This window comes from Erwinia sp. V90_4, assembly GCF_029967685.1.
Classification (GTDB): domain Bacteria; phylum Pseudomonadota; class Gammaproteobacteria; order Enterobacterales; family Enterobacteriaceae; genus Erwinia; species Erwinia aphidicola.
In genome coordinates, this window is sequence record NZ_JASCAQ010000034.1 from 1 (window position 1) to 56,295 (window position 56,295).

Genomic DNA, 56,295 nt, shown 5'->3' on the forward strand with positions numbered 1-56,295 from the left:
AGGACGTGAAGCAAACGCAACAGGTGATGGCGTCTTCACTGCACGAGCTGAAACAAGCGCAGCAGGCGACTGATTTTTCGGTGCAGGAGCTGAAAATCTCATTTCAGAAGATGGATGTTTCACAGCAGGAAATGAAGCAGTCGCAGCAGGAAATGAAACTCGATATTCGCGCGCTGCAGCAGGGCCAGTTGGGGCTGGTGAAAGACATTTCGGGGCTGGCTAAACGCCAGGAGCTGGAAGAACTGCGTGCGGAAACTCAGGAAGAGTTTCGCCTGGTGCGTTGTGAAATGCGCAGTATGCGCACCGAACTTAAAGCAGAAATCGGCATCCTAAGAAACGATGCGCGTGCCGATTTCAGGCTGCTGTTCGGAGCGTTAATTACCCTCGCCATTGGCATGACAGGCCTGCTGGCGAAGGCATTTCACTGGATATAAGAGTTTAAGGTACGTCGTATCCCAGTGCAGCTTTGCGGATGCGGAACCACTGCTGGCGGTTCAGCGTTATCTGTGCTGAAGCAGCTGAACTGCGCACGCGCTCAATTTTCCCACTGCCGATAATCGGTAATGGTTGCGAAGGAAGTTGCAGTATCCACGCATAAATCAGCTGCTCGATCGTTTCGGCTCCGGTTTCCTGCTGAATGAGTTTGAGCTCATCGCGCAACGGCTGATATTCCGCGCCGGTAAACATTTTACCACCCGCCAGGCATGACCACGCCATGGGTTTAATGCGCAGCTGCTGACACTGGTCGAGAGTACCGTCCAACAGAAGGGGCTGATAAACCGGGGAAATCTCCACCTGATTGGTGACCAGCGTAAACGGTAGTCGCGACTGCAGCAGGGAAAACTGCGTGGGAGTAAAGTTAGAGACGCCAAAGTGCTTAACCTTGCCGCTTTGATGCAACTGCAGGAAGGCACTGGCCACCTCGTCCGCATCCATCAGCGGATCGGGGCGGTGGATCAACAACAAATCGAGATAATCAGTATTAAAGTGACGCAGGGAGTTGTCGGCGCTCTGAATAATATGCGCAGCATCGGTGATGTAGTGGCCAAGCTTGTGGTCTGGGTTCGCCGTAGTGGCAATACCGCATTTGGTCACCAGCTCCAGACGCTCGCGCAGCTGAGGCTGCAAACGTAGCGCTTTACCGAATTCAGCTTCACACAGATAGCCGCCATAGATATCGGCATGATCGACAGTAGTTATGCCGCACTCAAGGTGCTGTTCGATAAAACTGACCAGCTGCTGCGAGGTCATTTCCCACTCCATCAGCCGCCAGTAGCCCATCACCATGCGGGAAAAAACCGGGCCCTGTGGGGCGATCTGCACGCGTTGTAACATCTGTACTCTCCGTTAGCGAAATGACTAAACGCATGATACACCATCACTCCGCACCGGAAGCACGTTGCCGTCAAGCTTACCGTCAAAACAGCGTTGGCTGTTCCGGTTCGTCAGGTGCAGCTGCCGCGCCCACCCTCTGCAGCCGCAGAAAGCGCTGGCGACACAGGCGTAGTACCTCGCGCTTTTGCGCATCACTGAATTTCATCCAGTTAAACCGCTCGTCGCGGCTGCGCAGACAGCCCCGGCAGTATCCGCGATCGTCCGCCTGGCAGATCCCGCGGCAGGGACTGGGTACCGGGAAAAACTCAAGTTGTTCAGCCACCCTAACTCCTGATTGCTCTACCTGATATTTATTGAAGACGGCTCAGTCGATGTCTGCAAGCGTGACGCGGTGGTTTTTACTGAAATAATCGCGCAATGCGCGTATTGCCTGGCGGCTTTTTTCCGGTAAAACCCGTTCGAGCGTCAGCGCCGTTAATTTTAGCGGCGCCGCACGCCACTCCGGTAGCAGTAGCATAAGTTGACCACTACGCAGCTCTTCCTGAATTTCCTGCAGCGGCTGAAGCGATAGCCCCATTCCCGCCACGGTAAAAGCGCGCATCACGTGCATACTGTCGCTAACCACCTGCCCTTCGGCAAGGCGCAGGGTCAGCTCGCCTTCACGCGGATGATGGAAGTCGATGTGGCGATGAGAGCGGTGTCCGTGGATCCAGCGATGCGCTGACAGTGCCTGCGGCGTCTCCGGTACGCCATAACGGGTAAGGTAAGCCGGTGCCGCACAGATCACCATCGGCCACTCAGCCAGCGGGTGAGCTATGATGTTGGCATCGCTCAACTGGCGGCTAAAACGCAGCGCAATATCAATGCGATGTTCAATCATATCCAGCACGTTATCGGTGGCAATAATACGCAGGCGAAGGCCGGGATGCTGCTGCAGTAACGGTGATAGCGCACTGCACAGTGGCTGGCCACCGATCCCCGGCGTAGAACTGATGCGCAGCTCCCCGGTCAAGGTATCACGCATCTCAGCCAGCCTTTGCTCCGCCTCCTGGGCATTTTTAAGCATCGCCTCACAGCCCGGATAGAATGCTGCACCGGCCTCGGATAGCGTCAGCTTACGGGTCGAACGGTGCAGCAACGGCACGCCGACCGCCTGCTCAAGCGCGCGCAAATGCTGACTGACTGCAGAGGGTGACATAGCCAGGCAGCGTGCTGCCGCCGCAAGAGAACCTTCCCTGACCACGGTGGCAAACACCGCCATGCGATTGAGTTTTTCCATGATTAGTAAGTATTACTTCATTACTAAAGCATAAATATGCCACTTATCGCTCTGCTTGTTAAGCTGTAGAGTGCAATACACACTTACAGAGGAGCATTGCTATGAAAATTACCATCATTGGCGCAAGCGGTTTTGTCGGGCCGGACATCGTTAAAGAAGCACTGGCACGCGGCCACCAGGTGGTTGCCGTTTCCCGCTCCGGCAAAAATTTGCCTGTGGATAGCCATCTGACTCAGGCACTGGGTGATATCCACGACAGCGAGTGGTTGAGCGGCGTACTTAACGGTCAGGATGCGGTTATCAGCGCCTATAATCCCGGCTGGGCAGAGAGCGACCTGTTTGAAAAATTCACGCGCGGCAGCAATCAGATTCTGACAGCGGTGAAAAGCAGTGGCGTGCAGCGTTTGCTGGTGGTTGGCGGTGCGGGCAGTCTTGAGGTCGCTCCGGGGGTTGAACTGGTCGATACTGAGGCATTCCCGGCGAATATCAAGCCCGGAGCGCTGGGAGCGCGGGCATTACGTAATCAGCTACAGGCAGAAGAGGGCCAGCTGGACTGGACCTATCTCTCGCCTGCGGCATTTCTTGAACCCGGGCCGCGTACCGCACAATTCCGGGTTGGCAACACCTCGCTACTGATGAATGGTGATAAGCCCGCTTCAATCAGCGTCGCCGACCTGGCGGTGGCAATCCTTGATGAGATCGAAAAGCCACAGCATATACGCCAGCAATTTACCGTTGCTTACTAATTTACCCAGCCCGCTGCGGTGGGCTAATCACACGATGGTTAAAAGGTTAAGGTTTACCTAAGGTTTTATGGCTATGATACGCTAAGATTATTCTGCATTTGGAATGCCATGAAACCCTTGTTTACTAAGTTACGTTGTAACGAAATTACGTTTAATCTTATCGCTGCGCTTTTCTTTACCCTGGTTTTAAACAGTGTCTTTATTGTCCGGGCCTGGGAAACCATCCCTTACCTCCATTTTCCTGACTACCTGTTTGCCGCCTCTATCCCACTGGTGCTGTTCTGCGCGTTCACCCTGATTTTTAGCGTGCTGGCTCTACCGTGGCTGCGTAAACCGCTACTGGCTGTGCTGATTCTGGCGGGCGCAGCGGCCAACTATTTTATCTACAGTTTCGGTACCGTGATCGATACCAATATGATCCAGAACGTATTTGAAACGGATGTGCAGGAAGCGACCGCACTGTTCAACCTGCGCTATTTGGTGTGGATGCTGCTGCTTGGCGCTTTACCTGTTGCCCTGCTCTGCCTGACAAAAATTGAGAACAATCGTCCGTGGTGGATGGCCATTGCATGGCGCGCCGTGACCTCTCTTGCTGCCGTGGTGCTAATACTGTTGGCCGCGGCGCTCTTCTATAAAGACTACGCCTCAATGATCCGCAATAATAAAGGGCTGGTAAAAATGGTCACCCCGGCGAATGTGGTCAGCGGCATCGGCCACTATGTGGATAATCGCTGGTTTGCTGGCGACCAGACGCTGGTCAAAATTGGCGAGGATGCCAAAAAAGGTCCGGTTATTCTCGGGGCAAAGAAAAAGACCCTGGTTATCTTCGTGCTGGGTGAAACTGCGCGGGCAGAAAACTTCTCACTTGGCGGCTATGCCCGCGAGACGAATCCAAAACTCAAGCGTGATAATGTCATCTATTATCAGCATGCCACCTCGTGCGGCACGGAAACTGCCATCTCTGTACCCTGCATGTTTTCTAATATGCCGCGTGAAAATTATGATGCCAGCCTCGCCCGCCATCAGGAAGGCCTGCTCGATGTGATGGCCCATGCGGGCGTTACCGTAATGTGGCGTGAAAATGATGGCGGCTGCAAAGGCGCCTGCAATCGCGTACCGCATACCGATATGACCAAATGGAACGTCACCGCACTGTGTAAAAGCGATTACTGCCTTGATGACGTTCTGCTGCACCGACTGAATAACTACATTGACAGCGTGAAGGATGACGCAGTAATTGTCCTGCATCAGATGGGCAGCCACGGCCCGGCGTACTATCTGCGTTATCCCGCTGAAATGCGCCAGTTCACGCCAACCTGCGACAGCAATCAGATTCAGGATTGCGACCATCAGGCACTGGTCAACACCTATGACAACTCGATCCTCTATACCGACTCGATGCTGGACAGCACCATTAGCCTGCTAAAGTCATACAGCGATAAATTCAACGTGGCGATGGTCTATCTTTCCGATCATGGTGAATCACTTGGCGAACGTGGCATGTATCTGCACGGCGCGCCGTATCTCTTTGCGCCCAGTCAGCAAACGCATATTCCCTTGCTGCTGTGGATGTCGCCGGACTATGCCAGCACGTTTGGCATTAATCAGCAGTGTCTGCAACAGCAGGCTGAGCAGGATGATGTCTCGCAGGACAATATTTTTCATACCCTGCTGGGGATGCTTAACATAGAAACTAAAGAGTATCAGCCGAAGCTGGACATGATCCGTTCGTGCCGGCAAGGGGCATAAAGGGTTGAATGCGACCGTTCGGTCTAGTACCCTGCTGCGATGAATAAAACGACCCGCTTTGACACAAGAGAGCATCTGCTCAATACCGGCGAACAGCTCTGCCTGCAGTGCGGCTTCAACGGTATGGGCCTGATCGCGCTGCTGAAACAGGCAGAAGTGCCTAAAGGGTCGTTCTATCACTATTTTCCTTCTAAGGAAGCGTTCGGCGTGGCGATGCTTGAGCGTTACTTCGCCCGCTATCATCAGCGCCTGTCTGATTATCTTAATGATCATCAGATAAGCTATCGTCAGCGCGTACTGGATTACTATCAGCAGTCGCTTTCGTTCTGTCAGGAGAGCAGCTTCGCCGGGTGTCTGTCGGTTAAGCTGTCGGCCGAAGTCTGCGATCTCTCTGAAGCGATGCGCAGCGCGCTGCATGCCGGGTCTGAAGCATTGATGGCCACGCTGGTCAAGGCGCTGATGAAAGCGCAGCAGCAGGGTACGCTGTCAGCCGAAATCAACTGCTCCCAGTGCGCAGTAACGTTATACACTTTGTGGCTGGGAGCCAGCCTGCAAAGTAAAATCTGCCGTGACAATGCGCCGTTGCTCAACGCATGGCAGGAAATGACACGCATTCTACGCGAAGCGTAAAAAAAACCACCTTTTCTAGTCGACCGGTCTACCAGGAGTAAGTTATGGAACTAAAAAAACTGTTCACCCCTCTCAAAACCGGCGCAATCACCGTGCCGAACCGCATTTTTATGGCACCGCTGACGCGTCTGCGCAGTATTGAACCCGGTGATATCCCGACTCCGCTGATGGGCGAATATTACCGTCAGCGCGCCAGCGCAGGATTAATTATTACCGAAGCCACACAGATCAGTGCGCAGGCGAAAGGCTATGCCGGTGCGCCAGGCTTACATTCGGCTGAACAGATCGGCATGTGGAAAGCCATCAATGAAGGTATTCATCAGGATGGCGGTCACAGTGCCGTTCAGCTCTGGCACACCGGACGTATCTCGCACACCAGCGTGCAGCCTGAGGGCGCGGCGCCGGTATCGGCTTCCGCCATTAATGCTGAAACGCGCACTTCACTGCGTGATGACGCGGGTAACGCCGTGCGCGAAGCCACCTCGACGCCACGCGCCCTGACAACCGAAGAAGTGGCCGGTGTGGTCAATGATTTCCGTCAGGCAGTCAGCAACGCTCGCGAAGCCGATTTTGACCTGGTTGAGCTGCACAGCGCTCACGGTTACCTGATCCATCAGTTCCTGTCCCCTGCCTCAAACCAGCGTGACGACCAGTATGGCGGCAGCATCGAAAATCGCACGCGTTTCGCGCTGGAAGTGGTTGATGCCGCGATCGCCGCCTGGAGCGCAGACCGCATCGCTATCCGTATTTCACCTCTGGGCCCGTTTAATGGCCTGGACAATGGTGAAGATCAGGAAGAAGCCGCACTGTATTACATTGCTGAGCTGGCAAAACGCCAACTTGCTTATCTGCATATTTCTGAACCAGACTGGGCGGGCGGGAAGCCATACAGCGAGAGCTTCCGTAAGGCTATCCGTGCCGTTTACCCTGGCGTGATTGTCGGAGCCGGTGGTTACACCGCAGAAAAAGCGGAAACGCTGATTGAACAGGGCCTGATCGACGCCGTTGCTTTTGGCCGCAGCTACATTGCCAACCCGGACCTGGTCGAGCGCCTGAAAAAGAACGCTGAACTGAATGAACCACAGCCGGAAACCTTCTACGGTGGTGGCGCAAAAGGCTATACCGATTACCCGGTTCTGGGCTAAGGGTTCGCAGCGGTTGCTATAACCGCTATACTGGATTTTTTACGTCATCCACCGATGGCGCCGATAAATGAGGATGTTATGCGTTTACTTCACACCATGCTGCGCGTTGGCGATCTGCAACGCTCCGTTGATTTTTACACTAAGGTGCTGGGCATGAAGCTGCTGCGCACCAGTGAAAACACCGAATATAAGTACACCCTCGCGTTTGTCGGCTATACCGAAGAGAGTGAAGGTGCCGTTATCGAGCTGACCTATAACTGGGGCGTAGATAAGTATGACCTCGGCAATGCTTATGGTCATATCGCACTGGGCGTGGACGATTGTGCCGCCACCTGCGACCGCATTCGTAATGATGGTGGCAATGTCACCCGTGAAGCCGGCCCGGTAAAAGGCGGCAGTACCATTATTGCTTTTGTTGAAGATCCGGACGGTTATAAAATCGAACTGATCGAAAACAAACATGCTGGTCACGGTCTGGGCAATTAATTGTTTAGGGTGCCTTTTTGGCACCCTCTCCCTTCCTGTTTGCTGCATCCTGCAGTGAAATTTGCCATAATGTGCGCTGCCTTTTTTCCGCCTATGAGATGCCGATGTCTGAATCGAATGAACTGAACACCCTGAGCAGCCGTTTTCGCGGTTTTTATCCAGTGGTGATTGACGTTGAAACCGCCGGTTTTGATGCCAAAACTAACGCTTTACTGGAAATCGCTGCGGTCACGCTTAAGATGGACGACAATGGCTGGCTGGAAAAAGATGAGACGCTGCACTTCCATGTCGAACCCTTTGTCGGCTCAGTTCTGCAACCCGAAGCGCTGGCGTTCAACGGCATCGACCCGAACAACCCTTTGCGCGGCGCAGTGAGCGAGTACGAAGCGCTGCATGCTATTTTCAAACTGGTGCGTAAAGGCGTGAAGGATCAGGGCTGTAACCGGGCGATCATGGTGGCACACAACGCAACTTTCGACCTGAACTTTATGAACGCCGCCGCCGAGCGCGCCAGCCTGAAGCGCAACCCTTTCCATCCGTTTGTCACCTTTGATACGGCGGCATTGAGTGGTCTGGTGCTGGGGCAAACCGTTCTGGCTAAAGCCTGCACCACTGCCGGCATCGCTTTTGATAATACCCAGGCACACTCCGCACTGTATGACACGCTGCAGACCGCGGATCTGTTCTGTGAACTGGTTAATCGCTGGAAACGTCTGGGCGGCTGGCCGTTGCCCGCCAGCGCCGATGATCAACAGCAGGCTTAAACGCGCTGATTGAAAGATAAAAAAAACCGGAGCCATTTGGCTCCGGTTTTTATTTTGGGTGCACTCTCAAGCTTTAACGCTTATTCAGACGCTTCGCTCGGATACTTTGCCGCAGTTTCTTTAATCAGACTCTGCAGTTCGCCGCGCTGGTACATTTCAATGATGATATCGCAGCCGCCGACCAGTTCACCGTCAACCCACAGCTGTGGGAAGGTCGGCCAGTTGGCATACTTCGGCATTTCAGCACGGATGTCCGGGTTCAGCAGAATATCAACATAGGCGAAACGCTCGCCGCAGGCTGAAAGCGCCTGAACAGCCTGCGCGGAGAAGCCGCAGCTTGGCAGTTTCGGGGAGCCTTTCATATACAGCAGGATCGGGTTTTCTGCGATCTGGCGCTGAATTTTTTCAACAGTACTCATAAATGCCTTCCTCAATACGATACTTCGTGTTTAGTTATTGTAGCGATTCTGTCCAGGCGATGAAAATGACATTTTCAGCAACAGCGTCAGCTTGTGTGCTGTCGTGGAACAGGTGATGGTGACAAAATAACATTTTCTTATCATCAATTCTCCCTCTGTCATGCGCGAAAGTGCAGTAACCGCTGACTTAACCACCTGATTGTGCTCAATTTCAAAGCGTTTACTTGATCTGTATTATTGAAACAAAAAAGACCTTACCTTTTGTTAAGAAGTTAGATTAGAATCGGGTCAACCTTCTGCTTTAGCGCAGAAATCACTTTTTATGGCTGTGTTGCAGTGTTTTGCAGCGCACAAACTGTTAATGAGAACAATGCGTTCACTCATCACACTCATTCTGCTGGCCTTTGCTCAGCTATTTTTTAACCTGGCGCACGCATCGCCACATGCTCCTATTAATGCAAATCAACATAAAGTTGATAGCAGCGCTGCCAGTAAGGATGACCGGCGTAAACGCCGCCCGGTCAAAGCCGCCTCAACCAAAAAAGTCAAAGAACCCCTCAGCAAAAAGAGCAAACAACCAGCCAAAACCACGCGTACAACCGGTGCGCAGAAACTTAAGCTGAAAAAGAAACCCGCTGCTGAGCCGGTAAAAAAGATTAACGTCGCAAAAACCAAAACCACGGCTAAAAAGCTGGCTAAGAACGAAGGTAAAAAACGCTACGGTCGCCAGCGTGCAGATAAAAAACTCGAATCGCGCGTAGCAGAGAGTACCGATGCGCCGCTCAAGCTGAGTAAAGCTCACCGCGCGCGCTATCAGAAAGCTCGTGAGACAGCGATGAATAAACTGATGGGTCAGCTAGGGAAACCCTACCAGTGGGGCGGAACCTCGCCAAAAACCGGCTTCGACTGCAGTGGGCTGGTTTGGTATGCCTATAAAGATTTAGTGAAATTCAAGATCCCACGTACCGCGAATGAAATGTATCACCTGCGTGACGCGGCCTCGATCAAACGCGATGAGTTGGAAAAAGGCGATTTGGTATTTTTCCGCATTAATGGTCGCGGCACTGCCGACCATGTGGGCGTCTATCTGGGCGGTGGGAAATTTATCCAGTCACCACGCACCGGCAAAGATATCCAGGTGAGCGCGCTGACGGAAGACTACTGGCAGGAGCACTACATTGGTGCCCGGCGCATGATGACACCGAAAACCATTCGTTAAACGCTAAAGAGAACGGGAGGAGCGACCTCCTCCCGGTAAAACTTAGTGCATTACCGCCGTGATGCTAAACGCAATAATCATCAGCAGTGAACCCACAACCGTCAGCAGTGTCATTTTCATATCGGTATTCATTTCCCCCCCTTAATAACCCTGTTTAAAGTAAGCCAATAGATTTTCCCACAGTAGCCCGTAAAAATCTCGTTTTCTTTGCGCAGCCTTGCTAGAATTCCTCTTTTCCGTTGCGCAACAAGCACGGAAATGATTTTACTCAGCACCGCATGTCACTCTACGGACGATTTACCCCCATCCTGACCCTTTGAGACAGCATCCATCATTATTCTGGGCGGCCAGAAATGGCGGTGTTTAGGCAAACGTTTAACCAATTAGTTATCAGAGTGTTACGATAACGCCAGGAGTACGAGTTTAATGGCAACAATTAAGGATGTGGCAAAGCGCGCCGGTGTTTCCACCACCACCGTTTCCCATGTAATCAATAAAACGCGCTTTGTAGCTGAAGAGACGCGTGAAGCGGTATGGTCGGCAATCAAAGAATTGCACTATTCTCCCAGCGCCGTTGCACGTAGTCTGAAGGTTAACCACACCAAAACTATTGGCCTGCTGGCAACGTCCAGCGAAGCCCCCTATTTTGCCGAGATTATCGAAGCCATTGAAAACCGTTGCTTTGCTAAAGGTTATACGCTGATCCTCGGCAATGCGCACAACGACATCCAGAAGCAGCAGGCTTATCTGTCGATGATGGCGCAAAAGCGCGTTGATGGCCTGTTGGTGATGTGCTCAGAATACCCCGATGAGCTGATTTCCATGCTGGAAGACAATCGTAATATCCCCATGGTGGTGATGGACTGGGGTGAATCGCGCGGCGACTTCACTGATACCGTACTGGATAACGCTTTCGAAGGTGGCTACCTTGCCGGGCGCTATCTGATTGAACGTGGGCATCGTGATATTGGCGCGATCCCGGGGCAGCTGGAGCGCAACACCGGCGGCGGCCGCCATGCTGGCTTTATCAAGGCTCTTAACGAAGCCGGCATCAGCCTGCGCGATGAGTGGCTGGTGCAGGGTGACTTCGAACCGGAATCCGGCTACCGCGCCATGCAGCAGATTTTGTCACAGAAGCAGCGCCCGACGGCGATCTTCTGCGGTGGCGATATCATGGCAATGGGGGCTATCTGTGCCGCTGATGAGATGGGCCTGCGTGTGCCGCAGGATATTTCGGTGATCGGTTATGACAACGTGCGCAACGCGCGCTACTTCACGCCGGCGCTCACCACCGTCCACCAGCCAAAAGAGCGTCTGGGTGAAACTGCCTTTGATATGCTGCTCGACAGAATTACCAGCAAGCGTGAAGAGCCTCAGACCATTGAGGTGCACCCTTCGCTGATTGAGCGCCGTTCAGTGGCCGATGGCCCATTCCGCGATTACCGTCGTTAATCCTCAGGGTGATGTTGCGCAACGTCACCCTGGTACGGTTTCACTTAGCCACTCGGCGTTAAGCGTTTCGGTACTGCCCAGATGTTCCAGCAGCCAGCTTAACGCCGGGGAGACGCTCTGCTCTGACCAACTCAGGCAGCACGGGCTATCGGGAAAAGGGGCGGCAAGCGGCAGCTCGCACAACACCCCCTGCTCCAGCCACGGCTGAGCAAAGTGCCCTGGTACCATACCCACGCATAATCCGGCGCGCAGGCAGTCAAACGCGCTATCCCAGTCCGGCACCACCAGCCGCCGCTGGTTATTTAGCGTCCAGGTGGTGCGCTTTGGCAAGGCTCTGGAGGTATCCTCCAGCACCAGCGATGGCCACTCGCGTATCAACTCTTCATTCAACGGGCTGCTGTGGCCAAGCAGCGGATGCCCGGCCAGCACGACACAGCGCCAGTTCAAACTTCCCATATCGCGAAAAGCAAATCGCCCGCCGACAGGAATAGCCTGCGTCGCGCCAATCGCCACGTCGACGCGCCCGTCCGCCAGCGCATCCCAAACGCCGTTGAAAACCTCTGGCGTAATATGCAGCTCCATATCCGGGAAGTGGCGGTAAAAATCCACCACCAGCTGCCGGGTACGCGCCGGACGGACAATACGATCGACCGCGATATTAATCTGCCCACGCCAGCCGTTAGCCACCTGTTGACAGCGCCGACGCGTGGCGAGCATTTTTTTGATGACAACTCTGCCCTCTTCGCTGAATACACGCCCGGCTTCGGTCAGCACTACGTCGCGGTGCCGCCGCTCAAACAGGCTAACGGCTAGCCACTCCTCCATCTGACGTACGGTATAGCTGACGGCAGAGGGCACGCGATGCAGTTCTGCCGCAGCAGCGGTAAAACTGCCGGTTCTGGCAACCGCATCAATAACTTCCAGAGAATGTTCAGACCACATAGCTTTGCCTTCAATTTTTTTCAACGCGACTGACGAATATTAGCGTTTCACAAGCCAGTCGGCACTCTATTACACTGCGTCGGTGAAAAATTTGTCTGATAAGAGTTAAAACAATGCGATCCAAAGGCTTTATGATTTACCTGGCACTGCTCAGCATGCTGGGTTTCCTTGCTACCGATATGTACCTGCCCGCATTTGGCGTAATGCAGCAAGACCTGGGCAGTGAAGCGGGTGCCATCAGCGCCAGCTTGAGTATATTTCTCGCCGGTTTCGCCTGCGCACAGCTTATCTGGGGGCCACTCTCCGACCGCATCGGCCGTAAACCCGTGCTGCTGATGGGCCTGAGCCTGTTTGCCATTGGTTGCGCGGCAATGCTGTGGGTGAACTCTGCCCCATGGCTGCTGGCGATGCGCTTTGTTCAGGCCGTTGGCGTCTGTGCTGCGGCGGTAAGCTGGCAGGCACTGGTGGTAGACCGCTACAGTGGAGCGCGTGCCAATCGCGTGTTTGCCACTATCATGCCGCTGGTTGCTCTTTCGCCCGCGCTGGCGCCGCTGCTGGGGGCGTGGCTACTGCAGCACTTTTCCTGGCGATCGATCTTCGTCGCGCTGCTGGTGATTAGCATCGGTTTGATCATCCCCACCCTGCGCCTGCCTGCACGCCCGATAACCGACCATCGCGCACCTAAAACCGTCACTCCGGGCTTCTTCACTCTGCTGAAGTCGCCCATTTACAGCGGCAATGTGGCAATTTATGCCGCCTGTTCAGCGAGTTTTTTTGCGTGGCTGACCGGCTCACCGTTTATTTTGGGAAAATTAGGCCTGTCACCCGCGGATATCGGTCTGAGCTACGTGCCGCAAACTGCCGCCTTCCTGATCGGTGGGTTTAGCTGTCGTTCACTGCTGAATCACTTTGCCGGCCGTCAGCTGTTGCCCTGGCTGCTGGCGTTTTACAGCCTGAGTATTGCCGGGCTTTATCTGGTTGCTCAGCAGGCCGAACCTTCTCTGTTTGCGCTGCTGCTGCCGTTCTGCGGCATGGCGATGGCTAACGGTGCGATTTATCCGATTGTTGTCTCTAATGCCCTGCTGCCCTTCCCGCAGGCAACCGGCAAAGCAGCAGCATTACAGAATATGTTGCAGCTGGGTTTGTGCTTCCTGGCTAGCCTGGCGGTATCGACCTGGATTGAGACGGCACTTCACACCACCGCGTTAGTGATGTTGCTGACTATTTTACTGGCAATTTTCGGCTATATTTTACAACGCTCCGCTGATAAAAAACGCCAGTGGGAAAATGCCTCCCAACAGGGCTAAGTGGTAGCAAATCATTTAGTTAGCACCCTAACAATAATGAATTGAATATTGCCTCACGTGAGCATATACTCCGTGAGGCACTATAAAATAATAAGTTAACAACATTTTAAGCGGGGAACGCCTACGGCGCTTTCCTGCTATTGAGATCCTGACAAGGCTGTCATGATGTTCTTCCGCGTGACATTCGTTACGGCCTCTACAGGTTTCAAATCAATCCTCTTTTTTACGTCGGATATCAGGCCACGGTTTTTGCCGTGCGTTTTCTCACAGATCTGTAGAAATTGACTATTCTATTTCTCAGGTTTCAATCACACAGGGTGATGGAGAAGCTATGAGTTCATCGTGTATAGAAGAAGTGAGCCTGGGGGACAACCAGTGGTATCGAATCGTCCAGGAAATGTTAAGCAAAGCAGACATTCAAATTAACGGTTCCCATCCCTGGGACATCCGGGTCCTCAACCCTGAGTTCTTCAAGCGCGTGATGCAGGAAGGATCGCTGGGGCTGGGCGAAAGCTACATGGATGGCTGGTGGGAATGTGAAAGGCTGGATATCTTTTTCCAGCGCGTTTTAAAGGCTCACCTCGATCAACAACTTCCTCATCATTTTCGCGATACTTTGCGTGTCGCCGCCGCACGTCTGACCAATCTGCAATCGCGTAAGCGGGCATGGATAGTGGGTAAAGAGCATTATGATTTGGGGAACGATCTGTTCACCCGCATGCTTGACCCCTTCATGCAATACTCCTGCGGTTACTGGAAAGAAGCGGAAACGCTGGAACAGGCACAGCAGGCTAAGCTGCAGATGATTTGCGAAAAGCTCCAGCTCGAACCGGGTATGTCGCTGCTGGACATCGGCTGTGGCTGGGGAGGCCTGGCTGAATATGCCGCGCGCAACTTTGGGGTAAAGGTGTTCGGCGTGACGATTTCAGCCGAGCAGCAGAAGCTGGCTCAACAGCGCTGTGAGGGGCTGGACGTCACTATTTTGCTGCAGGATTATCGCGATCTGAACCAACAGTTTGACCGCATTGTTTCGGTAGGGATGTTTGAACACGTTGGCCCCAAAAATTACGCCACCTATTTTGAAGTCGTGGATCGTAATTTAAAACCTGACGGTCTGTTCCTGCTGCATACCATCGGTGCAAATCGCACCAACGACAATGTCGATGCCTGGATCAATAAATATATCTTCCCCAACGGGTGCCTGCCGTCGGTGCTGCATATTGCACAAGCCAGCGAGCCTCACTTCGTTATGGAAGACTGGCATAATATCGGGGCGGATTACGATCTTACGCTGATGGCGTGGTATCAGCGATTCCTCGCAGCATGGCCGGAACTGGCGGAGAAATACGGTGAGCGCTTTAAACGAATGTTTACCTACTACCTTAACTGCTGTGCCGGGGCGTTTCGCGCCAGGGATATTCAGCTTTGGCAGGTGGTATTTACCCACGGAGCGGAAGGCGGATTACGCGTAGCGCGCTAAAAGTGTCTAAGGGCGACAATCAGTCGCCCTTTATAATGGTTTTAAATCTCTTCCTGCTGTTCAGCTACTGCCGCAGCCAGCAGCGCGGCCTCGCGCTGTGCCAGAACACGTTCTACGGTTTCAACAATCGCCTGCGTATGGGGGTCGATCTCAATATTGACCTTATGGCCCAGACGCTTATTGCCCAGCGTGGTGCGCGCCAGCGTTTCCGGGATCAAATGCACACAGAATTTGGTGCGCGTGACTTCGCCCACGGTCAGACTAATACCGTCGATGCCAATAAATCCTTTATGCAGAATGTATTTCATCTGGCTGGCATCCTGCGGTTTAAACCAGATTTCACGATTGTTCTCTGAGGTGAGAATTTTACTGATTTCAGCCGTCGTCATGATATGACCCGACATCAGGTGGCCGCCGATTTCATCGCTGAATTTCGCCGCACGTTCAACGTTCACCGTATCACCCACCTGCAGATCGCCGAGATTGGTGATGCGCAGGGTTTCTTTGACCAGATCAAAGCTAACACGATCGCCATCAACGTCGGTCACCGTCAGGCAGCAGCCGTTATGGGAAACCGATGCACCCAGCTCCAGCCCTGGCAACAATGCCTCCGGCATTTTAATCACATGGGTACGAAAATTGGGTTTCTCTTCAATTGCCAGCACCTCTGCGGTGCCCTGCACAATACCGGTAAACATAACTGTTGCCTCAATCAATGTGTTTTCTCTGCGCTTAGTTTGCCCTGGCATCGTAGCAAAGCCAAATAAACTCCCGCACAATTGCGTGACACAAAGAGCTATTTTTTATGCATAAGATTGGCTATTTCTACTATCAACATTAAACTGGACCACCTGCTCTACTGACATTGCAAAAATGTGTCGACTTTTTCATCAGCAGTGGCTCCCCTCCCGATAATATATAAGGTGTATGCGTGCAGAAGTACCTCTCAGAGGCGCGTCAGTTATTGGCCCTGGCTATTCCGGTGATCCTTGCGCAAGTTGCGCAAACCGCCATGGGCTTTGTTGATACAGTAATGGCCGGTGCCGTCAGCGCCACGGATATGGCCGCCGTTGCAGTGGGAACCTCAATCTGGTTACCCTCTATTCTCTTTGGTCACGGCCTGTTGCTGTCGCTAACGCCGGTTATCGCACAGCTGAATGGCTCTGGCCGCCGCGATCGTATTGCCCATCAGGTGCGCCAGGGTTACTGGCTGGCCGGGATGGTCTCGCTGCTGATCATGCTGGTGCTGTATAACGCCGGTTATCTGATTGGTGCAATGCACAACGTTGATCCGCTGCTCGCCGAAAAGGCGATTGGTTACCTGCATGCTTTATTGTGGGGCGCCCCTGGCTACCTGTTTTTCCAGGTCGCGCGTAATCAGTGTGAAGGTCTGTCTAAAACCAAGCCGGGTATGGTGATGGGCTTCCTCGGCCTGCTGGTGAACATTCCGGTTAACTACATCTTTATCTACGGTCATTTCGGCATGCCCGCCCTGGGCGGCGTCGGCTGCGGCGTTGCCACGGCTTCCGTTTACTGGGTGATGTTTATTGCCATGAAGGCGTGGGTGAACCGCGCTAAGTCAATGCGCGATATTCGCAAGCCAGTCAGCCATACCGGCCCCGACTGGAAAGTGATACGCCGCCTTGCTGGCCTCGGCCTGCCCGTGGCGCTGGCGCTGTTCTTTGAGGTCACCCTGTTCGCCGTGGTCGCCCTGCTGGTCTCGCCGATGGGGATTGTTAAAGTCGCCGGGCACCAGATCGCGCTGAACTTCAGTTCCCTGATGTTTGTACTGCCGCTGTCGCTGGCGGCAGCCACCACCATCCGTATTGGTTTCAAACTGGGTCAGGGCTCTGTCGAGCAGGCGCGCGTGGCAGCCTGGACCGGCCAGGCGGTGGGTATTGGCATGGCCTGCCTGACCGCGCTGTTTACCGTCACCTTCCGCGAACAGATCGCCCTGCTGTATACCGATAACCCGGAGGTGGTTACGCTGGCTGCGCAGCTGATGTTCCTCGCTGCGGTGTATCAGTTCTCGGACTCTATTCAAGTGATCGGTAGCGGTATTCTGCGCGGGTATAAAGATACGCGCGCTATCTTCTTTATCACGTTTACCGCCTATTGGATCCTCGGCCTGCCGAGTGGTTACATTCTGGCGATGACCGACCTGGTGGTGCCCGCGATGGGTCCTGCCGGATTCTGGACCGGCTTTATTATCGGTCTGACCTCCTCGGCGGTGCTGATGATTTGGCGCATCTTGCGTATGCAGAGTCAACCTGCTGAGCGCATTCTGCGACGCGCAGCGCGCTAATTTTTAGGCATATTTCGCGCCTGAATGATTAAAATTGCTGCGCTTCGCACAGATGCGCAGCAATCAGCAGGAAAAAACCTTTTTTCTCCTTGCCAGGCGTGCGCAGTGCCGTTAATATTCGTCCCCGCTGTCACCCAGTCAGCACAGTGCGTCTGTAGCTCAGTTGGTTAGAGCACCACCTTGACATGGTGGGGGTCGATGGTTCGAGTCCATTCAGACGCACCAATATCTTTTGTTTAAGCAGGACACTGCCTTTTGCAAATGATTTTTGTCAGCACAATGCAGTGATGGCGTAAAAGATGAAGAAAAGCGTTCTTAGCTCAGTTGGTTAGAGCACCACCTTGACATGGTGGGGGTCGGAGGTTCGAGTCCTCTAGAACGCACCAATTTCTCCTCCCCTCTGTAGTACACCCGCTAAACAACCACCAAATTCCTGACCAGTGACCGTTTGCGCAACGAAATTGATGCGTATCATCCTGTCAGCGGATTTAACGCTTTTTAATTGGTTTTCGCACACTTAGCGACTATAATACGGAACGTTGTTTCACTTGAATGGTTTCAGCGTATGGTTGCCCCTCATTTTATAACAAGTACCTGTTGCGCAACGTCCTGCTGCGCCTGCGCCGAAACCGCGTCTCAACTTACCCTGCACGCTTTAATTCTGTCACCTATCCTTACTCAGTATTGCCGTTCGCCTGAAGCGCCAAATTTCTCTTCCGGTGGAGACACCGCCGGGATCCCTCTTTATCATCCATCACAACTTAATAGATAAATCGTCATGAAAAAGACTAAGATCGTTTGTACTATCGGTCCAAAAACCGAATCTGAAGAGATGCTGACTAACCTGCTTGATGCCGGCATGAACGTGATGCGTCTGAACTTTTCCCACGGGAATTATGAAGAGCATGGTCAGCGCATTACCAACCTGCGTAATGTTATGAGCAAAAGCGGTCATCAGGCCGCTATTCTGTTAGACACCAAGGGCCCTGAAATCCGCACCATGAAACTGGAAGGCGGCAATGACGCTTCCCTGAAAGCGGGCCAGACCTTCACCTTCACCACCGACCAGTCTGTTATTGGTAACACCAATACCGTTGCAGTAACCTATCCGGGCTTTGCTGCCGACCTGAAAATCGGTAACACCGTGCTGGTGGACGATGGTCTGATCGGTATGGAAGTGACAGAAGTCACCGAAAGCACCGTCGTGTGTAAAGTGCTGAACAATGGCGACCTGGGCGAAAACAAGGGCGTTAACCTGCCGGGCGTTTCAATTCAGCTGCCAGCGCTGGCTGAAAAAGATAAGCGTGACCTGATCTTCGGCTGCGAGCAGGGTGTCGACTTCGTCGCTGCCTCCTTTATCCGTAAGCGTTCAGACGTGATCGAAATCCGTGAGCACCTGAAAGCCCACGGCGGCGAGCACATTCAGATCATCTCCAAAATCGAAAACCAGGAAGGCCTGAACAACTTCGACGAGATCCTTGATGCTTCTGACGGCATCATGGTGGCCCGCGGTGACCTCGGCGTTGAGATCCCGGTTGAAGAAGTGATCTTCGCGCAGAAGATGATGATCAAAAAATGTAATCGTGCTCGTAAAGTAGTGATCACCGCGACCCAGATGCTCGATTCGATGATCAAAAACCCACGCCCTACCCGCGCTGAAGCGGGCGACGTGGCGAACGCCATTCTCGACGGCACTGACGCCGTAATGCTGTCTGGTGAGAGCGCCAAAGGGAAATACCCGCTGGAGTCCGTCACTATCATGGCGACCATCTGCGAGCGTACTGACCGCGTGATGAAGAGCCGTATCGACTCTCAGCACGACAACCGCAAAATGCGTATCACTGAAGCGGTTTGCCGTGGTGCCGTCGAAACCGCAGAGAAACTCGAGTCACCGCTGATTGTCGTGGCGACAGAGGGCGGCAAGTCAGCGAAATCCATTCGTAAATACTTCCCGAATGCGACTATCCTGGCGCTGACGACTAACCCTCAGACTGCCCGTCAGCTGCTGCTGAGCAAAGGCATTGTCACTTCTGTGGTGAACGAAATTGCCTCAACAGATGATTTCTACCGCCTCGGGAAAGAAGCCGCTATCGCCAGCGGCTATGCGCTGAAAGGTGAAGTGGTGGTCATGGTTTCTGGTGCCCTGGTGCCAAGCGGAACCACTAACACTGCGTCCGTGCACGTTCTGTAATATAAATTTACGACTTGCATTAAAAAAGCGCCCTGAGTGGCGCTTTTTTTACAACTTGCGTAGGCTAATTTCACAAAGTCTCCAATCGAAATTAACGATTTAATCACCGCTAAATCTAAGAGCAGTCCGATTAAAATTGCCTGTTTTCGCGGCGTTTTTTGCCAAAACGCCAAAAGAAGATGCTTCTTTGAGCGAACGATCAAATTTAAGCACGTTCTCATCAAAAAATTATTCTCATTAGAAAATACTTTGTGTAATACTTGTAACGCTACATGGAGATTAACTTAATCTAGAGGGTATTAATAATGAATCGTACTAAACTGGTACTGGGCGCGGTAATCCTGGGTTCAACTCTGCTGGCTGGTTGCTCAAGCAACGCTAAAATCGACCAGCTGTCTACCGACGTTCAGACTCTGAACGCTAAAGTTGACCAGCTGAGCAACGACGTGAACGCAATCCGTTCTGACGTTCAGGCTGCTAAAGATGACGCAGCACGCGCTAACCAGCGTCTGGACAACCAGGCTCACTCTTACCGTAAGTAAGAGTTCTGGTTTAAAAATGGCGCACTTAGTGCGCCATTTTTTTTGCCTGCGTTTTGGGGCCTTCCACGGCTTGCTTCCAGCCCCTGCTGCTAAACGCAATCTCAGCCACGCTAAGCGATTTATTCCCCGACCTGAGACACAGTCGCAGGTGCACTGGAGGACGTAGCAGAAGGCGTCTGCTGCGCTACAGCAGGCACAGTATCCTCCGTTCCGGCTTTCTCCCCTTTGTTGACCAGCACCGGCATACCTGAGCGGCGCGTCATGGCAGCTTTGATCATTGCCCTGTCACCGTCAGGATCCTGCATGAACGTCTTCGCCGCTGCGGTCAGCGCAATCGGCATGGTTTGCGGATCGTCTTTTTCGCTGTGCGACAGCGGCTGATGCACCTCCAGATAGCGTTTGCCGTCCGGTTCCACCGCATATTTCACCGGCTGGTTGATAATCTGCACGCGCGTACCTTTCGGGACGCTATTAAACAGCGCCTCAATATCGTCTGGCCGCAGGCGGATGCAGCCGGAGCTGACGCGCATCCCGATGCCAAAATCAGCGTTGGTGCCGTGGATCAGGTAGTGCTGCTGGCCGTAGGCCAGACGCAGCGCATACAGCCCCATTGGATTATCCGGCCCGGCAGGCACGGTCACCGGCAGGCTCTTGCCTTCGGCCGCGTAGCGCTTACGGATGTTTGGCGTGGGTGTCCAGGTCGGATTGGGGATTTTCTGGCTGATGCTGGTGACCATCGCCGGCGTGTTCGCCCCCAGCTGGCCGATACCGATCGGATAGACGATCACGCGGTTTTCATCTTTCGGGTAGTAGTAGAGGCGCAGCTCAGCAACGTTCACCACAATGCCTTCACGCTTAGTGTCCGGCAGCAGCATCTGGGTAGGGATGGTCAGTTCACTGCCCGCTTTGGGCAGCCACGGGTCGGTACCCGGGTTGGCTTCCAGCATGCCGAGCAGCCCGATTTTATATTTCGCCGCCACCGCTTCCAGCGGCTGGCCGTCGTTGGGGACGACGTAAGTGGTGTTCTCACCAATCAGGCGGCTGTCGGCAGGGGGTAAAGGGTATTCAGTTGCGCTGGCGTTGTGCGCCCCGGCAAGAAAGGTGAGCGTAAAAGCTGCAGCAAAGCGAGACAGAGGTTTCATGCGCGTTTCCCGGTTATAGGTGGAGAGAGCACCCCGTTCGTGGGGTGCTTACCGGGTAGTGTAGCAACTCAGCCCTGAGTTAAAATCAGCGCTTTCTGACGTATGGCACGAATCATGGCTTCCAGCCCCTGCGAGCGGGATGGGGTGAGCTGTTGCGTCAGGGAGAGATCGGCGAACCACGGGCGCACGTCGAAGTCGACAATCTCCTGCGGCGTCATCTTTTGATAGAGAGCAAAAACGATAGCAATGAGGCCCTTAACCAGCGCGGCATCGCTGTCGCCCTGCAGGCGCACACAGCCACTTGCATCGGTATCAACCACTATCCACACCTGGCTCTGACAGCCGGGCACGATATTTTCCGGCTGCTGCAGGGAATCAGACGATTCTGGCAGGCGTGCGCCTAATTCAATGATGTAGAGATACTTTTCTTCCTGGTTGGCGCAGCGGTTAAAGTTGCGCACCAGCTTGTCTTTATCTGGCAGAGTTGCCATTGCTTCCTCACTTAAAAACGAAGGGGCGAGGCATGCCTCGCCCCTGCGGGTCGGTGCGGGTTGAAACTTAACCCAGCAAACGGTGAATACGTATTAAACCTGCGACCAGACGGTCGACCTCATCTTCGCTATTATACAGCACAAACGAGGCGCGACACATTGCCGGCACCTGATAGTGGTGCATCAGCGGCATGGCGCAGTGGTGGCCGGTACGAATAGCGATGCCGTACTGATCGAGGAAGCTGCCAACGTCAAAAGCGTGATGCTTGCCGAGGTTAAAGGCAATGACGCCGGAACGCTGACGTGGACCATAGATCACCAGATCCGGCACCGTGGCCAGTTTTTCCAGTGCATAGTGCATCAGCTGCTGCTCGCGCTCGGCAATGACCTCCAGCCCCAGTTCACTCACCCACTTCAGCGCAGCACCCAGACCAATGATAGCGCCGGTGTTCGGTGAGCCAGCTTCGAAGCGCCACGGCGCGGCGGCGTAAGTGGTGCCTTTCGTCAGGCTGACGGTGGCGATCATCGATCCGCCCCCTTCCCACGGTGGCATCTGGTCCAGCAGGGCTTTGCGGCCATACAGAATACCAATACCGGTCGGGCCGTAGATTTTATGCCCGGAGAAGACATAGAAATCACAGTCCAGATCCTGCACGTCGACCTGCTGATGCATAATCGCCTGTGCGCCGTCGATCAGAGTCGCAACACCCGCCGCCCTGGCCTGAGCCACCAGCGCTTTTACCGGGTTTTCAGTGCCCAGCACGTTGGAGACGTGAGTCACGGCCAGCATGCGCGTACGGCTGTCCATCAGCGCAGGGAGCTGCGCAACGTCCAGCTCGCCATTGGCGGTCAGCGGGATAAAACGCACTTCCGCACCGGTACGCTCAGCCACCATCTGCCACGGTACGATGTTGGCGTGATGCTCCATCTCCGTGATGATGATGTTGTCGCCTGGCTGCAGCTGACTGCCGCCCCAGCTGCTGGCGACCAGATTAATCGCTTCGGTGGTGCCTTTAACAAACACAATCTCTTCCGCTGAGGCAGCGTTGAGAAACTGTGCTGCCTGTACGCGCACGTTTTCCATCTCGGTGGTCGCTTCTGCGCTCAGCGTATGGATACCACGATGCACAGCGGCATAGCCGTGCTCGTAGAAACGACTTTCGGCGTCAATGACGACCTGCGGCTTCTGCGCGCTGGCGGCACTGTCGAGATAGGCCAGCGGTTGCCCGTTGACCTCGCGCGTCAGTAACGGGAATGCCGCCCGCACACGGGCCAGGTCAAAACTCATTGCAGGCCTCCAGGAAAACGCTGTGCAATGCGCTGCATCACAGCCTCTTTCAGCGTTTCATCATTGATGGCTTCGGTCAGCTCAGCGGCAAAGGCGTAAATGATCATGCGCTGCGCTGTGGCTTCGTCGATACCGCGCGAGCGCAGATAGAACATCTGCTCTTCGTCGATACGACCAATGGTCGCGCCGTGGCCGCACTTCACGTCATCCGCGTAAATTTCCAGCTGCGGTTTGGTGTCCACTTCCGCCAGACGACCTAACAGCAGGTTGTTGTTGCTCATCTGCCCGTCGGTCTTCAGCGCGTACTTCGCCACTTTGATATGACCGTTGAAAACGGCACGCGCACGGTCACGCACGATAGTTTTGTGCAGCTGACGGCTCTGACAATACCCTTTGTTGTGCTCAAGATAGGTACGGCTGTCGCACACTTCTTTATCCAGCGGCAGCATCAGGCTGTTAATCACCAGATCGCTGCCCTCGCCTTCCAGCTTGCTGCTGGTGTTGTGACGGGTCAGACCGGCACCCAGCAGGAAGCTGTGGCTCTGCACGCGCACATCACGGCCCAGGGTCAGATCGTTGTGTGAGAAGTGGTAGCTGCTCTGATCTTCAAAGCACAGGTTGTAGTGCGTCAGCGCCGCGTTATTGCCCACGTTGGCGGTAAAACGCGCCCCGGTGAAGTGGGTGCTGGCGTTCAGGCTGAGGTAGTGCTCAATCACCGTCGCTTCAGCCGCTTCATCCAGCTGCAAATGGTGGCGATAGTGCGAAGTGTTCATCTCACCTTGCGCGCTGCCGCTGCTGATATGCAGCAGGTAGAGCGGACGGGCAGCAGCTTTGCCACGCGCCAGATGAATGGTGGTCACCTCTTCAGCCAGGCTCTCGGTCAGATGCAGGAACACTTCAGGCTGGATAGGTGCGTCGAGTTCACGACGCTCCGCAGCGTGAGTCACCTGAATATCAAACAGATCAAACTCGGCGTCACTCAGCTCAGGGGCGAAGCGGCCATCGACAAACACCAGGCGCACGGCATCAATTGCCAGCGCCTGCGCGTCGACCACATCCGCAGTCAGCACGGCGGGTTTTGGCAGCACGAAGTGGTGGGCCAGCAGTTGATCCAGCGGCGTGTATTTCCAGTTTTCCTGCTTACGCGTTGGCAGGCCTACGCGCAGCAGCTGCTGCCAGTGCTGTTGTGCCTGCATTGAGCGGTTTTCACCGCGCGTTTCAAACAGGTGATGCCACTGTTGCAGCGCGTTTTCACTCTTCGTCGGTAAGCCAGCCATAGCCTTGCTCCTCCAACTGTTTCACCAGTGAGAAATCCCCTGATTTAACGATCTTGCCCTGATACAGCACGTGGACGAAATCAGGCTTGATGTAGTCAAGAATACGCTGGTAGTGGGTGACGATAATAAATGAGCGCTTGCCGTCGCGCAGGCTGTTGACGCCGTTGGAGACAATTTTCAGAGCATCGATGTCCAGACCGGAGTCGGTTTCATCCAGAATGCACAGATCCGGCTCCAGCGCCGCCATCTGCAGAATGTCGTTGCGCTTTTTCTCACCGCCGGAGAAGCCCACATTGACCGAACGGGTCAGCAGATCTTCAGGCATTTTCAGCAGGTGGATTTTCTCTTCGATAAAGTCCTGGAAGTCAAAACGGTCCAGCGCTTCCTGCTCGCGGTATTTACGCACCGCGTTTACCGAGGTTTGCAGGAAGAACTGGTTGCTGACGCCTGGAATTTCAACCGGGTACTGGAAGGCCATAAAGATGCCTTCACCGGCGCGCTCTTCCGGGTCAAGCTCCAGCAGGTCTTTGCCTTTGAACTCGACGGAACCACCGGTCACTTCATAATCTTCACGTCCTGCCAGCGTGGCAGAAAGCGTGCTTTTCCCTGAGCCGTTCGGCCCCATGATGGCGTGCACTTCCCCAGGTTTGATTTCAAGATTCAACCCACGCAGGATAGCTTTGTCTTCAACGCTGACCTGTAAATCTTTGATGCTTAACATAAGGTTTCCTTCGCAGTGCTTTCCAGCACTGTTGATAGTTCTTGTGCGCGCAGGGTTAGCCCACGCTGTGTTCCAGGCTGATCGCCAACAGTTTCTGCGCTTCCACCGCAAACTCCAGCGGCAGCTCCGAGAAGACATCCTTGCAGAAGCCGTTAACAATCATCGAAATCGCATCGTCTTCGCTGATCCCGCGCTGCAGGCAATAGAACAGCTGGTCTTCGCCGATGCGTGAAGTCGTAGCTTCATGCTCCAGCTGCGCGGTGTTATTGCGCACCTCCACATAAGGGAAGGTATGCGCTCCGCATTCAGCACCAATCAGCATTGAGTCGCACTGGGTGAAGTTACGGGCGTTGGTCGCCGTCGGCATGATCTTCACCAGGCCGCGATAGGTATTCTGGCTGGTTCCAGCCGAGATCCCTTTCGAGATGATGGTCGATTTAGTATTTTTACCGATGTGGATCATCTTGGTGCCGGTATCCGCCTGCTGGCGGCCGCTGGTCAGCGCCACGGAGAAGAACTCACCGATAGAGTTATCACCGCGCAGGATCACGCTCGGGTATTTCCAGGTAATGGCCGAACCGGTTTCCGACTGCGTCCAGGACATTTTGCTGTTTTCGCCTTCACACAGCGCACGCTTGGTCACAAAGTTGAGGATACCGCCTTCAGAATCGCCGCCGGAGAACCAGTTCTGCACGGTGGAATATTTCACTTCAGCATCTTTATGGATAATGACCTCTACCACTGCGGCATGCAGCTGATAGGTGTCGCGCACCGGTGCGGAACAGCCTTCGATATAGCTGACATAGCTACCTTCATCGGCAATCAGAATGGTACGTTCGAACTGGCCGGTTTTCGCCGCGTTGATGCGGAAATAGGTCGACAGTTCCATCGGGCAGCGCACGCCTTTCGGGATATAAACGAAGGTGCCGTCAGAGGCGACCGCCGAGTTCAGCGCGGCAAAGAAGTTGTCATTGGCCGGAACCACGGTGCCGAGGTACTGCTGCACCAGTTCAGGATGATCGTGAATCGCTTCGCCGAACGAGCAGAAGATAATCCCCTCTTTCGCCAGCTTGTCGCGGTAGGTGGTAGAGACAGAAACGGAGTCGAAGATGGCATCAACCGCCACTTCCTGCCCTTCACGCACCGGCACACCGAGCTGCTTAAAGGCGTCTTCCACTTCCTGCGTCAGATAATTGGGCGCATCACCGGGTGAGGCCTGGGTAGCCCCTGGCTCAGAGGCGCAGCTATCATCGCAGTTGCCGCAGGACGGCGCGGAGTAATAGCTGTAATCCTGATAATCCAGCTTTTTGTAGTTGGCTTTCAGCCAGTGTGGCTCTTCCATCTCCAGCCAGGCAGCAAATGCCTTCAGGCGGAATTCCAGCATCCACTCAGGTTCATTACGTTTGGCCGAGATGGCGCGCACCACATCTTCATTGATGCCGTGCTCGAACTCTTCGGTTTGCAGTTGGGTAAAGAAGCCCTCTTTGTACTTCTGCTGGCCGCCTTCCCAAACCTGTACATCATCAGATGCGTCAGTATTACGAGACATAGTATTCACTCAACGCCAAAGCTCTCACCACAGCCGCAGGCGTGTTGAGCTTTAGGGTTATTAAATTTGAAAATCTGGTTCAGGCCTTCGCGCACGAAATCAACTTCCGTGCCGTCGATATAGGGCATCGCCTGCAGGGGCACGATCAACGCCGCGCCGTTATGGCTGAACACCAGATCATCCGCCGCTGACTCTTTCACCATATCCATGGTGTAGCCGAAACCGGCACAGCCCGAGGTCTTCACACCCAGCTTCAGTCCCTTGATTTCAGGGTCACCGGCAGTCAGGTTAATGATTTGTTTGGCTGCGCTGTCTGTTAGCGTCAGTCCTTTCCAGATAAAGTCATCTGGAGAAAAAGTGGCAGGATTTGCTGATTGCATAATTTACCTCGCGATACGATAGCCCTTCGGGCTAGTGCCCCTATGTTAGTGATAACCTGAATCACTTCAACCTCTTGTTTTGCAGGGATAAAGGCCAAAGATGCTTTTTAGAGGCTGTTTTATAAGTTTAGACCCTGAAAAACAGAATGCGATCTGCCTCACGAGCCGAACCCTGCGAAAGATAAGCGATTGAAAATAAGATGTTTATATTTTGTTATCACCTGTTAGTTCCTAATAAGAACTATTTTAACCCTTTTGAACGCCCCGCTTATCGTTATCATCGATTTTTCTGAGAGGCGGCATTAATCGATAAAAATTCGCTCACAGTGATTGAATAATGTCGCAGTTATAATATGATAATGATTATCATTAGCGCGACTGGAACCAGCAATGAATCTGTCGATGAGTGCATGGCTGCAACATAAAATTGATCAGTACAAATTTTCCGTACGTGATATCACCGTCGATTTCTACATGGCGCAGGCTAAACTAAACCGCCCGGAGTGCACCATAGAACAGCTGCGCAAGTTCAACGATACCTGTCTGGACATGGCCGAACTCTGTCAACTCAACGGCGACGATCAAAGTTATCTGCACGCAATGGGCAAACTTCATCAACGGCTGGTTATTGAACTAAGCGACACGACACGCGAACGGCTCTATCGGATGCAGGCCTGGCAGCTGGCGCGTCACTCCCTGAGCCGCTTGTGTCATCAGCTGGCGCTGAACGGCGAATGGGATAAAGCAACCCTGCTGCAAAGCGAATTCGTCAAGCACGCTTCATGGATTATGTGATTCTGTAAACCAGTATACCGTGTGCAGCCGATAGGAAAAACCCCGCAAAAAGCGGGGTTATGGCGTGATTACTGCCGTGGTTAAGCGAGAAGTACAGCATAATCTGTCGCTAACGTCGAAAATCTCGATTTGCCAGACCTGATGGCGGCGACCAATATGCACCGCTCGACAAATTCCGCGCACCTCACCGTCACGTGCGGAGCGCAGGTGGTTAGCGTTGACCTCCAGGCCAACCACCTGCTGCTCACCTTCAGTACACAGATAGCCCGCCATTGAGCCTAGCGTCTCCGCCAGCACCACCGAAGCACCGCCGTGCAACAGCCCGAACGGCTGACGGGTCCGACTATCCACCGGCATCAGCGCCTCGATACTCTCTTCATTCAGCGCGGTGAAACGGATGCCGATATGCGCCACCATCGTTCCCTGGCTGCGCTGATTAAGCTGCTCAAGCGTGGCTGCGCGTTTCCAGATAGCCATCAGATAATCTCCAGTAAAGCCTGCAGAGGGTGGCGCACACCGCTACCTTCAATGCGCTTAACCTGGCTGCGGCACGAGTAGCCGGTCGCCAGACAGCGCTGGCGCGGCAGTTTTTGCATCGCCTGCTGCCAGGATAGCTCATAAATCCCCAGCGAGTTCTGCAGATTTTTCGATTCGTGGCCGTAGGTTCCGGCCATACCGCAGCAGCCGACGCTGACATTTTCCAGCCGGGCACCAAAGCGGGCGAAGATGTTTTCCCACTGCTTTACCGATCCCGGCAAGGCGGTCACTTCGGTGCAGTGGCCAAACAGATACCACGCTTCACCCTGCGCCGCTTGCACCGTGCTGTTCACTTCAGGCAGCGCGTTATGTAGCCACTCATGCACCAGCTGAACCTGGAACTCGCCGCGCTTATCGCCCAGCACCTGGTGGTACTCATCGCGATAGCACAGCACCAGCGCCGGATCGACACCCACCATTGGCAACTCAAGGCGTGCCACCCGATTCAGGAAGTCTGCGGTTTTCTCTGCGGTGCGCGCAAACTGCTGCAGGAAGCCTTTGATATGCTGCGCTTTACCGTTGGGTGAGAACGGCAGCACCACGGCGCGGTAGCCGAGTTTTTCAATCAGCTGGACAAAATCAGCCACCAGCTGCGCTTCGTAGTAGCTGGTAAAGGGATCCTGTACCACCAAAACCTGCTTCGCGCGCTGCGCCGGGCTCATCTGCTCCAGGCTTTCCAGCGTGGTGCTCAGCGCACGGTGCCCGGCCAGCTGCTGCTTGAGCGTCGGCGAAGAGAGCAGCGGAAGATCGACCATACCGATATGACGCTTGCTCAGCGATTTCACCCACGGCTGACGCAGGAAGAAGTTAAAGGTTTTAGGCGCTTTCGCCATCAGCGGCGCATAGCTTTCTACCGTGGCCACCAGATAGTCACTGACCGGACGCAGGTAGCGAGTGTGGTAGAGCTGCAGAAAGCGCGAGCGGAAGCCCGGCACGTCGATTTTAATCGGGCACTGGGTCGAGCAGGCTTTACACGCCAGGCAGCCTGACATCGCCTCTTTCACCTCGTGCGAAAAGTCATACTGCCCGCGTTTTGCCTGCCAGCTATTGCGCGTGCGCTGGATCATCCCGCGCAGGCTGACGCCCTGCTCCGGCAGCTGTTTCTCCAGCAGCAGCGGATCCACACCCTGCTCCGCCAGCAGGCGCAGCCATTCACGCGTCAGCGTCGCGCGCCCCTTCGGCGAGTGCATACGGTTGGCGGTGATCTTCATCGACGGGCACATCGGGCTTTTCACATCGAAGTTAAAGCACAGTCCGTTGCCATTACACTCCATCGCGCCGCGCCAGTCGCTGCGCACGTTAATCGGGATCTGGCGATCGTAAGTACCCCGCTTCACGGCATCGACCTTCAGCATCGGATCATCCACCCCCAGCGGCGCACAGATTTTACCCGGATTGAGACGATTAGCGGGATCGAACGCCGCTTTAATACGGCGCAGCTCTTCATACAGCTGCGGGCCGAAGAAGGAGGGGCTGTACTCCGCACGGAAGCCTTTCCCATGCTCCCCCCACAGCAGGCCGCCATAGCGAGCCGTCAACGCCACCACTTCGTCGGAGATCTGCTTCATCAGCATCTCCTGCTGCGGGTCACACATATCCAGCGCCGGGCGCACGTGCAGCACCCCGGCATCGACATGGCCAAACATGCCATAGCTGAGATTGTGCCCATCGAGCAGCGCGCGGAACTCCACAATATAGTCCGCCAGGTTGTGCGGCGGCACGCAGGTATCTTCAACAAACGGGATTGGCTTGGCGCGGCCTTTGGCGTTACCCAATAGCCCGACCGCCTTTTTACGCATGCCGTAGATGCGCTCAATGCCGGAGACGTCATCACACAGCTGATAGCCAATCACGCCGCCCTCACGCGTCGCCATCAGCGTATCAAGCCGGGCGCACAGCGCCTCAACCTGGCCATCAATCAGCGGCTTATCATTCCCTGCGAACTCGACCATATTCAGTCCGAGCATCTCTTTATCCGGGACGTCGGTAATCAATTCGCTAACCGAGTGCCAGACGATATCTTCACGCGCCAGATTCAGGACTTTCGAGTCGACGGTTTCTACCGACAGCGCTTTCGCTTCCACCATAAAGGGGGCATTGCGCAGCGCGGAGTCGAAGGAGTCATACTTAATATTGACCAGCCGCCGCACTTTCGGGATCGGGGTAATATCGAGCTTCGCTTCGGTAATAAAGGCCAGCGTCCCTTCCGCACCGCACAGAATGCGCGTCAGATCGATGCTTTGCAGATCGTCGCTCAGCACGTGGCGCAGATCGTAACCCGTCAGGAAGCGATTCAGTTTGGGAAATTTATCGATAATCAGCTGGCGCTGCTGACGGCAGCGATCCAGCACCACGCGGTAAATATTACCCTCGGCACCCGGCTGCTGCGCCAGCACTTCAGCCTCGCTCACCGGCATCGCGCGGGTGTCCAGCACCTCACCGCCCAGCAGCACGGCTTTCAGCCCCAGCACATGGTCTGAGGTTTTACCGTAAACCAGCGAACCTTGCCCGGAGGCATCGGTGTTAATCATACCGCCCAGCGTGGCGCGGTTGCTGGTCGACAGCTCAGGGGAGAAGAAATAGCCAAACGGTTTAAGGTAGGCATTGAGCTGATCTTTTATCACGCCAGCTTCAACTCTTACCCAACCCTGTTCGACATTGATCTCGAGAATATTCTTCATATGCCGCGACATGTCGACCACGATACCCTGATTTAACGACTGTCCGTTGGTGCCAGTGCCGCCACCGCGCGGGGTAAAGCTCAGGGTACGGTATTTCTCATCAGCTGCAAGGCGGGCAATCAAGGCCACATCGGCGCTGGAGCGGGGAAAGAGGACAGCATCAGGCAGCAGCTGATAGATGCTGTTGTCGGTGGACATAATCAGCCGATCGGCATAGCTGGTGGCCGTATCGCCGGTAAATCCGTGCTGCTTTAACGCATCCAAAAAATTCAGCACCGGTTGAACGAGGCCGGGTGCCTTGGAAATCTGTGGGATCATTATCGGGTGACCAAAAAGTTGTGTGAATCGTTTGCGTTGCTCAAATGGCGCAGTTATCCGTTTTATCACATTTTTTTATCACCTGCCGTTATTTCAAAAAATGAGGCAAAAGAATAACCTGTTGTCTCTGTCACAAAATCATTTAATACATCATGCTTAAGCAGTCAGGCTCAGCGTAACCGCTTTGCTGGCACTGATTTTAGAGAGATATCGCATCATTGTTCTTTTTACTTGAGGTCACTTTTCGTCAATGAAAAACGCGCAAACAGGCTGGGATTTACCGCAGATCATTTTCTCGTTGCTGTTTATCAGCATCATGATCGTCGCGTGCTTTTGGGTCGTACAGCCATTTATTCTCGGCTTTGCCTGGGCCAGCATGGTGGTGATCGCCACCTGGCCCCTGATGATCAAAATTCAGGGCCTGCTGTGGGGCCGCCGCGCGCTGGCCGTGTTAGCCATGACCATTCTGCTCATCCTGGTGTTTATTATTCCCATCGCCATGTTGGTTAACAGCCTGGTAGAGAACGGCGGCCCCCTGCTGGCGTGGCTGACCTCCGGCAAGCTGCAAATGCCCGATTTACACTGGCTGCGTGAGATCCCACTGGTCGGCAGAAAGCTCTATTCCGCCTGGCACAAGCTGGTGGCCGGTGGCGGCAGCGCCATTATCACTCAGGTTCAGCCTTATATTGGCCGCACTACCGGCTTTTTCTTTGCCCAGGCCGGGCATTTTGGTCGCTTTATGCTGCACATCGGTCTGATGCTGCTGTTTAGCGTGCTGCTTTACTGGCGTGGTGAACAGGTCGGTCACGGCATTCGCCACTTCGTTTTCCGCCTGGCGTCACGTCGCGGCGATGCGGCGGTGCTGCTGGCCGGTCAGGCGATCCGTGCCGTCGCGCTCGGTGTGGTGGTGACCGCGCTGGTGCAGGGCGTGCTGGGCGGCATTGGGCTGGCGATCTCCGGAATTCCTTATGCGGCCATTTTGACGGTGCTGATGATTCTCTCCTGCCTGGTACAGCTCGGTCCCTTGATTGTGCTGGTCCCGGCGATCGTCTGGCTTTACTGGAGTGGCGATACCACCTGGGGCACCGTGCTGCTGATCTGGAGCTGCGTGGTGGGAACACTGGACAATGTTCTGCGCCCGATGCTGATCCGCATGGGGGCCGATTTGCCGATGATCCTGATACTCTCGGGGGTTATTGGCGGGCTGGTGGCGTTTGGCATGATAGGATTATTCATCGGGCCAGTGGTGCTGGCGGTCTCATACCGCCTGGTATCCGTCTGGGTGCATGAGTCGCCCCCTCCAGAAGAGGACGCGCTGGCCGTGGTGGAAGAGCTGGCCGAAATGGAAGCCGAGACGCACCAGTCAAAACCATAATTTTGTCAATTCTGCGGTCGGTAGTCCCGGCCGCAATCATTAGCCATCAGAATACTTACCTGCCGTGAATCAAGAATTCCATTAAGGATATTTATCTCTAAACCCCCTTTTTTAGCCTTTTCAACATGACTTAACCTATATTGCTCATATTTTACCCATCTTTTTCAGCGCTGTGGTGGGCAATCCGAGTTAAAAGATTATCACTTTTAAACTAATAAGAGGATTCTTAAAGACTCCAGGAACGCGGTTGCATAGTATGGATAACAAGTTTGAGATCAACCCACTGATTTTTAAACAAAGCATTTCCCCCTGAGTGAAGTACAGAATTGCTGTGTGTAGTCTTTGCCCATCCCCTGTGATGGGCTTTTTTTTTGGCTAAAATTTGAGATAAAAAAAGGCTAACCAGAGAGTGGTCAGCCGGAGGGTGTTCGCACAACTTATGTCGTGGTCGACCATTTTTGGTCGACCAGCGAGTGATTATTGCAGCGCGCTGACCGCAAAAGTGGGTCAGCCGCGACTGATGAAGGCGGTGATTACTTCTTCAGCTCGGCCAGGCTCAGCCAGGTCTGCACCACGGTGTCCGGGTTCAGTGACAGGCTGTCGATGCCCTCTTCCATCAGCCACGCCGCGAAGTCTTCGTGGTCTGAAGGCCCCTGACCGCAGATGCCGACGTATTTTCCCTGCTTCTTCGCGGCGCGGATCGCCATCGAGAGCAGCGCTTTCACCGCATCGTTACGCTCGTCAAACAGCTCGGATACTACGCCAGAGTCGCGATCCAGCCCCAGCGCCAGCTGCGTCATATCGTTAGAGCCGATTGAGAAGCCGTCAAAATATTGCAGGAACTCGTCGGCCAGCAGCGCATTCGACGGGATTTCACACATCATGATAATCTTCAGCCCGTTCTCCCCGCGCTTCAGACCCTGACGCTCCAGCTCTTCCACCACCGCTTTCGCCTGCGCCACGGTACGGACAAACGGCACCATCACTTCGACATTTGTCAGCCCCATATCATTGCGCACGCGCTTCATCGCCGCGCACTCCAGTGCGAAACAGTCACGGAAGCTGTCGGCCACATAGCGCCCGGCACCGCGGAAGCCAAGCATCGGGTTCTCTTCTTCCGGCTCGTAGCGCTCGCCGCCCACCAGGTTGGCATACTCGTTGGTTTTAAAGTCCGACAGGCGCACAATCACGCGCTTCGGCGCAAAAGCGGCACCCAGCGTGGCAATCCCTTCCGTCAGGCGGGCAATGTAGAACTCCACCGGGTCATCGAACCCTTTCATCAGCGCGCGGATCTGCTGCTGCAGCTCCGGCGTCTGCTGGTCGAACTCCAGCAGTGCTTTCGGGTGCACGCCGATCATCCGGTTGATGATGAACTCCAGGCGCGCTAAACCCACGCCTTCGTTCGGCAGGCAGGCGAAGTCAAATGCCCGGTCAGGGTTACCGACGTTCATCATGATCTTCAGCGGCAGCGACGGCATCTCGTCAACCTGCGAGCTCTTCACTTCAAAGTCCAGCAGATCGTTGTACACGTAGCCGGTATCGCCTTCCGCACAGGAGACGGTCACTTTATTACCATCTTTAAGAATATCAGTGGCGTTACCGCAGCCAACCACCGCCGGGATACCCAGCTCGCGGGCGATAATCGCCGCGTGGCAGGTTCGGCCGCCGCGGTTAGTGACAATCGCTGACGCCTTCTTCATGATCGGCTCCCAGTCCGGGTCGGTCATGTCCGTCACCAGCACATCGCCTTTCTCAATGCGGTTCATTTCGCTGATGTCGTGGATCACTTTGACTTCACCGGCACCAATGCGGTGACCGATAGCACGGCCTTCAACCACCACGTTGCCTTTACCCTGCAGGGTGTAGCGCTCCATCACCGAGCCATTGGAACGCACGGTTTCCGGGCGCGCCTGTACGATAAACAGCTTGCCGGTGTGGCCATCCTTCGCCCACTCAATATCCATCGGGCGCTGGTAGTGCTTCTCAATCTGCACCGCCTGCGCCGCCAGCGCTTCGACTTCGCTATCGGTCAGCGAGAAGCGGTCACGCTCCGCTTCGGGCACGTCTTCGATTCTCACCTGCTCACCGTGCTCCTGCGAGTCGGCGTAAACCATGCGGATCTTTTTCGACCCCATATTACGGCGCACAATCGCCGGGCGGCCGGCGGCCAGCGTGGGTTTGTGCACGTAGAATTCGTCCGGGTTAACCGCGCCCTGCACCACCATCTCACCCAGACCCAGCGCGGAGGTGATAAACACCACCTGGTCAAAGCCGGATTCAGTGTCAATGGTGAACATCACACCAGAGGATGCGAGGTCAGAACGCACCATGCGCTGCACGCCCGCCGAGAGCGCCACGCCGCGATGGTCGTAACCCTGATGCACACGGTAAGAGATGGCACGGTCGTTAAACAGGGAGGCATAAACATGCTTCACCGCCACCAGCACCGCGTCGTAACCCTGTACGTTGAGGAAGGTTTCCTGCTGACCCGCGAACGATGCATCGGGCATATCTTCCGCAGTGGCCGAAGAGCGCACGGCGAATGACGCTTCGGCGTCATCGGCAGAGAGCTGGTTGTACGCTTCGTGAATCGCCTGCTCAAGCTGCGGCGTAAATGGCGTTTCAACTATCCACTGACGGATCTGTTTACCCGCTTTAGCCAGCTCATCAACGTCATCAATATTGGTCTTATCCAGCAGATCGTAGATACGCTGATTGACGCCGCTCTGATCGAGAAACAGGTTGAACGCTTCTGAGGTTGTCGCAAAGCCGTTAGGCACGGACACGCCTAATGACGACAAATTAGTAATCATTTCACCCAGAGAGGCATTTTTGCCTCCCACCCGATCCACATCGTTCATGCCAAGCTGGTTATACCAGAGCACAAGCGGCAATTCGCCTTTATTGGACATTGAAGCAATCCTTGTAAGATTTAATTAGGAATATTAGGGACACAGCATTGCTTCATGAGACTGGCACAGTTAAGCCGGATTGATAAAGTGTTGAATCGTTCAAGCAGCTGAAAAAAATCTTTTTAAGAATACTCCGCGTGAGAAAACAGCGTTGCGCAACGGATAAAATAATAATAAACATTATTTTTCAGTGCTTTATGTATTTTTAATGCATGCAGGGGGAAAAATTCTTTGCGCAACAGAAAACGATTCCTTATTAGAATGATTCTAATAAAAAGGGCGGTAAAAACGCATAATGGATAGAAACGATATTTCATTTTAGGCTGAAAGAGGCGAATGGTCTGATTTTATAAAAATAAAAAGTTCAAATCATCATGAAATGGATTTTTTATTTTATTTCGCGAGCTTTATCACGATTTGCATTATTCAGGCAGATTAATTTAGTCTGCTTAACCCCCCGAACGCGGAGAGAAAATGGACGTGAACGCCGAACGCAGTGTTTTTTATATTTCAGACGGCACGGCAATCACTGCCGAAGTGCTGGGCCACGCGGTACTGTCACAGTTCCCGGTGATCGCTAATAGCGTTACCCTGCCCTTTGTTGAGACCGTGCAGCGTGCTCAGGCAGTGAAAGCCCAAATCAATGCCATTTACCAGCAAAGCGGCGTGCGCCCGCTGGTGTTTATCTCAATTGTCACGCCCGCCATCCGCGAGATTATTTTGCAAAGCGACGGTTTCTGTCAGGACATTGTGCAGACGCTGGTGGCCCCGCTGCAGCAGGAGTTGGGTGTGGATCCCGCCCCAGTCGCCAACCGCACCCACGGTCTGACCGCCAACAACCTCGGTAAATACGATGCCCGTATCGCCGCCATTGATTACACCCTGGCGCACGATGACGGTATTTCACTGCGCGGGCTGGAAGATGCGCAGGTGATCCTGCTCGGCGTCTCACGCTGCGGGAAAACGCCCACCAGCCTCTATCTGGCGATGCAGTTTGGCGTGCGCGCCGCTAACTATCCGTTTATCGCCGACGACATGGATAACCTTAAGCTGCCCCCGGCGCTGAAGCCTTTTCAAAATAAGCTGTTTGGCCTGACCATCGACCCGGAACGCCTTGCCGCAATACGCCAGGAGCGCGCCGAAAATACCCGCTATGCCTCTATGCGCCAGTGCCGCCTTGAAGTCGGTGAGGTGGAAGCCCTGTTCCGCACCCATCAGATCCGCTACCTCAACAGCACCAACTATTCGGTGGAGGAGATTGCGACTAAGATCCTCGATATCATGGGATTAACGCGGCGCATGTACTGATTTTTGCTGCTCTGACGCACCGGGCAGGGTCTGGATTTCACTATTCCCCTGCTGTTTTACGGTTGAAATCATCACGGTTTGGTTTATGGTGAACGCCATTACTTCCCGGCATTCCTGCCGTTGTGAAGACAAAGATTTAGAGAACTTTGATGAACAGAACAGATGAACTGCGAACCGCGCGCATCGACAGCCTGATTACGCCTGCCGATCTGCAGAATAACCTGCCGATCACCGCGGCGATTGCCGACAACGTGACAGCGTCACGCAAACGCATTGCGCGCATTTTGAATGGTGAAGACCCGCGCCTGCTGGTGGTGATTGGCCCCTGCTCGCTGCACGACCCGCGTGCGGCGCTGGAGTATGCCGGGCGCCTCAACGCGCTGCGCGAGAAGCATCACTCGCGCCTTGAGATTGTTATGCGCGCCTATTTTGAGAAACCGCGTACCGTGGTGGGCTGGAAAGGCCTGATCTCCGATCCCGATCTTGACGGTAGCTTCCGAATCAACCACGGCCTGGCGGTGGCGCGTAAGCTGCTGCTGGATATCAATGCGCTGGGCATGCCGACCGCAACGGAATTCCTCGATATGGTGATCGGCCAGTATATTGCCGACCTGATCAGCTGGGGGGCTATCGGCGCGCGCACCACCGAAAGCCAGATCCACCGCGAAATGGCCTCGGCGCTCTCCTGCCCGGTTGGCTTCAAGAACGGCACCGACGGCAATACGCGCATTGCGGTGGACGCCATTCGTGCCGCCCGCGTCAGCCACATGTTCCTCTCGCCGGACAAACGCGGCCAGATGACCATCTATCAGACCAGCGGCAACCCCTCCGGTCACGTCATCATGCGCGGCGGAAAGGTGCCGAACTATCACGCTGCGGATATCGCAGCAGCGGCGGCCAGCCTGCGTGAATTCAACCTGCCCGAACAGCTGGTTATCGACTTCAGCCACGGCAACTGCCTGAAGCAGCACCGCCGCCAGAAGGAGGTCGCCGCCGATGTTGCGCAGCAGATCCGCAGCGGCTCGCGCGCCGTGGCTGGCGTAATGATTGAGAGCTTCCTGCAGGAAGGCACGCAAAAAGTTACGCCGGACACACCGCTGGTGTATGGCCAGTCCATTACCGATCCCTGCCTTGGCTGGGACGACAGCGCTGAAGTTCTGCAGCTGCTGGCAGACGCGGTCGACAGCCGCTTCTGACCGGCTGAATAGCCAATAAGGCTGCTCCCATGGGGCAGCCTTTTTCTTTTGTGCCGCCGTCTTGATACATACTCATTTTCTGCTTGCGCGCCGCCGCCATTTATTGATAATGATTATCATTCTGATAAAAAATGCCCTTGACGTTTACCTGCCTGATGAGGACACAGCACATGACCGCGCACTATCCCCGTTACCACCAGCTAAAACAGCAGCACCCGAAGAAATATGCGCGCGATCTGGCCGCCATGATGGATATCAGTGAAGCGGAGCTGACCAACGCGCGCGTCGGCCACCAGGCGCAGCCGCTGCGCCCGGCGATGGCGGAACTGCTGCATGCGCTGGCAGCCGTAGGGGAAACCAAATGCATTACGCGCAATGACTATGCGGTGCACGAGCAGCTGGGTACTTTCAGCAATATTCAGATCGGTGCCCACGCCGGTATTGTGCTCAACCCGCGTGCGCTCGACCTGCGCGTGTTCATCAACCAGTGGGCCAGCGTCTTTCACCTGCAGGAGATGACCGGGCATGGCGAACGACAGAGCATCCAGTTTTTCGATCGGCAGGGTGACGCAGTGCTGAAAGTTTACGCCACCGATAACACCGATATGGGCGCCTGGCAGCAGCTGCTGAAGGATTATCACAGCGAACCGACCTCAGCGTTCAGCGTAGAACCGGCTGTGGCTGCGGCCAGCGCCAGTGAATTTGATGCTGAGCTGCTGGAGAGCGAATGGCGCGCGATGACCGACGTCCACCAGTTCTTCCGCCTGCTGAAAAAACACAGTGTCACGCGTCAACAGGCGTTTCGCGCGGTAAGCCACGATTTGGCGCAGCAGGTCAGCAATAGCTCGCTGGCCGCGCTGTTGGAAACGGTGCGTCAGGATGCTAACGAGATCATGATTTTTGTCAGCAACCGCGCCTGCACGCAGATCTTTACCGGCAGAATTGAGAAGCTGATGCCGATGCACAACTGGCTGAACATCTTCAATCCGGCCTTTACCCTGCACCTGCAGGAACAGCTGATTGCCGAAAGCTGGATTACCCGTAAACCTACCGCCGATGGCATCGTCACCAGCCTTGAACTGTTTGCCGCTGACGGCACGCAGATTGCCCAACTCTACGGCCAGCGCAGCGAAGGTCAGCCGGAACAAACGCGCTGGCGGAAACAGCTGGCTACCCTCAGCGCTGAGGACGCCACCGTATGAAATTCCGACTGATTGCCCTGCTGGCCCTGCCGCTGGCCTTTTCTGCCGCCGCCGCGCAGCGTATCGTCAGTATCGGCGGTGATGTGACGCAGATTATCTACGCGCTGGATGCCCAACAGGAGCTGGTGGCTCGCGACAGCACCAGCCTGCATCCGGCGGTCGCCACAAAGCTGCCTGATGTCGGATATATGCGCATGCTGAACGCCGAAGGGATCCTGGCGCTGAAGCCGACGCTGGTGATCGCCAGCGAACTGGCTAAACCGGCGCTGGCACTGCAGCAGGTGGAACAGAACGGCGTCAAAGTGGTGGATGTGACCGGCAAAAATGAGATCTCCGCCATCAACGAGAAAATCCAGACCATTGCCGCCGCGCTGCACCGCGAGGAGCAGGGAGCGCTGTTGCAAAAGAGAGTGCGCAGCCAGCTGGCAAAAGTGCCTGCGCAACACCTTCCGGTTAAGGTGCTGTTTATCCTGGCCCATCAGGGCATGGGAGCAATGGCTGCAGGCAGCGGGACGTCGGCTGACGGCGCAATCCGTGCCGCCGGGCTGCAAAATGCCATGGCCAGCATACAGCGCTATCAGCCGCTGTCGCAGGAGGGGGTCGTTGCCAGCGCACCGCAGCTGATCGTCGTTACCGTCGACGGTATCCGTACCCTTGGCGGCGAGGAAAATCTGTGGAAGCTGCCCGGTATCGCGCTGACGCCGGCCGCGAAAAACCGGCAGCTGCTGGTCGTCGACGATATGGCCCTGCTCGGCTTTGGCATTGACACTCCGGCGGCGATCCTCAAACTGCGTCAGGCTGCGGAAGCCGCGCAATGATGTCAGTGCGCCACCTGCGCTGGCTCGGCGTATTGCTGCTGTCGCTGATGCTGCTCGGCATCGGCGCCGCTAACATCGGCGCGATGCATCTGTCGCTGCCGATGCTGTGGCATGCGGGCAGCGACAGCAGCCTGTGGCAGATCTGGTTCAGCATCCGTCTGCCGCGCGTGCTGCTGGCGGTTATCGTCGGCGGCGCGCTGGCGCTCTCCGGCTGCGTGATGCAGGGTCTGTTCCGTAATCCGCTGGCCGATCCCGGCCTGCTGGGGATTAGCAGCGGCGCGGCGCTGGCGGTTGCGCTCTCTATTGTGATGTCATTTTCCCTGCCCGGCGTGCTGACGCTCTATCTGCCGCTGCTGGCGGCCTTTATCGGCAGCATGGCAGTGACGCTGATCATTTTTCTGCTCAGCCGCCAGGGCGTCAGCGGGTTAAGTCGCCTGCTGCTGGTGGGGATTGCGATCAATGCGCTGTGCGGCGCGGCGGTCGGGGTGCTCTCATGGATGAGCAATGACCAGCAGCTGCGCCAGCTGTCGCTGTGGGGTATGGGCAGCCTGGGGCAGGCGCAGTGGCCCACGGTGCTGGTTTGTGCCTCGGTAGTGCTGCCGTGCATGGTGCTGGTTCAGCGCCTCGCACGGCGCCTTAATCTGCTGCAGCTGGGTGAAGAAGAGGCGCACTATCTGGGCGTTGACGTGCCGCGCACTCAGCGCTATCTGCTGGTGCTCAGCGCACTGCTGGTGGCGGCCGCCGTGGCGGTCAGCGGGGTGATTGGCTTTATTGGCCTGGTGATGCCGCACCTGATGCGTTACTGCCTGGGCGGCGATCATCGCTGGCTGCTGCCCTCCTCCCTGCTAAGCGGGGCTATCCTGCTGCTGCTGGCAGATACGCTGGCGCGCACGCTGGTGGCCCCGGCGGAAATGCCGGTCGGGCTGCTGACCAGCCTGATCGGTGGCCCGTGGTTTCTGTGGCTGATCCTGCGCCGCCGTGGGGGGCTCAATGGCTGAAGCATTGACCGCGGAGGCGCTGAGCTATCAGCTCGGGCAGCGCTGGCTGATTGAAGAGGTGTCGCTGACGCTGCATCCGGGCGAGCTGGTCTCCCTTATCGGCCCGAACGGCGCGGGGAAATCGACGCTGCTGCGGCTGCTCACCGGCTTCCTGACGCCGCAGCAGGGTATTTGCACGCTGAAGGGTGAGCCGCTGGCGCACTGGTCTCCGGCACGGCTGTCGCAGCAGCGCGCGGTGATGCGCCAGCAGAGCACTATGGCCTTTCCGCTTAGCGTGGAGGAGGTAGTCGCGATGGGGCGCGCGCCGTGGCCGGGCAAACCGCTGAAAGCGGTGGTGGAGCAGGTGATGGCGCTGACCGGCTGCGACGGCCTGGCGCAGCGCGACTATCTGCAGCTTTCCGGCGGAGAACAGCAGCGGGTACAGCTGGCCCGGGCGCTGGCGCAGCTGTGGCAGCATAACGGCCCGCGCGGCTGGTTGTTCCTCGATGAACCCACCTCCGCGCTGGATCTCTACCATCAGCAGCACCTGCTGCGCCTGCTCTACCAGCTCACGCGCCAGCATCCGCTCAGCGTCTGCTGCGTGCTGCACGATCTCAACCTGGCGTCACTGTGGTCGGATCGCGTGCTGCTGCTGGCGGATGGACATCTGGTCGCGCAGGGCACGCCCACAGAGGTTCTGAAGGAAGAGACGCTGAGGCGCTGGTATCAGGCCGATGTGATGGTTCACCCGCATCTGAGCGAAGGGGTGCCCCAGGTATCGCTGCGCCGCTAGCTTGAGCAGCTCACTTCCAGTTTTTTGCCCCAGTCAGGTGGGCGGCGCGCCAGGTCAGCAAACTCCGGCGCGTCGTCAAACGGCTGTGATAGCGCCCGATGCAGGCGTGCCAGAACGCTGATATCGTCCTGCTCCGCCTGTTCTATCACCTGCTGCGCCAGATAGTTACGCAGCACCATCGCCGGATTAGCCTGCTTCATCGCCTGCTGGCGCTGCTCATCGCTGCACTCTTCCTGTAACAGACGCTGGCGCCAGACGTTGTACCAGCTGTCGAACGCCTCACGATCGATAAATTCATCGCGCAGCGGGGAGCGTGACTGCTGCTGTTCGCTGCTGCTCAACAGACGGAAAGTGCGCGTATAGTCGCTGCCCTCTTTGGTCATCAGCGACAGCAGCCCGGTAAGAATATTATTATCCTCTTTGCTGCGCGTCAGCAGCCCAAGCTTCGCACGCATTTTCTCACCCCAGGCGCGCATCAGCTCCGGTTCATAGCCCGCCAGCGCCTGTTTCAGCTGCCCGGCGCTCATCAGGCCGGAGAGCGCGTGCGCCAGGCGATTCAGGTTCCACAGCCCTACCATCGGCTGATTCTCAAAGCTGTAGCGCCCCTGGTGGTCCGAATGATTACAGATAAACTCCGGCTGATAGTCATCGAGGAAGCCATACGGCCCATAATCCAGCGTCAGGCCGAGGATCGACATATTGTCGGTATTCATCACCCCGTGGGCAAAGCCCACGCTCTGCCAGCCAGCAATCAGGCGCGCGGTGCGCTGCACCACATCGCTAAACCACAGCAGATATTTATCGGCTTCCTGCTGCAGATGCGGCCAGTGATGGCGGATTGCGTAGTCGGCGAGCTGTGTGACTTTTTCCTGCTGGCCAAGGTAGTAAAAGTGTTCGAAATGGCCAAAGCGCAGGTGGCTTTCCGCCACGCGCAGCAGCATGGCTCCGGGTTCGGTGGTTTCGCGATAGACCGGTTCATCGCTGGTCACCACCGTTAACGCGCGCGAAGTCGGAATACCCAGGTGGTGCATCGCTTCAGAAGCGAGAAACTCGCGCAGAGTGGAGCGCAGCACCGCACGGCCATCGCCCATGCGCGAATAGGGCGTCAGCCCCGCCCCTTTCAGATGCCAGTCGAATTTGCGTCCGTCATCCAGCTGCTGCTCACCCAGCAGCAGCCCACGCCCGTCGCCGAGCTGCCCCGCCCAGACGCCGAACTGATGGCCGCTATAGACCTGTGCCAGCGGCTGCATTCCGGGCATCAGCTTTTCACCGCTCCATAAACCTGGGTTATCTGGGGTAAACAGCGCTGCCTCCAGCCCCAGCTCCTGCGCCAGCTGCGCGCTGTGGTACAGCAGGCGGGGATTTTTTAACGGCGTTGGGTTTAATGCGGTGTAGCAACCGCTCAGCTCGTGAAACCAGGTGTTATTGAAATGCATGACGCCTCCGAAGCGCGGCCAGGAAGATCCCCGACAACGCTGTCAGTGTAAAGCGCGCGGCGGCGGCTAAACACAGAGGATTAGCAGGGTTATTGCAGCACGGGCTGCTGCAGTAAGTATGGCGGGTCCACCAAATGGCTCAACCCCTCTTCATCTACCGGGGGGAACAGCGCGCTCTGGATACCGTCGAAGGCAAAATGGCGAATGCTTTGCAACCCGCTGATATCGTCAACGCCCTGCACCACCACGGCGTGACAGTGCGGTTTGATATGGTCGAGAATTGCGCTGATAAAGGGCGGAAAAGAGCCGCGTTTAATATTGTGCTGAATAAATCCCCGGTCCAGCTTAATGCGATAGAAGAGATTGTCAAAAACGGCTTTTGACGTGGCTTTTCCAGCACCATAATTATTCAGACTTAAGTGAAAATGTTGACTCAATCCCTGCAGGCAGAGATTGTTTTTACCCCCAGCGATATCTGGAAAACTTTCACTAATTTCCAGTTCAATACAATCCAGCTGGTTCATTTTTTTAATCAGAAAGTCACTTGCGAGGATGGTTTCTGCCAGTCGCTCATCAATATTTATAGCCACATTTATATTATGGCTACTAAAGAAAGCGTAATGCTTCTCAATAATATTAATCTGATCCTGCAATAGCAGAACGCGTTGATGTTCATTTAACTGCGGTATCAAAATCTCCTGCGGGATGACCACGTTGGCCTGCGCATGAGCAAAGTGTGTCAACATTTCAACAGCAGCCAGCTGCCCGCCGGGCCGGTAAACCGGGCAGAATGCTGTAAAAGTTTTATAATCCGCTTCCAGATGGATTTTCATTTTATTCGCCATTATTAAGCGACACTCACCGCATCCCATATCAACAAATCAGGTCAAGCCATTGAGCACTGAGTCAGTTGCCATACAGAAATTCAGCTGTGGTGTGCTTATGCCTCTAATCCAGATCGTTACGCTAACACAAAACTGACATAATTCATCTAGTCAGAATCATTAGTCTGCTGATAGTTAATATCCTCTGCTGCTTTTGTTTACCCAGGCTTTACTAAAATATTGGTTAAGTGTCAGCGCGAGAAAGACTTAAGGTAAATTGATCGGAGGGATATTTTTTAATCGCCCTGGCATTAATTATGGCAGCCTAAATCAAATGCTGCATAAAGCAGCACGATGAAAAAAAGGCCAGCGATAATTAAATACGACGCGCCTGCCAGAACACCTTACGCCAGTAAACGTTATCCAGCGACGAGCGGGTTACCCCCTGACTGGTAGAGGCGTGAATAAACTGGTTATCGGTATCATAGATGCCAACATGCAAACCGTTCTCGCCGCTGCCGGTTTTAAAAAACACCAGGTCGCCGGGCAGCAGCTCATCTTTAGAGATCCGGGTGCCGATATCGGTCTGAGCAGCAGTGGTGCGGGGTAATTGCAGATTAAAACGCTCGCGGAAGGTCAGATAAACAAAGCCAGAACAGTCAACGCCACGCGGGCTCATCCCGCCATAGCGGTAAGGCGCACCGCGCCATTTGCCAAGCTGATCGTTGAGCTGCGCAATCACGGTGATGGAGTCGGAAAGACGACTATTAGGTACGGGGGCATGACTGCTGCAGCCTGCCAGAATAACAACGATAAGAACTAGCCAGTAGCGCATCACGGATCCCCTTCCCTGCAAACCTGTTTAATGTAGCGGTAAAATACCCTTACTGGCAACTTATGCCCTGTCGTCAGCGCAGCGTGGTCAACATCTGCCGCCCTTCCACTTCAAGCAGGCGAAACGGAACCTGGTACAGGGCGCTGAGATTGGCCGCTGTCAGCACCTCCTGCGCGCGGCCGACCAGCGCGCTCTGCCCCGGGCGCAATAGCCACACCCGGTCGGCAAAATGCAGCGAATGGTTGAGGTCGTGGCTGCTCATCACCACCGCGACACCGCGCGCGCTAATGGCAGAAATGAGGTCATCGAATGCCGCCTGCTGAGCGATATCCAGTCCGGTCAGCGGCTCATCGAGCAGCAGCAGCTTGCCTTCAGACTGGCTGAGCTGCAGCAGTACGGCAGCCAGCCGCACGCGCTGCCACTCTCCGCCGGAGAGCTGATGCAGCGCGCGCTGAAGTTTGTCGGCCAGCTGGAGCTTCTCTGCCAGCGCCAGTAGCACGCTGCTGCTCTCTTCCAGAGTTTGCTGCGCGTGCATGCGCAGATAGTGCCAGACCGGCATCTGCCCCGGCGGCGGCTGTTGCTGCGCCAGGTAAGCCCGCTGGCGTGCCAGCGCAGCGCCATGCCAGTCGCTTAGCCGCTGCCCGGCAAAGCGGATCTCGCCCGCCGTGGTAAGCATCCCAGCCAGGGCAGCCAGCAGAGAGCTTTTTCCGGCACCGTTGGGGCCAACCAGGTGAATCACCTGTCCTGCCGCTACCTGCGCGCTAAATGGGGTCAGGCGCCCGGCAAGCGCAGCGCCTGAAATCTCCAGCAGCATCTATTTTCTCAGAGCCTGGTTAATGGCGGCAGTCAACGTTGGATCGTTCGGCTCCATATCCGGTGAGAAACGCGCAATAACCTGACCATCGCGGCCAATCAGGAACTTTTCAAAATTCCACAGAATATCACCGGCCTGCTTGGGCGCGCGGCCTTTGCTCTCCATACGCTCGAGGAAACCACTGCCTTCAGGGCGTTGCGCCACCGGCTGTGCGGCCACCAGCTGATGGTAAAGCGGGTGGCGCTGCGGGCCATTGACCTCGATCTTGCTGAACATCGGGAAGGTGACGCCATAAGTGGTACTGCAGAAGGTTTTGATCTCCTCCTCACTGCCCGGCTCCTGCTCCAGAAACGCATTGCAGGGGAAGCCCAGCACGGTCAGTCCCCTGGCATGCAGCGTCTTTTGCAGATTCTCCAGCTGCTCGTACTGCGGCGTCAGGCCGCATTTTGAAGCAACGTTCACCACCAGCAGCACATCACCCTGCCACTGGGCCAGCGTGGTTTTCTCACCGTCGAGCGTGATCAGTTCTGTATCAAAGATGCTCATAGCGTTTTTCCTGTTTCAATGAGGAGACAACAGCCGTATGGCTGTTAACGGTTGCTCAATAATAGCCAGATAAATACCGGCGCGCCCAGCGTGGCGGTGACAACGCCAATCGGCAGCTCGGCCGAAGTGAGCGCTACGCGCGCAATAATATCCGCCGCCAGCAGCACGCCAGCTCCGGCCAGCGCACAGCCGGGCAGCAGAATACGATGATCGCTCAGCCCATTGAGCCGCAGAATATGCGGGATCACCAGGCCGACAAAGCCTATCGCGCCCGCCAGCGCCACGCTGACACCGACCAGCCAGCCGATAGCCATTACCAGCAGGTTACGCCACAGCACCAGCGGCAGCCCGAGCTGGCGGGCAGAAACCTCCCCCAGCGCCAGCAGGTTCAATACCCGCGCCCGGCCGCTTAACCACAGCAGCACCGGCATTAATGCCAGCATCAGCCAGCCATAGCGCCAGTCAACGCCGCTAAATCCCCCCATCATCCAGTACATCAGCTGGCGCAGATCGAGATTACTGCTGAAATAGACGGCCCAGGTCATCAGGGCACTACAGATTATCCCCAGCGCCACGCCGGCCAGCAGCAGTCGGCTGGTCGACAGCTGGCGTCTTGCCAGGCGCAGCAGGATGAGGGTTACCAGCAATGCACCGCAGATGGCGGCCAGGCTCATCATCCACGGACTGTTGCTGCCGGTGAAAATGCACAGCACCAGCCCGACGCCGGCACCACCGGACACGCCGAGCAGGCCCGGCTCAGCCAGCGGATTAGTAAACAGCGCCTGCATGGCTGCGCCGGCCACCGCCAGTGCGGCACCAACCAGCATGACCGCCAGCGAGCGCGGCAGGCGCAGCTGCCAGACAAACAGCTGACCATCAGGCGTTAACCACTGCGTTGGCGCTATCCAGCGTTCACCCGCACACAGGCTGATAATAAGCAGGATCAGACAGAACAGCAGCAGTCCGCTCAGCCAGACTGTTGCCCGGCGTTGCGCAGCCGATATCTGATGAGAGAGCAGAGTCATAGCCGACGTTTTATAGGGAAAACAGGGGTTTGATTGTAGAGGTAAATCAGCAAAAAGAAAGAGCCAGCTTGGCTGGCTCTTGATGATCAGCGACGGTCACCCTGCTGTGGCGGCCGCGGCTGATGAGCGCGATCTCCGCCCTGAGGTCTGCCGTTGTGGTGCGGCGGCGCACTGTGGTGTGGCTGCGGACGATGCTGCGGCGGTCGCGGGGGGGCATGGTGATACACCGGCCGCGGCGGCGGTGGCGGCCTGCGCACGGGGGGATGACGCTGCCAGCCGCGACCATTCCAGTAGTCACCGCGCGGACCTCGCTCGCCCCAGTGGCGGTTCTGGTGGTCGCGCCACCAGCGCGGCGCTCGCCAGTCATATCCGTCCCAGTAGTAACCGCGCGTATCGCGGTCCCCTAAATGAATGCTGACGCCCGGCGAGCGGATATCAATGCCAACGGCAGCTTCGGCCATTAGCGGCGCGCCTGCCAGCAGGCACAGTAACAATACGATTTTTTTCATCAGGCTGACCTCCCGTCATGTCATGGCAGTGTTATAGCAATTGCTTATGAAGATCACTATCAGCCCGGGATGATTTACCGTTTACTTTCTAATAACTTACGCAGGCTTAACAGTATGGAGGGATTGTGAAGAGTATGATCAGGGGTTTTGCCCTAATCGGCTAAAACAGACAGTAAGGAAAAAGGCCGCTTGCGCGGCCTTTTGAATGGCGGAAATCAGTCTTCTTTCGGCGAGGCGTTCTCAACCCGGCTTTTAAGTTTCTGTCCCGGTCGAAACGTCACAACCCGGCGAGCCGTAATGGGAATATCTTCACCCGTTTTGGGGTTACGTCCCGGACGTTGATTTTTGTCGCGAAGGTCGAAGTTGCCAAATCCTGACAGTTTGACCTGTTCACCGTTCTCCAAAGCACGACGCACTTCTTCAAAAAACAGTTCTACCAGCTCTTTGGCATCCCGCTTGCTAAGCCCGAGCTTCTCAAACAGGTATTCAGACATTTCAGCTTTTGTAAGCGCCATAGGTTCAATCCCTCAAGGATGCTTGGAATCGCTCTTTCAGTGCCTCTACGCATTTTGCAACGGTAGCGGCAATCTCCTCTTCTTCGAGTGTCCGGCTGGTATCTTGCAAAATCAGGCTGATAGTGAGGCTCTTAAAACCATCATTTACGCCCTTACCACGGTACACGTCAAACAAGTTTACGCCAACTACCTGATTTACGCCAACTTTCTTACACTCTGCGATGATATCTGCTGCTGGCACGTTTTCTGCCACCACCACGGCGATATCTCGGCGGTTCGCCGGGAAGCGTGAAATGCTGCTGGCGTCAGGCAGGACGCGGTCTGCAACCTTGTCCCACAGCAGTTCGAACACCACCGTACGGCCGTTAAGATCCAGTTTACGTTCAAGTTCCGGATGCACCACACCGATGAATCCGATGTGTTCGCCGCGTAAAATAATTTGTGCGCTCTGCCCTGGATGCAGTGCCGGATTAGCCGCTGCCACAAACTGAATCTCGTCCAGCTTGCCAGTTAACTCCAGTACCGATTCCAAATCACCTTTCAAATCATAGAAGTCTACTGCGTTACGCGCCAGATCCCAGTGCTCTTCATTGCGATGCCCGCTGATAACACCCGCCAGCATAACATCCTGACGGATGCCGAGGTTTGCCTGAGTATCAGGGACAAAGCGCAGCCCGCTCTCAAACAGACGTACGCGTGACTGCTGACGATTCTGGTTATACGCCACCGCACCCAGCAGACCACTCCACAGCGACAGACGCATTGCAGACATCTCTACCGAGATTGGGCTAGGCAGCACCAGGTTCTCTTCACCCGGGTGCAGCAGCGCCTGAATTTTGGGGTCAACGAAGCTGTAAGTGATGGCTTCCTGATAGCCTTTATCCACCAGCAGCGCCTTAACACGCTTCAGGGAGAGATTAGCTTCGCGGTGTTTGGTCATCACCAGACCCGCCTGTACCGGCACGTCCGGAATGTTGTCGTAGCCGTAAACGCGGGCCACTTCTTCCACCAGATCTTCTTCGATAGCGAGATCGAAACGCCAGCCTGGCGCTACCGCCTGCCACTGACCGTTTCCTTCCGTCACTTCGCAACCGAGGCGACGCAGAATATCACTCACTTCCGCATCGGCAATCACGTGGCCAATCAGGCGGTCCAACTTTTCACGACGCAGCGTAATGGTCGCACGCTGTGGCAAGGCTGAATCGGTCGTTACATCGATGACCGGGCCAGCTTCACCGCCGCAAATTTCCAGCAGCAGCGCGGTGGCGCGTTCGATAGCTTTATGCTGCAGAGCCGGATCCACGCCACGCTCATAGCGGTGAGACGCATCGGTGTGCAGGCCGTGACGGCGTGCGCGGCCGGTGATGGAGAGCGGGCTGAAGAAGGCACACTCGAACAGTACGTTCTGAGTCTCTTCATTTACGCCAGAGTGTTCACCGCCAAAAATCCCGCCCATGGCCAGCGCTTTGCTGTGGTCAGCAATCACCAGCGTGTCGCCTTTCAGGGTGGCTTCATTGCCGTCCAACAGGGTCAGCTTCTCACCCTCTTCCGCCAGGCGCACTACGATGCCACCGTCAATGCGGTCAAGGTCAAAGGCGTGCATCGGCTGGCCGAGCTCAAGTAAAACATAATTGGTGATATCCACCACCGGATCGATAGAGCGGATGCCGCAGCGGCGCAGTTTTTCTTTCATCCACAGCGGGGTAGCGGCTTTGACGTTGATACCTTTCACCACCCGACCGAGGTAGCGCGGGCAGGCTTCTGGCGCATCAACACGAATTGGCAAGGTATCCGCCAGCGTGGCGGCAACCGGGGCGATTTCGGGAGCGTTCAACGGCAGCTTATTGAGCACGGCCACGTCACGCGCCACGCCGATAATGCTCAGGCAGTCGGCACGGTTTGGCGTGACGCTGATCTCAATCGTGTTGTCATCCAGCTGCAGATATTCGCGGATGTCGGTGCCAACGGTGGCATCCAGCGGCAGTTCAATGATGCCGTCGTGATCGTCGGAAATACCCAGCTCGGAGAACGAGCACAGCATACCTTCAGAAGGCTCACCGCGCAGCTTAGCCGCTTTAATTTTGAAATCACCCGGCAGCACTGCGCCTACGGTTGCCACGGCCACTTTCAGCCCCTGGCGGCAGTTAGCTGCGCCACAGACGATATCCAGCAGGCGATCGCCGCCGACGTTAATTTTGGTCACGCGCAGCTTGTCGGCATTCGGGTGCTGACCGCACTCGACCACTTCGCCCACGACTACACCGTGAAAAGCACCGGCAACGGCTTCAACGCCGTCTACTTCCAGGCCTGCCATAGTGATTTGATCGGACAGGGCTGCACTGTCGATGGCCGGGTTGACCCATTCACGTAACCAGAGTTCACTGAATTTCATTGGTTTTACCCGCCCTTATTTAAACTGTTTGAGGAAACGTAAATCATTTTCGAAGAAGGCACGCAGGTCGGTCACGCCATAGCGCAGCATGGTCAGACGTTCCATCCCCATACCAAAGGCGAAGCCTGAGTAAACTTCCGGGTCAATGCCAACATTGCGCAGTACGTTCGGGTGCACCATGCCACAGCCCAGCACTTCCAGCCACTTGCCGTTCTTACCCATCACATCCACTTCGGCGGACGGTTCGGTGAACGGGAAGTAGGAGGGACGGAAGCGTACCTGCAGGTCTGCTTCAAAGAAGTTGTTCAGGAAGTCGTGCAGCGTGCCCTTCAGATTGGTGAAGCTGATGCCCTTATCGACAATCAATCCTTCCATCTGGTGGAACATTGGGGTGTGAGTCTGATCGTAATCGTTACGATAGACGCGGCCCGGGGCAATAATGCGGATCGGCGGCTGCTGATCTTTCATGGTGCGGATCTGCACGCCAGAAGTCTGGGTACGCAGCAGGCGGGTGGCATCAAACCAGAAGGTGTCGTGATCCGCACGCGCCGGGTGGTGCCCGGGAATATTCAGCGCATCGAAGTTGTGATAGTCATCTTCAATTTCCGGACCGGTTGCCACGGAGAAGCCTAGCTCACCGAAGAAGGTCTCGATGCGGTCAATGGTGCGCGTTACCGGATGCAGACCGCCATTCTCAATGCGGCGGCCCGGCAGCGAGACATCAATCGTCTCCTGCGCCAGGCGGGCATTCATCACGGCCGACTCCAGCGAATTCTTCTGCGCGTTAAGCGCCTCCTGAACCTGCTGCTTTGCTTCGTTAATCACTGCACCCGCCGCCGGACGGTCTTCCGCTGGCAGTTCACGCAGGGTTGTCATCTGGAGCGTTAGATGCCCTTTTTTACCCAGGTATTCGACGCGAACGTTATCTAACGCGGCGACATCCTGAGCATCATTGATAGCGGCTTTCGCGCTCGCCACCAGGTCTGCGAGATGTGACATGCTTTCCTCTTCTTCCAGCCACCGTGGCCGGTCTGTTATTTGTCAGGACGAGTAGCCGCCCAATAGTCGATGTGTTTCGAGCGCTAAAACGAAAAAAGCCTCCACGAGGGAGGCTTTCAGCGCGATTTTTCGTTTCTTTTCTTTGCGCAAAAGCCCCCGATAGTCAGGCGCTAAAGTAAAAAAAGAAACGGAAAATAGCATTCATGGTGGCGTTACCTTGTTGCGGTTAAGACGGCTCTATTGAAATCTTAACAGGCAGAAAAGTCAATCTTTTCAGACAATAAAAAAGAGGGAGACAAGCTCCCTCTTCCAACTGGCTTACGCCAGAGCTGTTTTCGCTTTTTCTACAAGAGCAGCAAATACTGCTTTGTCGAATACGGCGATATCAGCCAGAATCTTACGGTCGATTTCGATCGAAGCCTTTTTCAGGCCATTGATGAAACGGCTGTAAGACATACCGTTAGTGCGGGCTGCTGCGTTGATACGCGCAATCCACAGCTGACGGAACTGACGCTTACGCTGACGACGGTCACGGTAAGCATACTGACCAGCTTTAATTACAGCCTGGAAGGCAACGCGGTAAACACGTGAACGTGCACCGTAATAGCCTTTAGCTTGTTTTAAGATTTTCTTGTGACGTGCGCGAGCAACTACACCACGTTTTACACGAGCCATTTAGCTCTCCTGTTTAATATTCTGTTAAAAAAAAATTTACTTATGCGTACGGCAGGCAGGCAATAACCAGACCCAGATCGCCTTTAGACACCATGCCTTTCGGACGCAGGTGGCGTTTACGCTTAGTAGATTTTTTAGTCAGAATATGACGCAGGTTAGCGTGTTTACGCTTGAAGCCGCCACCGGCGGTCTTCTTGAAGCGCTTGGCCGCGCCACGTACAGTTTTAATCTTTGGCATTTGAAAAAATATCCACTTCGCATTGTTAATAAAATGAACCAGACAGGCGAATCTCACCGCGCACCGAAGCGCGCGGCAGGATTACTTTAGGGCCTACTGCCTCTTCTTGGGAGCGAGCACCATAATCATCTGACGACCTTCGATCCTTGTAGGGAACGATTCGACCACTGCCAGATCAATATCTTCACACAGATCTTTACGGACGCGGTTAAGCACTTCCATACCGATCTGCTGGTGCGCCATCTCACGACCGCGGAAACGCAGTGTGATCTTGGCTTTATCGCCATCTTCCAGAAAGCGAATCAGGTTGCGTAGTTTTACCTGATAGTCGCCATCATCGGTACCAGGACGGAATTTAATTTCCTTAACCTGGATAACTTTTTGCTTTTTCTTCTGTTCCTTAGAAGATTTGCTTTTTTCATAAAGGAACTTGCCGTAGTCCATAACACGACAAACGGGCGGTTCGGCGTTAGGGCTGATCTCGACAAGATCAACACCTGCTTCTGCAGCTTTTTCTAAAGCTTCATCCAGACTGACAATACCAATCTGTTCGCCATCGACGCCTGTCAGACGAACCTCAGTGGCGCGAATTTCTCTGTTAATGCGATTAGGACGCGCCGGTTGAACTCGTTTTCCGCCTTTAATACTTTATTCCTCCAATTGATGAAGATTGCGACTGCGGATTTCATCCTGCAGCTTCGCGATCACTTCGTTTACGTCCATGCTTCCCAGGTCTTTACCGCGGCGGGTGCGAACGGCCACTTTGCCAGCTTCCACCTCTTTATCACCACAGACCAACATGTAAGGGACACGACGTAAAGTATGCTCGCGGATTTTAAAGCCAATCTTCTCGTTTCTCAAGTCCGCTTTTGCACGAATGCCCGCATTCTGCAATTTTCGGGTCAATTCTGCAACATATTCGGACTGGCCATCGGTGATATTCATCACCACAACTTGTAGTGGAGCAAGCCAGGTCGGGAAGAAACCGGCATATTCTTCGGTTAAAATCCCGATAAAGCGCTCCATGGACCCCAGGATTGCGCGGTGAATCATCACCGGAACCTGACGTTCATTACTTTCACCCACATACGAGGCGCTCAGGCGGCCCGGCAGCGAGAAGTCCAGCTGCACAGTACCACACTGCCATGCACGGTCGAGACAATCATGCAGGGTAAATTCAATTTTAGGACCGTAGAAAGCGCCCTCGCCCGGCTGATATTCGAACGGAATATTGTTCTCTTTCAGCGCGGCTGCCAGGTCCGCTTCTGAGCGGTCCCACAGGTCGTCGGTGCCAATACGCTTCTCTGGACGCGTAGAGAGTTTCACCACGATCTTTTCAAAGCCGAAGGTGCTGTACATGTCGTACACCATCTTAATGCAGCTGTTGACCTCGTCGCGCACCTGCTCTTCAGTACAGAAGATATGGGCATCATCCTGAGTAAAGCCGCGTACGCGCATCAGGCCGTGCAGTGCACCCGACGGCTCATTACGGTGACAGCTACCGAACTCCGCCATGCGCAGGGGTAAATCACGATATGATTTTAGACCCTGATTGAAAATCTGCACGTGGCCTGGGCAGTTCATCGGCTTAATGCAGTATTCACGGTTTTCTGAAGAGGTGGTAAACATCGCCTCTTTGTAGTTTTCCCAGTGGCCGGTTTTTTCCCACAGCACGCGGTCCATCATGAACGGACCTTTCACTTCCTGGTAGTCATACTCTTTCAGCTTGGTGCGGACAAACACTTCCAGCTCGCGGAAGATAGTCCAGCCGTCGTTGTGCCAGAACACCATGCCAGGCGCCTCTTCCTGCATATGATACAGGTCGAGCTGCTTACCGATTTTACGGTGGTCGCGCTTCGCCGCTTCTTCAAGACGCAGCAAATAGGCAGCCAGCTGCTTTTTGTCGGCCCAGGCGGTGCCGTAAATACGCTGCAACATTTTATTGTTGCTGTCGCCACGCCAGTAAGCGCCAGAAATTTTCTGCAGCTTAAAGTGGTGGCAGAAACGCATATTCGGCACGTGCGGACCACGGCACATGTCGACATACTCTTCGTGATGATACAGGCCAGGACGGTCGTCACGGCTGATATTTTCATCAAGGATGGTCATTTTGTAAGTTTCGTCGCGCGCAGCAAAAGCGTCACGCGCTTCCTGCCAGCTCACTTTCTGCTTAACAACGTCGTAATTGGTCTCTGCCAGCTGGTGCATGCGCTTTTCCAGCAGGTCGATATCTTCCTGGGTCAGCGTGCGGTCAAGGTCAACGTCGTAGTAGAAACCGTTGTCGATAACCGGGCCGATAGCCATTTTGGTATCCGGCCACAGCTGTTTAATCGCGTGCCCCAACAGGTGCGCACAGGAGTGACGAATAATTTCCAGACCGGCTTCGTCTTTAGCGGTGATGATCGCCACGTTGGCATCTTCGGTGATCGGATCAACCGCATCCACCAGTTCGCCATTCACACGGCCGGCAATACAGGCTTTCGCCAGGCCAGGACCGATGTCGAGGGCAATATCCATCACGCTGACGGCGTGGTCAAAAGAGCGCTGGCTTCCATCAGGAAGAGTAATTACAGGCATGAAACATCCTTAATTGCAGTGGTAACCCACACGTAAGATTACATGCAAACATAGTTTGAGAGTTCCGGGCTGGCAGGCTATCTGACCCACATTGTCGGATTGCCGCCGCCCTTGATAGCTGCGCAATACACAGCAAGGCAAGCATAATAACATCTTTAGGATCAGAGAGAAACCGTGCAGGGAGAGGCTGACAGAATAAGGCAGGGATGACGGGCCGCCCGCAGGCAGCCCGGAAAGCAATTACATCGCGTAAGAGAGCGTGATGGTGGTTTTGGTATCGGTATGATCGGGCGCTGACTCCGGTGGATTCTGGTTCCAGGTCACGTTGTAAGCCATCTTCAGGGCGAAGTGTTCGTTAATCGCCACCTGCAGACCGGTTTCGGAGTTGACGGTAGTATCATCGCTACCCAGTACGGAAACACCCTGAACAAACTTGGTGGTGTCAGTCAGCTGCCACTGATAGCTCAGTGCGCCGTAGGCCAGAGCCTGAGTTTCATGACCACCTTCATGGTAGTCGTCGTAACGCACACCCGGACCGGCTTCCACACGCAGCGAGTGCACCGGACCGTTCAGCAGCTGGCGACCATAACCGGCAGCAAGAATAGAACGACCGTCGTAACCGTTGAAGCGGTCGCTTAACCAGCTCGCCTGGCCGAACAGGTAGTCAGCGCTGTTGATGTTATAACGCGTACGGCCACCGACCTGATAGGTCTCTGATGAACGCTCATCGTTAGAAGAGGTGTTGCTGGCGTTGCCCCACAGGCTGTAAGCAAAACTTGGGGTATACCACGTCATGTTGGTATTCGCCGTTGCGGAAGAACTGGTGGTGTTACCGGACTGTGCCATGTAACCCGCAGCCGCGTTACCTTCAAAATCTTTCTTCGCTGTAGAAGGGTCATCCATAACCGTGAAGACGTTGTTATCCGCCAGGGCTTGTTGACACAGTGCTCCCCCGGAGAGCAGAAGAACTACAGACAGCTTGTTAAGCGCTTTCATTTAAATGTGACCCGTACGACAGTTTTAAAAAGAGGGAGTCTGAAGCGTTTTGAGGGACGATCAACGCAATTTACGGTAATAATCGTAAGAAATTGTTAATCCGCTCTTTTTCCAAAGCATCAGGCCCAAACTCCCCTTCGAATAGGAACATTCCCATTAACGG

General features: G+C 55.1%; 54 protein-coding genes, 2 tRNA genes, 1 other RNA gene, 1 pseudogene and 1 other annotated feature. Of the genes and pseudogenes, 25 read left to right on the forward strand and 33 right to left on the reverse strand.

From position 1 onward, the window contains the following. A partial coding sequence (locus tag QLG07_RS03650) for a hypothetical protein (RefSeq protein WP_282468510.1) occupies nucleotides 1-434 on the forward strand: 434 nt, incomplete at its 5' end. A gap of 4 nt (nucleotides 435-438) precedes the next feature. Here the strand turns inward: QLG07_RS03650 and QLG07_RS03655 are convergent. The 3 genes from QLG07_RS03655 to QLG07_RS03665 form a co-directional block, all read right to left on the reverse strand. Continuing rightward, nucleotides 439-1,335, reverse strand: coding sequence for an aldo/keto reductase family oxidoreductase (locus tag QLG07_RS03655; RefSeq protein ID WP_282468511.1), 897 nt, complete (start codon nucleotides 1,333-1,335; stop codon nucleotides 439-441). An 82-nt stretch (nucleotides 1,336-1,417) separates the two neighbouring features. After that, the gene (locus tag QLG07_RS03660; RefSeq protein ID WP_048916150.1) at nucleotides 1,418-1,657 is read right to left on the reverse strand and encodes a DUF1289 domain-containing protein; all 240 of its coding nucleotides are present in this window, start codon (nucleotides 1,655-1,657) and stop codon (nucleotides 1,418-1,420) included. Nucleotides 1,658-1,699: 42 nt separating this feature from the next. After that, nucleotides 1,700-2,614 carry a LysR substrate-binding domain-containing protein gene (locus QLG07_RS03665; protein ID WP_166643176.1) on the reverse strand — a complete coding sequence of 305 codons (915 nt, stop codon included), beginning with the start codon at nucleotides 2,612-2,614 and terminating at the stop codon, nucleotides 1,700-1,702. A gap of 101 nt (nucleotides 2,615-2,715) precedes the next feature. Here QLG07_RS03665 and QLG07_RS03670 point away from each other — a divergent pair, with 101 nt between their 5' ends. The 6 genes from QLG07_RS03670 to rnt all read left to right on the forward strand — a co-directional run bounded on the left by QLG07_RS03670 (nucleotide 2,716) and on the right by rnt (nucleotide 8,134). After that, nucleotides 2,716-3,360, forward strand: a complete 645-nt coding sequence (locus tag QLG07_RS03670; RefSeq protein WP_282468512.1) for an NAD(P)-dependent oxidoreductase — start codon at nucleotides 2,716-2,718, stop codon at nucleotides 3,358-3,360. Nucleotides 3,361-3,468: 108 nt separating this feature from the next. Then, on the forward strand, nucleotides 3,469-5,109 hold the full coding sequence (gene eptA, locus QLG07_RS03675) for a phosphoethanolamine transferase EptA (protein WP_282468513.1): 1,641 nt from the start codon (nucleotides 3,469-3,471) through the stop codon (nucleotides 5,107-5,109). 39 nt (nucleotides 5,110-5,148) lie between these two features. Further along, nucleotides 5,149-5,739: a TetR/AcrR family transcriptional regulator gene (locus QLG07_RS03680; RefSeq protein WP_048916156.1), complete on the forward strand. Its 591-nt coding sequence runs from the start codon at nucleotides 5,149-5,151 to the stop codon at nucleotides 5,737-5,739. A 44-nt stretch (nucleotides 5,740-5,783) separates the two neighbouring features. Further along, on the forward strand, nucleotides 5,784-6,884 hold the full coding sequence (locus QLG07_RS03685) for an alkene reductase (RefSeq protein ID WP_099754902.1): 1,101 nt from the start codon (nucleotides 5,784-5,786) through the stop codon (nucleotides 6,882-6,884). Nucleotides 6,885-6,962: 78 nt separating this feature from the next. Continuing rightward, entirely contained in the window at nucleotides 6,963-7,370 is a 408-nt protein-coding gene (gene gloA, locus QLG07_RS03690) for a lactoylglutathione lyase (RefSeq protein ID WP_048916160.1), read from the forward strand. A gap of 104 nt (nucleotides 7,371-7,474) precedes the next feature. Then, nucleotides 7,475-8,134 (forward strand): ribonuclease T, encoded by a 660-nt coding sequence (gene rnt / locus QLG07_RS03695; protein ID WP_048916158.1) that lies wholly within the window; start codon nucleotides 7,475-7,477, stop codon nucleotides 8,132-8,134. 80 nt (nucleotides 8,135-8,214) lie between these two features. Here the strand turns inward: rnt and QLG07_RS03700 are convergent, their stop codons facing one another. Beyond that, the gene (locus QLG07_RS03700; protein WP_048916159.1) at nucleotides 8,215-8,553 is read right to left on the reverse strand and encodes a Grx4 family monothiol glutaredoxin; all 339 of its coding nucleotides are present in this window, start codon (nucleotides 8,551-8,553) and stop codon (nucleotides 8,215-8,217) included. 370 nt (nucleotides 8,554-8,923) lie between these two features. Between QLG07_RS03700 and QLG07_RS03705 the strand changes: the two genes are divergently transcribed. Further along, entirely contained in the window at nucleotides 8,924-9,772 is an 849-nt protein-coding gene (locus tag QLG07_RS03705) for an NlpC/P60 family protein (RefSeq protein ID WP_282468514.1), read from the forward strand. Nucleotides 9,773-9,814: 42 nt separating this feature from the next. Here QLG07_RS03705 and QLG07_RS03710 read toward each other — a convergent pair whose 3' ends face one another. Next, nucleotides 9,815-9,904: a YnhF family membrane protein gene (locus QLG07_RS03710; protein ID WP_099754901.1), complete on the reverse strand. Its 90-nt coding sequence runs from the start codon at nucleotides 9,902-9,904 to the stop codon at nucleotides 9,815-9,817. A 294-nt stretch (nucleotides 9,905-10,198) separates the two neighbouring features. Between QLG07_RS03710 and purR the strand changes: the two genes are divergently transcribed. Next, nucleotides 10,199-11,224: an HTH-type transcriptional repressor PurR gene (gene purR, locus QLG07_RS03715; RefSeq protein ID WP_282468515.1), complete on the forward strand. Its 1,026-nt coding sequence runs from the start codon at nucleotides 10,199-10,201 to the stop codon at nucleotides 11,222-11,224. Nucleotides 11,225-11,248: 24 nt separating this feature from the next. On the opposite strand, the gene punR is transcribed toward purR, so the two are convergent. Continuing rightward, nucleotides 11,249-12,166, reverse strand: a complete 918-nt coding sequence (punR, locus tag QLG07_RS03720) for a DNA-binding transcriptional activator PunR (RefSeq protein WP_048916163.1) — start codon at nucleotides 12,164-12,166, stop codon at nucleotides 11,249-11,251. A gap of 113 nt (nucleotides 12,167-12,279) precedes the next feature. Between punR and punC the strand changes: the two genes are divergently transcribed. Beyond that, nucleotides 12,280-13,473 (forward strand): purine nucleoside transporter PunC, encoded by a 1,194-nt coding sequence (punC, locus tag QLG07_RS03725; protein ID WP_282468516.1) that lies wholly within the window; start codon nucleotides 12,280-12,282, stop codon nucleotides 13,471-13,473. Between the two features lie 331 nt (nucleotides 13,474-13,804). Continuing rightward, entirely contained in the window at nucleotides 13,805-14,953 is a 1,149-nt protein-coding gene (gene cfa / locus QLG07_RS03730; RefSeq protein ID WP_133623518.1) for a cyclopropane fatty acyl phospholipid synthase, read from the forward strand. 41 nt (nucleotides 14,954-14,994) lie between these two features. On the opposite strand, the gene QLG07_RS03735 is transcribed toward cfa, so the two are convergent. Beyond that, nucleotides 14,995-15,651 (reverse strand): riboflavin synthase, encoded by a 657-nt coding sequence (locus tag QLG07_RS03735; RefSeq protein WP_048916166.1) that lies wholly within the window; start codon nucleotides 15,649-15,651, stop codon nucleotides 14,995-14,997. 233 nt (nucleotides 15,652-15,884) lie between these two features. Between QLG07_RS03735 and mdtK the strand changes: the two genes are divergently transcribed. From mdtK to QLG07_RS03760, 5 genes are all read left to right on the forward strand, one after another. After that, complete coding sequence (mdtK, locus tag QLG07_RS03740; RefSeq protein WP_282468517.1) at nucleotides 15,885-17,258, forward strand: MdtK family multidrug efflux MATE transporter; 1,374 nt, start codon at nucleotides 15,885-15,887, stop codon at nucleotides 17,256-17,258. A 148-nt stretch (nucleotides 17,259-17,406) separates the two neighbouring features. Beyond that, nucleotides 17,407-17,483 (forward strand) — tRNA-Val (locus QLG07_RS03745). An 84-nt stretch (nucleotides 17,484-17,567) separates the two neighbouring features. Then, nucleotides 17,568-17,644, forward strand: a tRNA-Val gene (locus QLG07_RS03750). A 392-nt stretch (nucleotides 17,645-18,036) separates the two neighbouring features. Continuing rightward, nucleotides 18,037-19,449: a pyruvate kinase PykF gene (gene pykF / locus QLG07_RS03755; protein ID WP_048916168.1), complete on the forward strand. Its 1,413-nt coding sequence runs from the start codon at nucleotides 18,037-18,039 to the stop codon at nucleotides 19,447-19,449. Nucleotides 19,450-19,754: 305 nt separating this feature from the next. Next, nucleotides 19,755-19,991, forward strand: a complete 237-nt coding sequence (locus QLG07_RS03760) for a major outer membrane lipoprotein (RefSeq protein WP_016169824.1) — start codon at nucleotides 19,755-19,757, stop codon at nucleotides 19,989-19,991. 119 nt (nucleotides 19,992-20,110) lie between these two features. On the opposite strand, the gene QLG07_RS03765 is transcribed toward QLG07_RS03760, so the two are convergent. The 7 genes from QLG07_RS03765 to sufA all read right to left on the reverse strand — a co-directional run bounded on the left by QLG07_RS03765 (nucleotide 20,111) and on the right by sufA (nucleotide 26,839). Then, nucleotides 20,111-21,133 carry a L,D-transpeptidase family protein gene (locus QLG07_RS03765; protein ID WP_282468518.1) on the reverse strand — a complete coding sequence of 341 codons (1,023 nt, stop codon included), beginning with the start codon at nucleotides 21,131-21,133 and terminating at the stop codon, nucleotides 20,111-20,113. A gap of 68 nt (nucleotides 21,134-21,201) precedes the next feature. Then, nucleotides 21,202-21,624, reverse strand: coding sequence for a cysteine desulfuration protein SufE (gene sufE, locus QLG07_RS03770; RefSeq protein ID WP_048916170.1), 423 nt, complete (start codon nucleotides 21,622-21,624; stop codon nucleotides 21,202-21,204). 67 nt (nucleotides 21,625-21,691) lie between these two features. After that, nucleotides 21,692-22,912, reverse strand: a complete 1,221-nt coding sequence (gene sufS, locus QLG07_RS03775) for a cysteine desulfurase SufS (RefSeq protein ID WP_187498053.1) — start codon at nucleotides 22,910-22,912, stop codon at nucleotides 21,692-21,694. Beyond that, a complete protein-coding gene (gene sufD, locus QLG07_RS03780; protein ID WP_282468519.1) occupies nucleotides 22,909-24,189 on the reverse strand; it encodes a Fe-S cluster assembly protein SufD in 1,281 nt (426 codons plus the stop codon). The genes sufS and sufD overlap by 4 nt, the downstream gene beginning before the upstream one ends. After that, nucleotides 24,164-24,910, reverse strand: a complete 747-nt coding sequence (gene sufC, locus QLG07_RS03785; RefSeq protein ID WP_048916173.1) for a Fe-S cluster assembly ATPase SufC — start codon at nucleotides 24,908-24,910, stop codon at nucleotides 24,164-24,166. Before sufC ends, sufD begins: the two co-directional genes overlap by 26 nt. Before the next feature lie 55 nt (nucleotides 24,911-24,965). Next, the gene (sufB, locus tag QLG07_RS03790; protein ID WP_048916174.1) at nucleotides 24,966-26,459 is read right to left on the reverse strand and encodes a Fe-S cluster assembly protein SufB; all 1,494 of its coding nucleotides are present in this window, start codon (nucleotides 26,457-26,459) and stop codon (nucleotides 24,966-24,968) included. Between the two features lie 5 nt (nucleotides 26,460-26,464). After that, nucleotides 26,465-26,839 carry a Fe-S cluster assembly scaffold SufA gene (gene sufA, locus QLG07_RS03795; protein WP_048916175.1) on the reverse strand — a complete coding sequence of 125 codons (375 nt, stop codon included), beginning with the start codon at nucleotides 26,837-26,839 and terminating at the stop codon, nucleotides 26,465-26,467. A 390-nt stretch (nucleotides 26,840-27,229) separates the two neighbouring features. Here sufA and QLG07_RS03800 point away from each other — a divergent pair, with 390 nt between their 5' ends. Continuing rightward, nucleotides 27,230-27,634, forward strand: coding sequence for a hypothetical protein (locus QLG07_RS03800; RefSeq protein WP_048916176.1), 405 nt, complete (start codon nucleotides 27,230-27,232; stop codon nucleotides 27,632-27,634). Nucleotides 27,635-27,691: 57 nt separating this feature from the next. On the opposite strand, the gene QLG07_RS03805 is transcribed toward QLG07_RS03800, so the two are convergent. Both QLG07_RS03805 and QLG07_RS03810 read right to left on the reverse strand, forming a co-directional pair. Next, the gene (locus QLG07_RS03805; RefSeq protein ID WP_048916177.1) at nucleotides 27,692-28,111 is read right to left on the reverse strand and encodes a hotdog fold thioesterase; all 420 of its coding nucleotides are present in this window, start codon (nucleotides 28,109-28,111) and stop codon (nucleotides 27,692-27,694) included. Next, nucleotides 28,111-31,170: an FAD-binding and (Fe-S)-binding domain-containing protein gene (locus tag QLG07_RS03810; RefSeq protein WP_282468520.1), complete on the reverse strand. Its 3,060-nt coding sequence runs from the start codon at nucleotides 31,168-31,170 to the stop codon at nucleotides 28,111-28,113. The genes QLG07_RS03805 and QLG07_RS03810 overlap by 1 nt, the downstream gene beginning before the upstream one ends. Nucleotides 31,171-31,420: 250 nt before the next feature. Between QLG07_RS03810 and ydiK the strand changes: the two genes are divergently transcribed. Together ydiK and rprA are read left to right on the forward strand one after the other, a co-directional pair. Further along, complete coding sequence (gene ydiK / locus QLG07_RS03815; protein ID WP_282468521.1) at nucleotides 31,421-32,545, forward strand: AI-2E family transporter YdiK; 1,125 nt, start codon at nucleotides 31,421-31,423, stop codon at nucleotides 32,543-32,545. 264 nt (nucleotides 32,546-32,809) lie between these two features. Next, nucleotides 32,810-32,919: antisense sRNA RprA (rprA, locus tag QLG07_RS03820), an RNA gene on the forward strand. A 159-nt stretch (nucleotides 32,920-33,078) separates the two neighbouring features. Here the strand turns inward: rprA and ppsA are convergent. Further along, nucleotides 33,079-35,457, reverse strand: coding sequence for a phosphoenolpyruvate synthase (ppsA, locus tag QLG07_RS03825; RefSeq protein WP_048916180.1), 2,379 nt, complete (start codon nucleotides 35,455-35,457; stop codon nucleotides 33,079-33,081). A 474-nt stretch (nucleotides 35,458-35,931) separates the two neighbouring features. Here ppsA and QLG07_RS03830 point away from each other — a divergent pair, with 474 nt between their 5' ends. The 6 genes from QLG07_RS03830 (at nucleotide 35,932) to QLG07_RS03855 (ending at nucleotide 41,751) form a co-directional block, all read left to right on the forward strand. Beyond that, a complete protein-coding gene (locus QLG07_RS03830) occupies nucleotides 35,932-36,765 on the forward strand; it encodes a pyruvate, water dikinase regulatory protein (RefSeq protein WP_282468522.1) in 834 nt (277 codons plus the stop codon). Between the two features lie 149 nt (nucleotides 36,766-36,914). Then, entirely contained in the window at nucleotides 36,915-37,961 is a 1,047-nt protein-coding gene (locus QLG07_RS03835) for a 3-deoxy-7-phosphoheptulonate synthase (protein ID WP_282468523.1), read from the forward strand. Nucleotides 37,962-38,131: 170 nt separating this feature from the next. Next, on the forward strand, nucleotides 38,132-39,163 hold the full coding sequence (locus tag QLG07_RS03840; protein ID WP_282468524.1) for a ChuX/HutX family heme-like substrate-binding protein: 1,032 nt from the start codon (nucleotides 38,132-38,134) through the stop codon (nucleotides 39,161-39,163). Beyond that, entirely contained in the window at nucleotides 39,160-39,981 is an 822-nt protein-coding gene (locus QLG07_RS03845; protein ID WP_282468525.1) for a hemin ABC transporter substrate-binding protein, read from the forward strand. Before QLG07_RS03840 ends, QLG07_RS03845 begins: the two co-directional genes overlap by 4 nt. After that, nucleotides 39,978-40,979 (forward strand): iron ABC transporter permease, encoded by a 1,002-nt coding sequence (locus QLG07_RS03850; RefSeq protein ID WP_133623505.1) that lies wholly within the window; start codon nucleotides 39,978-39,980, stop codon nucleotides 40,977-40,979. Before QLG07_RS03845 ends, QLG07_RS03850 begins: the two co-directional genes overlap by 4 nt. Beyond that, entirely contained in the window at nucleotides 40,972-41,751 is a 780-nt protein-coding gene (locus QLG07_RS03855; protein ID WP_048916186.1) for a heme ABC transporter ATP-binding protein, read from the forward strand. Before QLG07_RS03850 ends, QLG07_RS03855 begins: the two co-directional genes overlap by 8 nt. On the opposite strand, the gene QLG07_RS03860 is transcribed toward QLG07_RS03855, so the two are convergent. The 16 genes and pseudogenes from QLG07_RS03860 to QLG07_RS03935 form a co-directional block, all read right to left on the reverse strand. Then, nucleotides 41,748-43,187 (reverse strand): protein adenylyltransferase SelO, encoded by a 1,440-nt coding sequence (locus QLG07_RS03860; protein ID WP_282468526.1) that lies wholly within the window; start codon nucleotides 43,185-43,187, stop codon nucleotides 41,748-41,750. The genes QLG07_RS03855 and QLG07_RS03860 overlap by 4 nt on opposite strands. 89 nt (nucleotides 43,188-43,276) lie before the next feature. Beyond that, nucleotides 43,277-44,020, reverse strand: a complete 744-nt coding sequence (locus QLG07_RS03865) for an EAL domain-containing protein (protein ID WP_062818279.1) — start codon at nucleotides 44,018-44,020, stop codon at nucleotides 43,277-43,279. Between the two features lie 367 nt (nucleotides 44,021-44,387). Further along, nucleotides 44,388-44,846, reverse strand: a complete 459-nt coding sequence (locus QLG07_RS03870) for an NlpC/P60 family protein (protein WP_048916189.1) — start codon at nucleotides 44,844-44,846, stop codon at nucleotides 44,388-44,390. A gap of 73 nt (nucleotides 44,847-44,919) precedes the next feature. Then, on the reverse strand, nucleotides 44,920-45,660 hold the full coding sequence (btuD, locus tag QLG07_RS03875; RefSeq protein ID WP_187497362.1) for a vitamin B12 ABC transporter ATP-binding protein BtuD: 741 nt from the start codon (nucleotides 45,658-45,660) through the stop codon (nucleotides 44,920-44,922). Further along, the gene (locus QLG07_RS03880) at nucleotides 45,661-46,206 is read right to left on the reverse strand and encodes a glutathione peroxidase (RefSeq protein WP_282468527.1); all 546 of its coding nucleotides are present in this window, start codon (nucleotides 46,204-46,206) and stop codon (nucleotides 45,661-45,663) included. A gap of 44 nt (nucleotides 46,207-46,250) precedes the next feature. Then, complete coding sequence (gene btuC / locus QLG07_RS03885) at nucleotides 46,251-47,231, reverse strand: vitamin B12 ABC transporter permease BtuC (protein WP_282468528.1); 981 nt, start codon at nucleotides 47,229-47,231, stop codon at nucleotides 46,251-46,253. An 86-nt stretch (nucleotides 47,232-47,317) separates the two neighbouring features. Beyond that, nucleotides 47,318-47,740, reverse strand: a complete 423-nt coding sequence (locus tag QLG07_RS03890) for a DUF2502 domain-containing protein (RefSeq protein WP_282468529.1) — start codon at nucleotides 47,738-47,740, stop codon at nucleotides 47,318-47,320. A gap of 215 nt (nucleotides 47,741-47,955) precedes the next feature. After that, the gene (ihfA, locus tag QLG07_RS03895) at nucleotides 47,956-48,255 is read right to left on the reverse strand and encodes an integration host factor subunit alpha (protein ID WP_017802142.1); all 300 of its coding nucleotides are present in this window, start codon (nucleotides 48,253-48,255) and stop codon (nucleotides 47,956-47,958) included. Nucleotides 48,256-48,259: 4 nt separating this feature from the next. Beyond that, on the reverse strand, nucleotides 48,260-50,647 hold the full coding sequence (pheT, locus tag QLG07_RS03900; protein ID WP_282468530.1) for a phenylalanine--tRNA ligase subunit beta: 2,388 nt from the start codon (nucleotides 50,645-50,647) through the stop codon (nucleotides 48,260-48,262). A gap of 15 nt (nucleotides 50,648-50,662) precedes the next feature. Next, nucleotides 50,663-51,646 (reverse strand): phenylalanine--tRNA ligase subunit alpha, encoded by a 984-nt coding sequence (gene pheS, locus QLG07_RS03905; protein ID WP_048916196.1) that lies wholly within the window; start codon nucleotides 51,644-51,646, stop codon nucleotides 50,663-50,665. An 88-nt stretch (nucleotides 51,647-51,734) separates the two neighbouring features. Then, nucleotides 51,735-51,860, reverse strand: a sequence feature (Phe leader region). Beyond that, nucleotides 51,810-51,851: pseudogene (pheM, locus tag QLG07_RS03910) on the reverse strand (pheST operon leader peptide PheM). (Overlaps the previous feature by 42 nt.) A gap of 104 nt (nucleotides 51,861-51,964) precedes the next feature. Continuing rightward, nucleotides 51,965-52,321 (reverse strand): 50S ribosomal protein L20, encoded by a 357-nt coding sequence (rplT, locus tag QLG07_RS03915; RefSeq protein WP_048916197.1) that lies wholly within the window; start codon nucleotides 52,319-52,321, stop codon nucleotides 51,965-51,967. Nucleotides 52,322-52,361: 40 nt separating this feature from the next. Then, nucleotides 52,362-52,559, reverse strand: a complete 198-nt coding sequence (gene rpmI, locus QLG07_RS03920; RefSeq protein ID WP_005968897.1) for a 50S ribosomal protein L35 — start codon at nucleotides 52,557-52,559, stop codon at nucleotides 52,362-52,364. A 93-nt stretch (nucleotides 52,560-52,652) separates the two neighbouring features. Then, nucleotides 52,653-53,204, reverse strand: coding sequence for a translation initiation factor IF-3 (infC, locus tag QLG07_RS03925; RefSeq protein WP_099754375.1), 552 nt, complete (start codon nucleotides 53,202-53,204; stop codon nucleotides 52,653-52,655). 3 nt (nucleotides 53,205-53,207) lie between these two features. Next, a complete protein-coding gene (gene thrS, locus QLG07_RS03930) occupies nucleotides 53,208-55,136 on the reverse strand; it encodes a threonine--tRNA ligase (protein ID WP_048916199.1) in 1,929 nt (642 codons plus the stop codon). Between the two features lie 240 nt (nucleotides 55,137-55,376). Beyond that, on the reverse strand, nucleotides 55,377-56,132 hold the full coding sequence (locus QLG07_RS03935; protein WP_048916211.1) for a DUF481 domain-containing protein: 756 nt from the start codon (nucleotides 56,130-56,132) through the stop codon (nucleotides 55,377-55,379). Nucleotides 56,133-56,295: the final 163 nt, after the last annotated feature.

Excerpts from the sequence above, each read along its gene's own strand:
- rnt (WP_048916158.1), top strand. The coding sequence starts at position 7,475 with ATGTCTGAATCGAATGAACTGAACACCCTGAGCAGCCGTTTTCGCGGT.
- cfa (WP_133623518.1), top strand. The coding sequence starts at position 13,805 with ATGAGTTCATCGTGTATAGAAGAAGTGAGCCTGGGGGACAACCAGTGG.
- pheS (WP_048916196.1), bottom strand. The coding sequence starts at position 51,646 with ATGTCACATCTCGCAGACCTGGTGGCGAGCGCGAAAGCCGCTATCAAT.
- sufC (WP_048916173.1), bottom strand. The coding sequence starts at position 24,910 with ATGTTAAGCATCAAAGATTTACAGGTCAGCGTTGAAGACAAAGCTATC.
- QLG07_RS03760 (WP_016169824.1), top strand. The coding sequence starts at position 19,755 with ATGAATCGTACTAAACTGGTACTGGGCGCGGTAATCCTGGGTTCAACT.
- QLG07_RS03710 (WP_099754901.1), bottom strand. The coding sequence starts at position 9,904 with ATGAATACCGATATGAAAATGACACTGCTGACGGTTGTGGGTTCACTG.
- sufD (WP_282468519.1), bottom strand. The coding sequence starts at position 24,189 with ATGGCTGGCTTACCGACGAAGAGTGAAAACGCGCTGCAACAGTGGCAT.
- QLG07_RS03685 (WP_099754902.1), top strand. The coding sequence starts at position 5,784 with ATGGAACTAAAAAAACTGTTCACCCCTCTCAAAACCGGCGCAATCACC.
- QLG07_RS03665 (WP_166643176.1), bottom strand. The coding sequence starts at position 2,614 with ATGGAAAAACTCAATCGCATGGCGGTGTTTGCCACCGTGGTCAGGGAA.
- QLG07_RS03765 (WP_282468518.1), bottom strand. The coding sequence starts at position 21,133 with ATGAAACCTCTGTCTCGCTTTGCTGCAGCTTTTACGCTCACCTTTCTT.
- gloA (WP_048916160.1), top strand. The coding sequence starts at position 6,963 with ATGCGTTTACTTCACACCATGCTGCGCGTTGGCGATCTGCAACGCTCC.
- ydiK (WP_282468521.1), top strand. The coding sequence starts at position 31,421 with ATGAAAAACGCGCAAACAGGCTGGGATTTACCGCAGATCATTTTCTCG.
- QLG07_RS03880 (WP_282468527.1), bottom strand. The coding sequence starts at position 46,206 with ATGAGCATCTTTGATACAGAACTGATCACGCTCGACGGTGAGAAAACC.
- QLG07_RS03735 (WP_048916166.1), bottom strand. The coding sequence starts at position 15,651 with ATGTTTACCGGTATTGTGCAGGGCACCGCAGAGGTGCTGGCAATTGAA.
- QLG07_RS03805 (WP_048916177.1), bottom strand. The coding sequence starts at position 28,111 with ATGGCTATCTGGAAACGCGCAGCCACGCTTGAGCAGCTTAATCAGCGC.
- pykF (WP_048916168.1), top strand. The coding sequence starts at position 18,037 with ATGAAAAAGACTAAGATCGTTTGTACTATCGGTCCAAAAACCGAATCT.
- QLG07_RS03860 (WP_282468526.1), bottom strand. The coding sequence starts at position 43,187 with ATGCATTTCAATAACACCTGGTTTCACGAGCTGAGCGGTTGCTACACC.
- QLG07_RS03810 (WP_282468520.1), bottom strand. The coding sequence starts at position 31,170 with ATGATCCCACAGATTTCCAAGGCACCCGGCCTCGTTCAACCGGTGCTG.
- rpmI (WP_005968897.1), bottom strand. The coding sequence starts at position 52,559 with ATGCCAAAGATTAAAACTGTACGTGGCGCGGCCAAGCGCTTCAAGAAG.
- punR (WP_048916163.1), bottom strand. The coding sequence starts at position 12,166 with ATGTGGTCTGAACATTCTCTGGAAGTTATTGATGCGGTTGCCAGAACC.
- QLG07_RS03670 (WP_282468512.1), top strand. The coding sequence starts at position 2,716 with ATGAAAATTACCATCATTGGCGCAAGCGGTTTTGTCGGGCCGGACATC.
- QLG07_RS03800 (WP_048916176.1), top strand. The coding sequence starts at position 27,230 with ATGAATCTGTCGATGAGTGCATGGCTGCAACATAAAATTGATCAGTAC.
- QLG07_RS03865 (WP_062818279.1), bottom strand. The coding sequence starts at position 44,020 with ATGAAAATCCATCTGGAAGCGGATTATAAAACTTTTACAGCATTCTGC.
- sufE (WP_048916170.1), bottom strand. The coding sequence starts at position 21,624 with ATGGCAACTCTGCCAGATAAAGACAAGCTGGTGCGCAACTTTAACCGC.
- QLG07_RS03700 (WP_048916159.1), bottom strand. The coding sequence starts at position 8,553 with ATGAGTACTGTTGAAAAAATTCAGCGCCAGATCGCAGAAAACCCGATC.
- QLG07_RS03855 (WP_048916186.1), top strand. The coding sequence starts at position 40,972 with ATGGCTGAAGCATTGACCGCGGAGGCGCTGAGCTATCAGCTCGGGCAG.
- punC (WP_282468516.1), top strand. The coding sequence starts at position 12,280 with ATGCGATCCAAAGGCTTTATGATTTACCTGGCACTGCTCAGCATGCTG.
- QLG07_RS03840 (WP_282468524.1), top strand. The coding sequence starts at position 38,132 with ATGACCGCGCACTATCCCCGTTACCACCAGCTAAAACAGCAGCACCCG.
- sufA (WP_048916175.1), bottom strand. The coding sequence starts at position 26,839 with ATGCAATCAGCAAATCCTGCCACTTTTTCTCCAGATGACTTTATCTGG.
- btuD (WP_187497362.1), bottom strand. The coding sequence starts at position 45,660 with ATGCTGCTGGAGATTTCAGGCGCTGCGCTTGCCGGGCGCCTGACCCCA.
- pheT (WP_282468530.1), bottom strand. The coding sequence starts at position 50,647 with ATGAAATTCAGTGAACTCTGGTTACGTGAATGGGTCAACCCGGCCATC.
- QLG07_RS03655 (WP_282468511.1), bottom strand. The coding sequence starts at position 1,335 with ATGTTACAACGCGTGCAGATCGCCCCACAGGGCCCGGTTTTTTCCCGC.
- eptA (WP_282468513.1), top strand. The coding sequence starts at position 3,469 with ATGAAACCCTTGTTTACTAAGTTACGTTGTAACGAAATTACGTTTAAT.
- QLG07_RS03830 (WP_282468522.1), top strand. The coding sequence starts at position 35,932 with ATGGACGTGAACGCCGAACGCAGTGTTTTTTATATTTCAGACGGCACG.
- sufB (WP_048916174.1), bottom strand. The coding sequence starts at position 26,459 with ATGTCTCGTAATACTGACGCATCTGATGATGTACAGGTTTGGGAAGGC.
- QLG07_RS03845 (WP_282468525.1), top strand. The coding sequence starts at position 39,160 with ATGAAATTCCGACTGATTGCCCTGCTGGCCCTGCCGCTGGCCTTTTCT.
- QLG07_RS03850 (WP_133623505.1), top strand. The coding sequence starts at position 39,978 with ATGATGTCAGTGCGCCACCTGCGCTGGCTCGGCGTATTGCTGCTGTCG.
- QLG07_RS03870 (WP_048916189.1), bottom strand. The coding sequence starts at position 44,846 with ATGCGCTACTGGCTAGTTCTTATCGTTGTTATTCTGGCAGGCTGCAGC.
- ppsA (WP_048916180.1), bottom strand. The coding sequence starts at position 35,457 with ATGTCCAATAAAGGCGAATTGCCGCTTGTGCTCTGGTATAACCAGCTT.
- QLG07_RS03890 (WP_282468529.1), bottom strand. The coding sequence starts at position 47,740 with ATGAAAAAAATCGTATTGTTACTGTGCCTGCTGGCAGGCGCGCCGCTA.
- purR (WP_282468515.1), top strand. The coding sequence starts at position 10,199 with ATGGCAACAATTAAGGATGTGGCAAAGCGCGCCGGTGTTTCCACCACC.
- ihfA (WP_017802142.1), bottom strand. The coding sequence starts at position 48,255 with ATGGCGCTTACAAAAGCTGAAATGTCTGAATACCTGTTTGAGAAGCTC.
- rplT (WP_048916197.1), bottom strand. The coding sequence starts at position 52,321 with ATGGCTCGTGTAAAACGTGGTGTAGTTGCTCGCGCACGTCACAAGAAA.
- QLG07_RS03935 (WP_048916211.1), bottom strand. The coding sequence starts at position 56,132 with ATGAAAGCGCTTAACAAGCTGTCTGTAGTTCTTCTGCTCTCCGGGGGA.
- QLG07_RS03835 (WP_282468523.1), top strand. The coding sequence starts at position 36,915 with ATGAACAGAACAGATGAACTGCGAACCGCGCGCATCGACAGCCTGATT.
- sufS (WP_187498053.1), bottom strand. The coding sequence starts at position 22,912 with ATGAGTTTTGACCTGGCCCGTGTGCGGGCGGCATTCCCGTTACTGACG.
- thrS (WP_048916199.1), bottom strand. The coding sequence starts at position 55,136 with ATGCCTGTAATTACTCTTCCTGATGGAAGCCAGCGCTCTTTTGACCAC.
- QLG07_RS03680 (WP_048916156.1), top strand. The coding sequence starts at position 5,149 with ATGAATAAAACGACCCGCTTTGACACAAGAGAGCATCTGCTCAATACC.
- QLG07_RS03705 (WP_282468514.1), top strand. The coding sequence starts at position 8,924 with ATGCGTTCACTCATCACACTCATTCTGCTGGCCTTTGCTCAGCTATTT.
- btuC (WP_282468528.1), bottom strand. The coding sequence starts at position 47,231 with ATGACTCTGCTCTCTCATCAGATATCGGCTGCGCAACGCCGGGCAACA.